Raw genomic sequence first — 55,122 nt, forward strand, 5'->3', positions numbered from 1 at the left:
GCCCGGCCGGGCGGGGGCCCCCCCCGCCCCCCGCCCCCCCCCCGCGCACATCCCGACCCCGGAAGGCCCCGCAGGTGACCCTGACCGACGCGCCCGCAGACCCCGCCGAGACCGACCCGAAGCCGCTGCCCCCGTACTCAGGCCCCGAACCCGTGTGCGCGAAGTGCGCCCGCCCGGAGGCACGCCTCGAGCCGAGCTGCGGATGCTGTGACTTCCAGTGGGACGAGGCCCTGGCCCCCGCCACGGAGCCCGCGCCGCGGCCCGCCACGACCGGGGACCTCGCCTACGCCATCCAGCAATGCCTGCCCTACCCGGTCCACCCCCAGGCCACCGAGCACGCCGCGCGCAAGCTGGCGGAAGCCCTGCGCGCGGAAGTCCGCACCGACCACCCCATGTGGGCCCAGCCGTCAGGTAGAGATCCCCGAAGGCGTCCGCCTCGTGTTGCTGGTCTCCGACGGAGTCTCGGGCCAGGTCGATCAGCACACGGCCGCGGCGCTGTGCCGCCGGCACGGGGTTCACCCGCAGGCCCTGGCCGATGCGCCCGTCACCGCCGCCGACGCTGACGGCGAGGGATACCGCGACGATGCCACCGTTTTCGCACTGCTGCGCTGTACTCGCTGAGGGACCCGGACCTTCGTCCTCTCAGCCGGCTCGAAGGAAGGACGGTGGGGTCAGGACGCTGTTGGGGTCGTCGAGCCAGAGGTGCTGGCCGTCGCGGTCGACGGTGAGGCCGGCCCGGTCGCGGCTGGGGCTGCCGAGGCGGGACCACCACTGGTGGGCGGTGGCGGCTTCGTCCCACAGCCTGCGTGGCCCGAACTGGTCGACTTCGAACTCCGTGCCGGTGGGTGTGTACTCGACGGTCGCCCACGAAGCCCGGTCGTCGGCGAGGATCCACAAGGTGGCTTCCCCGCTGGCGTCGTCGGCTTCCGCGGGCAGGTACCAGGCATCCGGCAGGGCTAGCCCCACGAAGAACAGCGCGGCCGCGTTCTCGGTGAACGCCCGCGGGCAGATACGGGTGCGGCCGGGAGTGCCGGCGTCGTTGTGCCGGTAGAAATCGGAGAGGTACCCGCGGTGGGGTCGCCCGGTCCGGGTCTGCATGAACGCCGGCCACCCCTTGAACCTGCCCGTGGCCCGGCCGCCGTCGACGTCCAGGACAGCGTAGGAGTGGGAGAAGAAGCTGCCGCCCCACGGGGCCACGATCCGCCCCTGGCGGATCTGCTCGACCCAGGCGTAAGGGCTCGGGGACGGTGTAGGTGGCGATCAGGCGGTCGTAGGGCGCACGCCCGGGCCACCCCAGCCCGGCATCCGCGACCGCCAGGTACGGCGCGTATCCCGCCGCGGCCAGATTCTTTCCGGCCTGCGCCACCAACCCACCATCGATGTCGACAGAGGTGACGTTCTCCGCACCCAGGCGGTGGGAGAGCCAGGCCGCGTTGTAACCGGTCCCGGTCCCGGCCTCCAGGACCCGCTGGCCGCAACGGACATCGAGCAAGGCAAGCATCTCCAGCATCACCGTCGGCATCGAACTCGACGACGTCGGCGACCGGTACGCACCCTCGGCCACCGCAAGCCCCTCGTTGACCTGGGTCGTGACCGGCACGTCGTCGTAGGCGACCTGCGCCCACCCGGCCGGGTCCTCCGAGCGGGAAAGCATCCTGTCGCCGACCTCGATCCGGTCCGGGATGAAGAGCTCCCGCGGCACCGCGCGCACCGCCTCCACCCACGCCTCGTCGAGAGAGCGGTGCGTGGATGGTCCTACAGCCGGGCTTGCGTGGTGAGGTGGCTCCGGATCCGGATGCAGAACGCGGTCAGCTATGGGTCCGGACGCAGGTGGTGGTCCCTGTGCGGAGACGATCTCCAGCCAGGTGGCCTTGCGGCGGGCGACGATGCCGGGGACCCAGGACTCGCGTTCACCGACGGTGTTTCAAAAGTCCCGTCAGGCCAGGCCCGCCTCGATGGCCCGGCGGACGGCGGCCGCCCGGTCGCGGATGTCCGCCTTGGCGAACAGGTTGTTGATGTGGGTCTTGACGGTGGCCTCGCTGATGAAGAGCTTCTCGGCGATGCCCCGGTTGGGCAGGCCCTGACCGATCAGCGCGAGCACCTCGCGCTCGCGGGGCGTGAGGTCCCCGGGCAGGGCGGGTGCCGGCTCGGGGGCCTTCGTCGCCGTGGTCCTCGCGGTGGCGAGCAGCCGGTCTTGCACCTCGCGGTCGAGCACGGACTGCCCGGCGGCGGCGGCCCGGATGGCCCGGGTGATGTCCTGGCGTCCGGCGTTCTTGGTCAGGTACCCGCGGGCTCCCGCGCCCAGCGCGCCCAGGATCGACTCGTCGTCGGCGAAGGTGGTGAGCACGACCACCGCCACCTGCGGGTACTGCTCGGTCAGTCGGCGGGTCGTCTCGATGCCGTCCATGACGGGCATCCTCAGATCCATCAGCACGACGTCCACCGGCCCGGCGGCGAGCGCCGTCAGCACCTCGGTCCCGTCCGCCGCGGCCGCGACGACCTCGATGTCCTCGGCCAGTCCGAGCACCGCGGCGAGCGGCTCCCGGACGGCTGCCTGGTCGTCGGCGACGACCACCCTCAACTTCTGCTGCATCTCGGTCCGTTCGCTCATCCGGGGATCACTGCCTCCACGTGCCAGCCGCCCCGGTCCGGCCCTTCGGTTACCGGACCCGCGGTGACGGCGCCGTCCAGCAGCGCGACGCGTTCGCGCATTCCGATCAGCCCCATTCCACTGCCGAGCCCCGCGTTCACCTCGCGGGTGCCAGGGCGGTTGCGGATGCTCAGTGTCGTCGATGCGGCGCCGAACGTCAGCTCCACCCCGACGGCGCCCCCGGGCGCGTGCCGAGCGGCGTTGGTCAGTGCCTCCTGGGCGATGCGCAGCAGGTTCTGGGTCACCCGGGCCGGGAGTTCGCGGACCGCACCGGTGACGGTGAGGGCGTCGCGGTGGCCCGACGATTCGACCATCGCGGTCAGGCTCTCCACGAGCGGCAGCGCGTCCTCGCGCAGCTCGTGCACGGTCCACTGCGCCTGCCTGAGGCTCTCCTTGACCAAGGCGTGGGCCTTGGCGTTGGCCTCCCGGACCTTCTCCAGGTCACCCGTGTCGATCAGTGCGTCGGCCAGTTCCAGCTGCATGTTGATCCCGGCCAGCGAGTGCGCCAGTACGTCGTGCACGTCCCGGGCGATCCGGCCGCGTTCGGTCAGCACGGCCGTCCGAGCCTCGGCCCGGGCGGCGCGTTCGGCCGACTCGGACGCCGCGATCACCGCCAGCACGGCCTGGCGCTGGCTGCGGTTGAGGATGCCGACCAGGACCGGTGTGCCGGCGGCGAGACCCAGTGTCCACGGCAACTGCTGGTGCCCCGGCGCCCCCAGGCCGAGGTACATGACCCCCGCGCAGAGCAGGCTGCAGAACGCCGCAAGGGCCAGGGCCCACCTGGTCTCCAGCCGGTATCCGATGTGACCGGCGAGGAAGAAGGCGAAGAGGTACCCCGTTCCGCTGCCGCTGACGCCGATCAGAGCGGCCGAGGCGATGACACCGGCGGTCAGCCACACGGGGGCGAACCGCTGGGTCGTGGCGTTCTCGGGCAGCCCCCGGGCCAGCAGCGCGGCCGTGCAGAGCGCGAAGAGGGCCGCGACGGCCAGACCCCGGCCGGTGAAGCCCATCGGCCGGATCGTCACCACTCCCACGACGATGACCGCCAGGGTCAGCGCCCACCGCACCCGCGGGTCCTGTCCGGGCACCGGACGTGGGGCCGCCCCCGGGGACGGTGCCTTCCCGGGGGGCGGAGTGCTCGTGGTCGTGGGCATGCTCAGAACGTACTGCACGGTCAGGCCGTGCGGTCGAGGACGCGTACCGGGCTCGCCACCGCGCGGGTCCGGCTCCGGATGAAGATCGTCGCCAGTCGCGTGACCACCTCGGTGAGGGCCATCAGGACGAACGCCGCCACCCACGCCTTGTCGCTGGTGATCTGGTGGGTGTGGCTGAACCGGGCGACATCGGCGGCGCCGCCGTGCTGGACCCACAGCTGGAAGCCCATCCGGGCCCCCATGCCCACGACCCACAGCACCGCCGATACCACGCCGGCCTTGATCAGGATGTGCTCACCGACGGTTCGGATCCGGGTGTAGACGCCGCCCGCGATGCCGAGCGCGGCGCCCACGCCCACCAGGGCCGCGATCAGCACCAGGTCGTTGCCCGCGGTGGGAATGGTGTCGAGGTACGAGTACGCCACGAAGGACACGATCCCCAGCGGGATCAGGAAGGACTTCAGGTCGAGCCGTCCCTCCCGGAGCTGCCGGAAGACGATCAGGAGGAGGGCGATGTCGGTGATCCACTCGGTCGTTGTCATGCCCCCAATGCTGCTGCGGAACGGCTCGCGGCACCTGGACCCAGGGGTGGAAACGAGGGTGGAGACGGGGCGGAGACGGAGGGTGGAGACCGAGGTGGAAACGGGGGCTGAGTGCCACCGCTCACTCGGTGGGCTGGTCGCCCCAGACGTAGGCGTGGGGCAGGAGGTCGGTGATCGCGACGCTGCGGACGCCGTCGGCCACCGGGAGGAGGACGCGGATGCCCGGGTGGTAGTCCAGCAGGACCTGGCGGTCCCGGCCGCACGGCGCGAGCACGCCGCGCCCCCTGTCACCGACGGCGACGATCACCGCCAGGTCGCGTGCTCCGGCGGCCCGGGCATGCCCGAGCGCGACCAGCTCGGCGCACGGTCCGCCGGTGAAGTGATAGAGGTTGATGTCACCGAACGCTCCAGTGCGACGAGTACCCCTTCGCTTCCACCAGAGAAGGCGCTGCCGCCCCGGGAAACAGGTTCTCCGCCCGGCTCATCGACGGAACTGACAATGAGACGGGCGGCCGCAAGCTCAACGAAATGTTCACCCTGAACCGCATCCTCGACGGAGACGCGTTCTACATGAAGATCACTCCCTGAGCAGCGACGGAGCCCCCGTGTCCCTCATCACCGAGTACAGCACCACCGCCCGACCCGACCGCAGGATCGTGGAGGTCTACGACGCCGACGCCTACCTCGGCGACGACGAGGCGTGTCAGCGGTCAAGGACCCAGGTAGTCGCCGGAAACGGATATCACCTCTACCTGCACAGCCTGCAACCCGACATCGAAGTACAGGTCACCATCAGGGTCTGGGACACCCCCCAGAAGCCCCCGGTAGACGCTGAGGGCACAGTCCCTGTCTCCCTGGAATCAGAGACAGGCCAACTGGTCGTCAACCAGTTCACGTTCGGGCCCGCAGGCATGATGGACCTGCCCCGACCCGGCGTCTACGACGGGCACGCGGCATGGAGCGGACGAGGTGCCACGGCCGCCTACTACGACACATGCCTCCAGCGCGCTGCCGATCAGCAGTGGGGCGCGGAGCAGATCGGAGCAGCGTGGAAACAGTGCCCGATGGCTGAGCAGTACACCCTCGACCTCTGGTTCGTAAGGGAATCCGAGCCCGAGGGCGAGGAATGGCCTTCGGGACGGCTCCCCGGGCATGGGGCCCGTGCCTTCCATCCACCGGAAGCACGGGCCCTTGTCCCAGGTCGCTTGCTCTGCCGCGTCGGCCTCCGGGCAGGCCGCCAATTCGGACCAGAACGGCTTGGCGTGCGTATCCGGGCGCCGGTGTGGACGGTCACGCATTTCCCCAGGTGCTCGCGGTGGGGACGTCTCGCGGGTCGCGGATCAGTCCCACCAGAGCACGACGAGCAAGTGACGCTTGGCCGCGTCGCGGTAGAAGTCACGCATGGCGTTGAAGTGCTCCAGCAGGTACGCCCGCAGACCGCCGGTGACAGGGCTGCCCGTCAGGCCGATCAAGGATGAGACGTCATGATCGTCGGCTGGCAGGGCTGCGAGAAGGACGGGCACGTCGATCTGGCCAAGCAGTCCGGAGACACGCGCCAGTTCAGAGACGCCCAGGCCTGTGGGGGCGGCGCCGAAGGGGGCTATGGCGTGTGGGGGAGTGTTGAGGAAGCCCAGGTCAAGAGCAGTGTCGCCGTCGGTGGCCCGCCGCAGAGCGTCAAGGTAGACCTCTTCGAGTCCGGCCACCTCGCCGACGCGTTGCAGCAGCGCTGGCACCCAGTCCAGGTCCAGTACGTCGTACGCCGGTGGATCCCAGTGGTGATCGCCGTCCGATGACGCCGCGGCGGACTGACGGCATGCGGCGAGGTACTCCTCGGGGATCCGGGCGAGCTGCTGGGTAATGGCCATGACGGCAGTATCCCTGCCGCACCTACCGGATTCGGGCCGCACGCTTGGAGGCGCCCACGGTTGTTACTGAGGTTTTCGTGTTGTCGTCGGGTGGTGACGGTTCGTGATCCCTGTGGTATGCCGGTGGGGTGAGGTATTCGCAGGGTGGGGGCCTGACCGCTGAGCGTCGGGCGTTTCGTGAGGAGATCCGGCTTCAGGCCGGGCAGCGGTTCGCGGCGGGTGAGAAGACCGCGGTGATCGCGAAGGATCTGCGAGTGAGCGTGCGGTTGGTGGAACGCCGGCGTCGTGCCTGGCGCGAGGGCGGCATGGGGGCCTGCGTTCGGCAGGTCCGGCGAACTCACCGACCATCACCGATGCCCAGTTCGCCGTGCTGGATATGCAACTCGACAAAGGCCCGGCGACGCACGGCTTCGAAGACGAACGCTGGACCCTGGTCCGGGTCCAGGTGGTGATCCGCCGTCGGCTGCGAGTGAGCCTGTCGGTGGCGACGGTGTGGCGGCCGCTGAAGCGGCCGCCGCTGGTCCTGGTAAAAGGCTCGCGGCGGCCTCTGGGGCCTGGATCGTCTTCGAGGACGAGGCCGGCTTCTCGATGACGCCGCCCAGTGCCCGCACCTGGGGCCGGCGCGGACATACCCCCGTCATCCGCGTGCGTGGCAGGTCCCGCCGCCGGACCTCGGTTGCCGCGCTGTGCTGCTACAAGGCCGGCGAGAAGAGCCGTCTCATCCACCGGCCCCGCACGCACCTACTGCTCAAGGGCGCCCGCAAGAGCTTCTCCTGGCAGGACTATCGCGACCTCCTGGTGCGGGCACACATCCAGCTCGACGGACCGATCGTGGTGGTCTGGGACAACCTCCATACCCACCTGGCCGCGGGGCTGAAGCGGTACGAGGCCGAACACAACTGGCTCACCACCGTCCGGCTTCCGCCGTACGCACCTGACCTCAATCCCGTCGAGGCTGTCTGGTCACTCGTACGCAGAGCAATGGCCAACACCGTCTTCACCACACCCGACGACCTCGACCGCAAGCTCCGCAGCGAGTTACGCAGGATCCAACTCCGGCCCCGTCTCATCGACGGCTGCCTCACCGCCACAAGACTGGCCATCAGCACACCCACCCCGCCTTCAAAGCCTCAGTAACCGGTTCCGCGCTCCAGGACAAGGTCTGGGTGCATGGCCCTGGGCAAGGAGCCCTGGGAGGTGTACGTCGTCAAGGCCGACGTCGGCACCCTCGGCAAGAGCGCGGAGGCGCCCCGGATGCCTGCTGCACCACCGACGAGTAGGCCATCGAGCCCGACCGAGGCGAAGGCCGCCGTCGGCTGCGCGTGCGGCAGCTGAGGGAGTAGCGGAGATGAGCCGACGACGCGACCGGGCGCCGCGTCGTCGACCACGCCTTACGCGTTCGGGTCCCAGGCGACGAGCCGCTCGAAGATGACCCGGTCCCCGTCGATCTTCACCGAGTCCATCGGGGTGCGTCCATAGAACCACAGGACCAGCTCACCGGCCGTGCCCTGGGCGGAGGCGTCGGCCGGGGCCTCACCCTCGCCAGCAGCCGGGAGGCGGACGGCACGGGCGCCGTCCGCCTCGACCGTGAAGCGCCAGGAACGGCCCTCGGTGGCGTGGTAGTCGACGACGGCCGGCTTGTGCGGCCAGACGCCCGACCACGCGCAGCAGGTGAACAGGAAGTCCTCGACGCCGTCCAGCGCTACTTCCGCCGGCAGCGGCTGTGCGGCGCCCACGGTGAGCTGGGCGTCATAGGTGTGCATCGCAATCTCCTGAAGCTGGTGCCGGGCGACGGCACCGCTGGTCCGCGGCGACTGCGAGGCACCCCACCACGTCCAGCACTCGGCGTCCGGGCCGACCTCCCGCAGGGTGTCCAGCAGCTCCTGCGTCGACGCGGCCAGCCAGGCCACCAACGCCCCTCGCTCCCGGGGCGCCTGCGCCTCGGCGCGCGCCGCCACGGCCTCGGCCGGCGGGGCGTCGGCCGGACCGGCCTCGACGACGGCGGCCCAGAACGGGCGGCCTGAGCCCAGGTGCCGCGCCAGGTCAAACAGCGTCCATTCTGGACAGGTCGGCACCTGCGCGTCCAGGCTGGGAGCGGCGGCGATCGCGGCGCGAAAGGCGCCCGCCCGTTCGTCGATGAGTCGCAGCAGGTCAGGGAAGTCCAGAGTGTTTTGCACGCCGGATGTCTATCACTGCGCCCCGTGCGACCGCACGCGGATTTTCGCAGCCGACGCGGCGGGCGCGCGGCACGGTCCGCGCACCTTCGGATGGCGCGGTGCCCTGCTCTCACGCACAGCATCGGTCGAAGTCGCCCGATCGGGGATTTCCGTTCGACCGACACCCCACAGGATCGGAACGGCAACAGCCGCTCAAGATTCGCTGTCGCAGGTCACCTGTGCAACTACGGGGCTGAGCGTGCCTTGTGGCAGAACGCCTGATTTCTCTCTGGCCAGCGAGTTCTGCCCGGCCTGAAGCCGGATCTCCTCACGAAACGCCCGACGGTCAGCGGTCAGGCCCCCACAGTCCGAATACCTCACCCCACCGGCGTACCGCAGGGATCACGAACCGTCACCACCCGACGACAGCACGAAAACCTCAGTAGGCGACTCCCTGTGTGAGCACGTAGGTGGCGGCTCGCGACGCTGGCGATGGACATGAGGGTTGATCTCGGTGGGGAGTCAGATCCTTTTTCGTGTGCGACGACAGGGTGAGCACGAAGAGCTGGTTCACGAGAGCGGTTCCGCGTCGGGACGTGTCCATCGTTTGGTGATGTGCGGCTCGGAGTACGGGGCCGGCCATGCTTGCAGCCGGATCTCCTCGGTGTCTTCGGGCTCGTCCTCGCAGTCGAGGTCGGGGAGGGCCGCAGCGGCGAGGTCGCGTCTGGAAGCCCGGATGCGGGTCCAGCCGATGGGCATGTCGAAGCGAGCTGCGGCGTCGAAGTCGTCAGTGCAGCCGAGCACTACGAGTCGTCCCGAGGGCAGGTTGAGGCTTGCCTCGACGACGTGGTCGAAGTCGTCGCTGTCATCGCTGGGCTGGTCTGTGAGGAGATGGACGGCGACTGCCACGGTGAAGTTGACGTCCGTGCCGATCGCCAGACCGCCTTCAGTGACTCCGAGCCCGTCCAACACTGTCTGCTCAGTCCACACATCGCTGAAGTCGGCGTCGGAGTCCTCGCCCAGGATGTGGATCTGGAAGTAGTCCGCGAAGAGCTCAAGGTTGGTCGCCACGGAGGCATCATCCCTGCTGCCCGGGAACGGCAGCACGGCAGGGTGGGGCTGTCCTCGACGGGGCCGCCGACCGGGTGATCCGAACATGGATGCTGGCCCGTCCGGACAGGTTCCGGCTGATTGCTGCAGGCCACGCAGAGGTTCTGTTGCTGATCGTGGACTCGGACGGCCTGCTGGTGGAACGCCGGACGTGGCAAAGCCGCTGCACCTCGCAGGTGGCCCAGTGGTCGCCAACGAACTAGAAGTGGCTGGTCACCAGTTCGTCTCTCCCGCGACATACTTGGGCCGTCTTGCGAAGAATGTCCCGCTCGGTGGCGAGCTTGCGCTCACTGGCCTCGAGTTCCGCCGCCCGGGCCTCCGCCGGACCCGCTCGTCCGGATCGGCGGGTGCTACCGCCGCCCGGTGGGTGGCGGACGGTTTCGTACGCGCGGCGGTGACGCCACGGCGTTCGTGGTCCCACAGCCCCCTCCCGCAGAGTTGCCCGGTTGATGCCCAGGTCAGCGGCGATGCTCCTGTACGTCGCCCCGGGTGTGGACTCGTACAGGGCCACAGGGTCGGCCTTGAATTCGTCCGAGTAGTCCCTTAGCGCCGTCGCCGGTCTTCTCGCTTCCTCCGGATCAAGCAGATCCAGTATCAGCGTCTTTACCACTCAGGGGCAGGCCCCGCCCTACACGCGTGCCCGGGCCGGGGGCGGGCGTCTGCGCTGATCGCATAGTCAGTTGATCCAACCCCGGGGCGACAAGGTAAAAAGGAGATCATGCACTGCTCCGGCCATGTCTTCGGTCGGAAAAAGATCCCTGGGGGGACCACATCATGCGCACCCATGCGCTCGGTAGAGCGCTCATGTCCCTGTTCGCCGCCTTGGCCCTGACCGCTCTGGTCCCGGTGGCCACTGCGTCCGCCGCGGACCCCACCGACTGCGTCCGCTACAGGACCAGCGATTCCAAGTTCCTTGCCGTCGGAGAGCGCCTCGACTCGGGCACGAGCCTCGTCCCTACGCCGGGCAAGCCCGAGCTCGTCATGCAGCCCGACGGCAACCTCGTCATCTACGCCGTCGGCAACATCAGGCCCGACCTGCCATTGTGGAACAGCGGCACGTACGGCTACTGGGGAGCGTACGCCCTCATGCAGGAGGACGGCAACTTCGTCATCTACAAGAAGGACGGCGGTCCCGGCAAAGGCGGCGCTGTCTGGGCCAGCGGCACCTACGGCACCCGGACCGACACGACCCCCCGGGCCTGGTTCGTCGACTGGGGCGAGCTTGAGGTGATCGGCCGCAGCGATGCCGTTCCGTCCTGGCGCACCGCGACGATCAACCAGAGCGCAATGATTTGCCCGGACGCACCGGACCGCATCACCGGGTTCTGGTACCGAGGCAACTGGGCCGAGTCCGCTTCCGTGTGGCTCGTGCTCCAGCATGACAACAACCTCGTCATGTACCGCAAGCGGGATGGCCAGGCGATCTGGAACAGCGGTACCTACGGCCCTGCGGGCGGCTACAACGGCTCCGTCCTCCTGCAAATGGAACGGACGGGTAATCTGAACGTTCGCGAGTTCGGCCCGAACTTCACCATCCGCTGGCACACCGGCACGGCCGGAAGCGACGGCGCCTACGCCCTGCTCCAGGACGACGGCAACTTCGTCGTCTACAAGAAGGACGGTGGCCCCGGTAAGGGCGGGGCCCTCTGGGCCTCGGGTACCTACAACAAGATCTGACGGCTGCCTGAGGGTCCTGTGCTGCGGGCGCTTTCGCAGCACAGGACACCCCCCAGAGGGTCTTCTCCCGCCCCGAAGAGTTGTGAATGGGTGTGCAGATGGCATCAAGTGGGCGTCAGAGCGCCACCTGAGCGGGGCTGCCGACTGGCGCTCCCCGGCCTTGACCTCGGAGCTGTCAGTGCACGCCCGCACCTTCAGTTTGGGTCGCGGTATGTTCGTGGACCATGTCCTGCAGGATGGTCGACCATGATCCGGCGATCTGCGCGTGGTGCCCGCGGGCCAGATCGACCGAGCCGTCCGTGAACACGAGGGTGACACCACCGAACACGTTCTCGGTCCGGTGTCCGGCCGAGCCGTGGTGGTTGGACACGACGGCAGCCCCCACCCATTCGCGCTCCGCATGGAGATCGTCGGCCTCATAGAGCACGAAGGTGCGTCGTGGTGGCGCCCGAGATCGCTGTAGGTGGCGGCGAGGTTGGCGCGGGCGCTAAGGGTCTCGGGGTGGTCCGGCCCAACTAGTACTGCAACGGTCTTTTTCGTGATGGTTTGTTGGCTTCGGGTGGTGTGTGGCCGCGTCATTTGTAGTGGTTGACGCGGGCTTGGAACTGTCGTCGCCGCCGCCAGTGTGACCAGTGCAGGACGTGGCTGATGGGTGCTGGGCGGCGGTCGACGAGGCGGGTGATCAGGCGTCGGAGTTCGGGGAGGGTGAGGGGGATGAGCTGGGAGGATCCGTTTCTGCTTTCCCGGTGTCGGGTTCGCGGGCCCGCAGGACGGTGAGGCAAGCGTGGGCCGCCATCGCCAGGGTCATGTGGCGGTGCCAGCCGTCGTAGCGGCGGACCTGGTAGTCGTCCAGGCCGCATTCCTGCTTCGCGGTCTGGAAGCACTCCTCGACCGCCCACCGGCTTCCCGCGACGCGGATCAACTCGTCCAGGGTGGTCTCGGCCGGGCAGTAGGCGATGTAGTAGGAGATCTCCTCGGGCCTGCGGACGCTTCGGCGGGCGATCACCCAGTGCCGGCGGTCCTCGCGATGCCAGGGCCTCACCTCGACCCTCGCCCAGTCGTAGACCCGCGGGCCGTGGGCACCGTTGCCGCAGGAACGGCGCTTCCACTTCTGCCGGGGCAGCCCGGGAAACAGGTCGTGAACGGGATGGTCCATGGCCCAGCGGGAGACGACGGTGTCATGGCGGGTGGTGGCCATGACGTGGAAGACATCAGCCCGTTCGAGCTCGGTGCGCCAGCCCTTGGAGAAACCGTAGGCGGCATCCGCGGTCACCCACCGGAACGGAATCCTCTCCGCGCTCGCCCGGCGGACCATGGCCTTGGCTATCACCACCTTCGTCTCGAAGGCGACCGTGTCGTCGATGCCAGCAGCCCGGCACCGTTCGCGGTCATCCGTCCATGACATGGGCAGATAGCGGCGGCGGTCGATCAGGGTGCGGCCACGTTCGCCGGCATAGGCGAGGAACACCCCGCCCGTCCGGCCGGCGGTTCCCGAGTACTGGCGCTGGACCCCGGCCGAGCGGACACCTTTCTTCAGGAACCCCGTGTCATCCACGATCAGCACCGCATCCGGATCGCCGAGGTGCTCGATGACGTAGTCCCGCACGTCGTCCAGGACCTCGTCCGCGTTCCAGTCGATCCGATTCAGCAACCGGTGGATCCGGTCCGGGCCGCCATGCCCGGCCTCCTCGGCGAGCGTCCAGCCGTTCTTTCGCTCCAGCGGGGCGATCAACCCCCGCATATAGGCAAGAGCCGCCTCCCGCGGCTCTGACCTGGAAAACGGTGCACGAACCGCTCCTGCAAGGCCTTCAGTTCACCAGCCCACGACCGGGCATCAACACGTTCCCCACCCATAACCACACCAACGACCGACCTGCCCAACAGTCACGTCAAAGACCGTTGCAGTACTAGCCCGCCTTCGCCTCTGGTCGTCGCATGGTCGGCCGTTCGCGGCCCCAGGCGGCCAGCGGCTGGAGTGCGTCGTTGAGGCGTATGCCGTCCTCGGTCAGCGAGTACTCGACGCGGGGTGGCACCTCTTCGTAGGAGACGCGGTCCACGACGCCGTCCGCTTCCAGCTCACGTAGGTGAGAGGCCAGCACCTTCTCGGTGATCCCCGCAAGCAGTCGACGCAGCTCGCCGAAGCGACGGTGGGGATGCTCGTGGAGCGCCCAGAGGATCAGTACCTTCCACTTGCCGCCGATCACCTCCATCGCGGTGTCGATCCCGCAGACGTGTCCGTCTGGTGTGCCCGGCCGGTTCAGCGTCGTCATGCCCCACCCTTCTGACGTGCTCGCTCACCCCGAGGTAACCACCCACTACCAAGTGCGTACTTGATCACTTACGGGCCTGCGACCAGCTAATCGGCATGTCACAGAACATTGTTGAGAAGACTCCGTTCACGATGCTGGGCCTCGGCGCGATGGGCACCGCGCTGGCCCGCACCTGGCTTGCCGCCGGCCACCCCCTCACTATCTGGAACCGCACCCCAGCCCGCGCCGAGGCGCTCGCCACCGACGGTGCGAGGGTCGCGGACACCGCCGCTGAGGCAGTCGCAGCGAACACCCTGATCGTCCTTTGCCTTTTGGACGACACCTCGGTCGATGAGGTGCTATCTGGCACCGACCTGGCCGACAGGGACCTGGTCAACCTGACCACCAGCACTCCTGCCCAGGCTCGCGCCCGCGCCGAGTGGGCCCGCGAGCGTGGCGCCCGTTACCTGGACGGCGGGATCATGGCTGTCCCGCCAATGATCGGTGTCCCGGAGGCCGGCGGCTACGTCTTCTACAGCGGCTCGCGGGAGTTGTTCGAGCGGCACCAGGAGACCCTGAGCGTCCCGGTCGGCACTACCTACGTCGGCGAGGACGCGAGGTTCGCAGCCCTGCACGACGTGGCCCTTCTCAGCGCGATGTACGGGATGTTCGCCGGGGCCGCGCACGCCTTCGCCCTGATTCGCAAGGAGAACATCGACCCTGCGGCGCTCGCCCGGCTGCTCGCCGACTGGCTCGTCGCGATGGCCCCGTCAGTTCACCAGACCGCCGACCAGTTGCGGAGCGGTGACTACACCAAGGGCGTCGCCTCCAACCTCGCCATGCAGGTGGCTGGCACGCCGACCTTCCTGAGCACCACCGAGCAGCAGGGTGTCAGCCCGGAACTGCTCAGCCCGTACTTCGAGCTGATGCGGCGTCGCCTGGCCGAGGGCAGCGGCGAGGAGGACCTGACGGGAGTGATCGACCTTCTGGTGAACTGACCAACCACTTAACGCCACAGAAGCGACGCTCTCCGGGCGGGTGCCGTGCGTTCTGGAGCAGTGCAGCGGCCCGGCCGCGCTACGGCGAGCCGCCCGTGCCGGAGGCGCGGCTGCGGGCATTCTGGCGGCTGTTCAGCATCCCCGAGGCGGTCAGCTGAGTGCGGGCCCCGGCTGTCGTCTTCCGGGCTCCACGCCATGCCCGCCGGTCGCTCCGGCATCCATGAGACGGCCCAGCCACTTCGCCCGGCGGCTGGGCCGTCTTCACACCTCGGTTCATGAAGGTACGGTCACGCGCCGCTACGTCGAGGGCTCGGTTTCGTTGGATCCGGGCATGGAGCAGAAGCTCCTTCGTCTCCCCGGCAGCGGTTCGCGGGATTCGCGGGACTCCTTCCGTGTCCTGTATCGGACCGGATACCCCCGGTCGGCGGCCGCTCGAGCGGTAGTCCCTCGCCGATGGCCGCGCCGACCGCCGGCCCCGGCGTAGCCAGGCCGTCCTCGAAGTGCTGCTGGGACCCGTACGGGGTGCTGTTCTCGGAGGTTCGGATGTGGGCCTGCGGGCTTCCGCTGGCCTGGCTGTGCCCCCGGCCTGGCAGGGGGCGGGCTACCCATGGTTCCTGCTGCGGCACGTCATGTGATGCGTACGGCGAGGATGGCGATGTCGTCACCGGGTGGTGTGGGCCCGTAGGTGATGATCTTGTTTTCGAGGGCGGCTACGGTCTCGGCGGCAGAGGCGTGGGGCATGCGGGCCAGGAGGTCGTGTACGCCTTGTTCGCCGAGCATGGAGGTGCCTGAGCGCCGTTCGGTGACGCCGTCGGTGAAGAGCAGGAGAAGGTCGCCGGGGTGCAACTCGTCTTCGGTGGTGTGCAGTGGGGGGTTGTCGAGGACGCCGAGGAAGGTGCCTGCTGTGCCGAGCCGCTCGACGGTCCCGTCGGCCCGGCGCAGCAGTGGGTGGGGGTGGCCGGCCAAAGTCAGGCGCAGGCGCATCGGCGTGGTGCCCACGTTCAGTTCGGCATAGGCAGCTGTGCAGAAGGGGTTGGTGGAGCGGTCGGCGAGGATCGCACTGTTGACGGCTTGGAGGACTGTGTGTGGATGGGTGTGCCACTGTCCTGCGGCGCGTGCGGTGTGCCGCACGAGGCCGGTGAGTGCCGCGGCCGCCGGTCCTTTGCCGCAGACGTCCCCGATGGCCAGCGCCCATGCCGTCGCGCTGGTGGGGTAGATGTCGTAGAAGTCGCCGCCGACGAGCGTTCCCTGGTCTCCCGGGTGGTAGCAGGCGGCGATCTCCACCCCGGGTACCTCCGGCAGGTCGGCGGGCAGCAGGCTCTGCTGCAGGTAGTGGGCGACCTCGCTGTGCACGGCGAAGCGCCGGGCCTGGACGACGGCCTGGGTCGCCCGGTGGGCCAGTTCCCGCGCGAAGGGGATGTCGCGTTCGGTGAACAGGGTGGGGGCCGCGGTGGCCTGGATCAGGACCATGGCACCGATGACGGTGTCGGACCGCGTCATGGGCACGGCCAGCCAGGACGCCGCGGGCGTGAGCTCGCGCAGAGCGGCCCGGTGCTGCGGACTGCGGGCGAGACGGTCGAGCTCGCGGGCGACGTCGGTGATCAGCTCATGCCGGCCGGTGCGGATGACCGCGCCGACCCCGCCTTCGGCATCGGGCTGCGGGGGGAACCGCTCGAGCATGGCGCGCAGTGCCTGCTGTTGCTCGGGGTCCCGGTGGCTCAGGGCGGCAAGCTCGGGACGGCCGCTCGGGCCGATGGTGTGGATGAGGCATCCGTCGGCAATCCGCGGGACGACCGCGGCCGCGATGCTGTCGAAGGTGGCGCCGAGCTCGAAGTCGAGGGATGTGGTCAGGACGGCGCTGACCTCGGCGAGGGCTTCGAGTTGAGCCTGCTTGTAGGCGGCTTCCTGCTGCAGTCGGGCGCGTTCGATGGCCTGCGCACACTGCCCGACAAGGGCGGTGAGGAAGCCGCGTTCGGAGTCGGAGAAGTCATGGCTTACGTCGAAGTGGAAACTGACCGCGCCGAATAGCCGGCCCTCCACCGTGAGAGGCAGGACCGCGGTCGAGTGGTACCGCTCGGTGAAGAAGGCGGCGGCCTGGGGAAACGCCTCGGTCCGCGCGGCCGGGTCGGTGAAGAAGAGGGCCCGGCCGGATCTGGCGGTGTACGCCATCGGGTACGGCGCGGTGACATTGAAAGGGGCCGGGGCCGGAAGCGACTGTTCCGCGTCGTGGATGTGCCGCACGGTGTACTGATCGCTGCCCGGCTCGCTGAGGACCGCAGCCCCCACCGTCGCCCCGACCGCAGGCATGATCTGCCCAGTAAGGATCCGCATGACGCCGTCGAGCGTGCCGGCCGTGGCCAGAGCACCGGTGAGCTGCGCCAGCAGCTCCGCCCTCAGCACACGCTCACTGTTGTCGCGCAGCACCCACACAAGCCGATCCGGCCCCAGGCGAGTGGCCTGATACTCGTAGTCAGCCGCCCGATAGGTGCTGGCCTCGGTCCAGCGAAATGCCCCCTGCTCCGCCCTCCCGGTGTCCAGGACGCGCATACACGCCGCAAAGGACCCGTTATGCATGATCTGGGGCCACAGCTCGCTGCACAGACCTCCCAAAGGTGCGATCCCGCCCGGCTGGCCTGCCCGGGCCGCCGCATTCATGTACTCCAGACGCATATCCACTGCCCTGCCAGCGGCATCCCGCACCGCAACGGACACCGTCACCGCATCGGGAAGGCACTCAAACACTTGGTCCAACCCCACCCTGGGCAGCGTGTCGGCCGCCCGGGCCGGCACCGCGCGCGAGGAAGCGGCACTGCGCGCTCTGTGTCCTGGTCCTGACGTGGCCATCGCTCCGTACCCCACTCGTCCGCGCCGCAGAACAGCGGATACGTGCCGATTCCGGCTCCACCGAAGCAACTGTTGTCGCATGGCAAGTGTTACACGCGGGCCACGCACTCGAAGAGAAGGGGGCAGGGCTTAACTCTGCGTTTACATGAAGCAGCCCTGCCCTTTGCCGAACCCACGCCGAGACCCCGCGGCGTCCAGACCGAGCATCGCTCATCGGCGCCGGTCATCCGACACAACTGGGCTCTCTCCCCGGCCGTGGCCCGCACGGCGGGCAGAAGGTGGTGCAGGAGCCGCTACGTCGGGCCCGAGTGATAGTCGGCGCGGCAGGCCGCCTCCCTGCGTAAGCGTGCTCTACCAGCGGATAGGTGAAAGGCCATGCCATCTGGGTGAATCCTGCTCGGGCTGTGCACGCGCCTGCGTTCAGGCGACGTAAAACTCACCGGCAGGGGCCGTTGATCATCACCGGACGGTGAGTCCGCCCGGCCCGGTCCGCAACCTTGTGGCTGGTAGACAGCCGGAGCCGGAGGGAGAGCGCTGTGGCGGGGAATGGAAATCCGACCGTCAGAAGGCGTCGGCTGGGGTCGGAGCTGCGCCGGCTCCGCCTGGCCAGTGGCCTGACCAGTAGGGAGGTGGCCGACCGCCTGTTGATCTCCCAGCCCAAGATCAGTCACCTGGAGAACGGCCGCCGGGCCATCAAGCCCCGTGATGTGCGGGATTTGTGCGGCATCTACGGAGTGACAGACCCGCAGGTCGTCGACTCGTTGATGCAGATGGCCACGGAGTCGGATCGGCAGGGCTGGTGGGTTGCCTGCGGCGACATCCCGTACGCCGTCTACATCGGCCTGGAGACGGCAGCCTCCGCGATCCACTCCTACGAGCCCCAGGTGATTCCCGGCCTGCTGCAGACACCTGCCTACGCACAAGCCGTCATCGAGGAAACGATCCCTCTGGCCACTCCGGGACAGATCGCCGTGCGCCATGAGGTCCGGCTGCGCCGCCAGTGCCGGGCCCACCATCCGGCTCGGCCTTTGCGCTTATGGGCCGTGCTGGACGAGTCCGCACTGCGCCGCATGGCCGGCAGCCCCGAGATCATGCGCGAACAGCTCGAATACCTCAACCGCCTCTCCATGCAGCCGCACATCACCGTGCAGGTCCTGCCGCACGAGGCGGGAGCCCACCCGGGCGTCTCGGGACAGTTCTCCATCCTCCGCTTCCCGGACAGCGCGGCGGGGGCGGTCTATCTGGAGCGGTTCACCAGCGACCTCTATCTGGAGAAACGGTCCGACGTACAGCACTACAGCGTCATGTATGACCACCTCCAGGCCAAGGCACTGTCCCCGGAGAACACCCGCCACTTCATCGCCCGCACCGCACAGGAGCTGCTGACCGCCATGTAGGTGCTGGCAGGGCCAAGGGCAGCCCGGGCAGGCCGCCACCCTGCCAACCCGACCGGGGCCGCGCTGGCAGGGTGGCGGCTTGCCCGGGCCGACGTGCGAAGGAGGACCCGGGCGGGCTCCAATGGCCAGCCTGTCAGGACAGCGCGCGCGGACACGAGGGCCACGCTGTCCCGGGGTGCGGGTTTGGACGTGTCCTCGTCCTCCGTGGGGGCGGGTTACCCCGTCGGCTCCTGGGGCTTGGCGTTGCCGGGGCCTGCTGGAGGCCGCTCGCCTTCCGCGCTCGTGTCCTTCTCGGCGCCGTCGTGCTGGGCTTGTTTGGCCTTGGTGTCCGGGAGGTCGGGGGCACCTGGGCCGAAGGGCGGCAGGTCAGGGGTGACGGCGGCACGCTTCTGCGGCACGCGATCCGGAAGCTCGGGCTCCGACGGGGCACTTTGCATGACGGGCTCCTTGCACGCGGGGTCGGATGGACGAACAGCAGGACGACAGTGAGAAACTGCCTGCCGCCCTTCATATGCCGCTTGCCCCGCCCGCAGTATCTGACGCAAAGGGACTGGGATGCCGCTGCCGACCGACCCAGCCCACGGCTGCGCCGCGTTTTGGGCCGTCGCTGTCTGGGGGCTTGGACGGTTCAGGGGCAGGGGGCCGGTGCGGCGGGGCTTCTGGTGCTTGGGGCGTTGGGGCGGCTCCGGCCGAGCCCGCTGGAGAAGTGCAGCAGCGCGGCCTCGGCGGCACCGTCCGTCCCGTCCTGGTCCTCACCGTCATTACGAAGTCGCACTGGAGTACTCCGGGACATTGGTGACACGCGTGCTGGGTGCTTGAAATGGGTGAGGGCCTTCTGGCTCGCTGGCCGTCACCGCTCGGCTTGCTCAGGGCCGAGACCGAGGGTAACGCCACGAACGTCGAGGTGATCACCCCGTGGCTCGCGCCCGTGCCTCGTGCCTCGTGCCTCGTGCCGCGGGGCGCGGCGGCGGCCCGGCCGGGCGCCACGTGCTGCCGCCCGGGCGAATTGCGCCGGACACCGCGTGCCGTGCGGCCCTTTCCCTTCTGCGGCCCGTCGGGCGGGCGTAGCGTCGCCAGGCGGTGGGCGAGGCTGCCCCGGAGAGAGGGGGAAGGCGGATGGAAGTGCACGAGGGACTCCTGCGCACCGGCTCTGGGGTGCGCAGCCGCACTGTGCTGTCCGCGACGGGCCTGTGCAAGGGCTTTCGGGGCAGGCCCGTGCTGGACGGCGTCGGCCTGGCGGTGCCCGGAGGCTGCATCGCAGGGATCACGGGCGAGAACGGCAGCGGGAAGACCACCTTGCTGCGGCTGTTGCTGGGGGAGTTGAAGCCCGACTCGGGCCAGGTCGTCTTCAACGGCTCGTACGGGCACTGTCCGCAGGTCCCGGTCCTCAACCCGTCGCTCACGGTCGAGCAGCACCTGGTCCTATTCCGCACGGCCTACGGCCTGGCGAGTACGGAACGGGCGCAAGGGCTTCTCGACCGGCTTCGCTTCGCCTCCTGCCTCGCCCAGGAAGCCGGCACGCTGAGCGGGGGGACCCAGCAGAAGCTGAACCTGACTCTGGCGCTGATGCACGACCCGGACGTCCTGCTCCTGGACGAGCCGTACCAGGGTTTCGACCACGCGACGTACCAGGTGTTCTGGGAACTGGCGGCAGAACTGCGGGGCCGCGGCAAGACGGTGCTGGTGGTGACGCACTTCGTTCCCGACAGCACCCCGTTCGACATGCTGCTCAGCCTTTCCGGAGGCCGGCTCGTGGCGACCGGGGGATCCAGGTGAGTACGACCGAGGCGCCCGTCGTGGTGGCCGGACGCATGGCCTGCCTCGAATACGCGCGCAACCGGCTGGCCATCGTGCTCGTCCTGGGGTTCGTCCCGCTGTGGCTCGTCCTGGAGAAGGTCACCTTTCTGTCCTACCCGGTGACGTTCACGCCCGGCCCCCCGGGCGCCGCCCCCGTCGTGGTGCCGGGCAACTCCTTCAGCCTCGTCTACGCCGCCGCGAATGCCATCACCTTGATCATCGGCTTCCTCGCGTTCACGGCCACCTTCCGCGGCCGGGGCTTCGACCGACGTCTGGTGCGGGCCGGCTTCAGCGCGCCGTCGTTGTTCGCCGGGCGCCTCGCGGCCATCGCCGTGGCCTCCGCGGCGACCGCCTGCTACACCCTGGCCGTCATCCTCGCCCTCATCGATGTGCGCAGGCCCCACCTCGTCGGCCTCGCCCTGCTGCTGGCCGCGCTGACCTACGCCAGCCTGGGAACCGCGTTGGCCGCGGTCCTGCCGGGCGAACTCGAGGGCATGTTCGTCATCATCATGATCAGCCTCCTCGACAGCGGCCTGCAGAACCCGATGCTCAACCCCCACGCGGATGAGGCCCGCTTCGAACTCCTGCCGACCTACGGGGCGGTTCACGCCGCTTCCAGCGCCGCCTTCAGCGGCGCGGACACAACCCACCACCTCATGGTGCAGATCACCTGGTACCTCCTCCTGACCCTCACGAGCCTGTCCTGCTTCCGCGCCGGAACCCGAGGAGCACCACGCCGTGGCTGAACGTTCCCCCCTTACCAGGAGCGGCCGATTCGCACTCCGGGACCACATCCTCGGCCTGGACCCCGAGCGAGACCACCTGGAGATCTACCGCATCAGCGCAGGCCTGGAGTTCCCCTTCGACTACCTGCGCGGCATGGAACTCGCGCTCCTGCGCACCTTCGCCATCCCCTCCATCGCCACCCTGCTCGACGCCACCGGCGAATTCGCCTGCGCCGGCCAACGCCGCTACGACGACACCTTCCTCCTCATGGGCGCCCTCGTACGCTTCGGCTGCGATTCCCCGGAAGGCCGCACCGCGCTGCGCACCATCAACCGGGCCCACAGCTGGTACCGCATCAGCAACGACGACATGCTCTACACCCTGGCGGCGTTCGTCCTCGAACCCGCCCGCTGGATCGACCGCTACGGATGGCGCCCGCTGACCCGCCACGAACGCCTCGCGGCCTTCCGCCTCTACCGCAACATCGGACGCCGGCTGGCGATCAAGGACCTGCCGGACAGCTACGAGGAACTGGCCGGGTTCTACGACCAGTACGAGTACGCCCACCAGCGGCCCACACCGGCGGGTCATCGGGTCGCCGAAGCGGCTCTGGGCGTCATGGCGTCCTGGTTTCCCGCCCCCGTGCGCCGGGCAGCCAGGATGACTGCCTTGGCAGCCCTTCCTCCGCCGGTCCCCACGGCACTCGGCTGCCTAGCCCCTCCAGCGGTTCTCGTTCACGCCACCGCCTTCGTCCTGCGGGTCAGAGCCTGGTGGCTGCGCCACCTGTGCTCTCCCCGTACCGTGTCTCTCTTCCACGTGCTGCCGCGCGTGCGCACCTACACCCTCGACGCCCCGGGCACCGTCATGGAGCGGTTCGGCATCGCCGCACCCGCCCGCACGGACCATCCGGGCATGGCCCACTGCCCCGGGCGCGCCGGTCGAGGTTGAGCACGGGCCTGCGGCAGTCCTGCTCCCGGATGCGGCTGCGTCCGCCGGAGTGAGGGGGTGCGGCCGCCGTGGGCTCAGGTCGCTGCGGCCATCGCGGGGGCATGCCGGCCGGCGAAGCGTCCGGCGAGTCGTTCGGCGAGGGCCGAGGAGCCGATGGCAGCCTTCTGTACCGGCCGCAGGCTCACTCTGCGGGTGAACACGTCGAAGTTCCGCCTCTCCACCTCGCGGAGCAGGGTCCGGTAGATCGAGTGCACCGCCCGAACGGCGGGTCGGCTCGACCGGGGCAGTGCCTGCTCCTGCAGCTCCGCCACCGCCAGGAGCTCACGCGCCCGCCCCACCTGCTTGGCCACCAGTGCCCGCATCTGCGGTGTCACCTGCGTCCCCGACAGGTCCCGGCGGCTCACCCCGAACGCGGACAGGTCCTCCTGCGGAAGGTAGACGCGGCCAAGTCCGTAGTCCTCGCGGACATCGCGCACGATGTTAGTGAGCTGCATCGCCTCGCTCATGGCGTCTCCGCCCCGGCCCGCCAGCACAGGGTCCAGGGGTTCCAGGACGGGGAGCATCTGCCGTCCGAACGAGAGCGAGGCACGCTCGATGAACCCCCGCAGATCGGCGTACGTGGCGTACTGCGTCACCTGCAGGTCCATCTCCTGAGAAGCGAGGTAGTCGCGCACATGGCAGACGGGGATGTCCCACCGCTCGACAGTGCGCAGCAGCGCGTGCAGGACGGGATGAGTGCTGTCGCCACTGCTCAAGGCAGCTTCCACGGCCCTGCACCAGGCCCCGAGCCGGGCGGCCCTGACCGCGGGGGAGTGCACGGTGGTGTCGACGATCTCGTCGGTGTAGCGGGCGAATCCGTACAGGGCCCAGGTGAAGGGCCGCTTCCGCGCCGGCAGGAGGGCGGAGGCCAGATAGAACTCCAGGCCCTCCGCGCCGATCAGTACCCGCCGGCAGTAGGCGAACGCCTCACGCGTCCGCTCGGCCCGGCCGCAACCGGCATCGCCCGCGGCCTCCCACACCTCCATCGGCAACCCCTGTCCCTTGGTGCCCAAAACCGTACACAAAGGGCAGACATTGGGGGTGTGGGCAGGGGCGGGTCCCGGATGAGCCGCCCGGTTGGCCCTGCGGGCGGCTCAACTCCCGGGCGGCTACGACACCGGCTCAGACGTCGCGCAGGGCCGCGACGTCCGGGCTGCGCAGCAAGTCCGCGAAGACGCAGAACTCGTCCGCAGCGCAGTCGGGTGACTTGGAAATGAGCTTGCCCAGACTTAGTTCCCTCAGGTCTACGAGGGGGACGCAGACCCCATGAGCCGTCGGCCGGCTGCTCGGGACGCAGGGGGCCAGGGGTTCGGCGGCCGCGGTCGTGACCAGCCCGGTGAGGGCGATCAGGGTGCCGGCGGCGAGAAACGCGCCGCGGATGGTCATGCGCATGGACGCTCCAGGCTCATCTTGTCGAGGAACTGCTCACCACCGAGCCAAAGCGGAGCCGGGGGACCGGGCACGTCGGACTGGGCCTTGTGGCGCAATGCCCGTCGGCGGGCGGGGGTGTCACGTGCCCTGCTTGAGGACGGCGTTCATGACGGCTTTGGCGATGGGTGCGGCGAGCCGGCCGCCGCCGATCCCGGATTCGGGGATGTTCATGTCCTTGGGGTCGACGAAGACGGCGACCGCGATGGGGGAGGTGCCGTCATTCTGCTTCGCGTAGGAGACGAACCAGGCGTAGGGGCGTTCATCGCGGACGTCGACGCCGTGCTCGGCGGTTCCCGGTTTCCCGCCGACCGTCACTCCCGGCATCCGCACCCGGTCGGCGGTGCCCTCGCGGACAGTGTGATCCATCAGGTCCTGCACCTTTCGGGCGGTATCCACGGAGACGGCCTGGCCGTGGGCCTCGGGTTCGGACCGCTCCAGTACCGACAGGCCGGGCCCGTTGATCTGCTCGACCAGGTAGGGCTTCATCGCTTTGCCGTCGTTGGCGATGGCCGCCGTGACCATGGCCATCTGCAGCGGGGTGCTGGTCAGGCTTCCCTGGCCTATGCCGGTCAGGGCTGTCTGGGGCCTGTCGAGCCGCTCGGGGTAGGAGCTGGCGGAGGCGCGGACCGGTATGAAGTGCTCCTGGTTGAAACCGAACTTCTCGGCGGTCTCGCGCATCTTGTCGACGCCGGTCCTCAGCGCCGCGTCCAGGAAGACGTTGTTGCAGGACCACTGCATGGCCGTCTTCATCGAGACCTTGTCGCACTGGGCGTCGGGTACCACGTTGCCGATCGTTCTGTTGCTCTGCGGCAGCCGGTAGCGGGCGGGGAGGCCCGAGGGGGCGTTGATGTCGGTGACCGTGCCGTGTTCGAGGGCCGCGGCCGCGGTGAGGATCTTGAAGGTGGATCCGGACGGGTATGCCTCGCGGATCGCCCGGTTGCTCAAGGGCTTGTTCCCGTCCTTGTCGAGCCGGGTGAACGCCCTGCCCTCCTCGGCCGAGTTTCCGGTGAAGACGGACGGGTCGTAGGACGGGGTGCTGGCCATGGCGAGGATCTTCCCGCTGCGGGGGTCGAGGGCGACGACCGCGCCCTTCGCGCCGAGGTCGGTGAGCCCCTGGTAGGCGGCTTTCTGCGTGTCGGGGTCGATGGTGGTGACGATGTCGCCGCCTGCGGCCTTCTTCCCGATCAGGGCGTCGAAGACGTTGCCGTGCAGGCGCGGGTCGGAGCCGGCGAGGACGCCGCGGTGGACGCCCTCCAGCATGGTGGCGCCCTGGGCCTGGGAGAGGTAGCCGGTCACCGGCGCATACATCGGCCCGTCGGTGTAGACGCGCTTGTACAGCAGGTCGGAGCCGGGGGTCGGTAGGGAGCCGGTGATGGGTCGTCCGCCGACGATGATGTCCCCGCGCGGGCGGCCGAACGCCTCGATCAGGTTCCTGCGGTTGTTCGGGTCCTTGGCCAGGCTCTCGCCGGAGGCGGCCTGGATCCAGGTCGCCCGGCCGAGCACGGCGAAGAACAGCACCCCGAAGAAGACTGCTGTGTGCCGGAGGGTCTTGTTCATGTCCACTTTCACAGAAGGGCCACCGCGTGGGTGGGGGTGGGAGGCCGGTATAGGTCAGGAAGGGTCGTGCGGAAGGGTCTCCAGAAGGTGGCGCACGACGGGTACCGCGGACGATCCGCCGGTGATGCCGCCTTCGACGACGACGGCGACGGCGACGTTGCCGCGGGTGGCGACGACCCAGCCGTTGTTCGGGGCGCTCTCGCTGACCTCGGCGGTGCCCGTCTTCGCCCCGACGTTCCCGGGCAGGCCGGCCAGGCCGCGGGCGGTGCCGTCGGTGACCGTGGCACGCATCAGGGCGCGCAGCTGGGTGACCACCTCGGCGGGCAGCGCGGTGGTGGTGGTCCTGTCCTCGGCGCCGGGGGTGATGGTGGGCTGGTGGAAGGAGCCGGAGACGGCGGTCGCGGCGACGGAGGCCATGGTCAGGGGGTTTCCCAGCACGCGGCCCTGGCCGATCATGGAGGCGGCCTTCTCGGTCTGGTCACCGGGGGCGGGTACGGACCCGTCAAAGGTGGGAAGGCCCACGTTCCACTGCTGTCCGATGCCGAAGTACTTCCCGGCGACCTCGCCGAGTTCGCCGTCACCGACCTTGCCGCGCAGGCTGATGAATCCGGTGTTGCAGGACTCGGTGAAGTTCTTGGTGAACGTCGCACCGGGAAACTCTGACGTCTCCACGTTGTGGAACTGCTTGCCGACCGTCAGGTACTTGGGGCAGTCCACGATGTCAGCCGGCTTCACGGCGCCGCCCAGGAGCAGCGCACTGGTGGTGACGATCTTCCAGGTCGAGCCGGGCGCGTAGGTGCCGGAGAGGGCTCGGTTGAATCCCGCGGCCGGTGAGTTCGCCACGGCCAGGATCTCGCCGTTGTCGATGCGCAGCGCGACGAGCGCCGCGTCCTTGCCGCCGGTCTTCGCGGCCAGGGCCTGGTCGGCGGCCATCTGCCATTGGGAGTCGAGCGTGCTGCGGATGCTCTGCCCGGGCGCGGCGCCGCCTTCCTTGCCGAACCGGGCCTCGACGCCGGTGACCTCCTCGCTTGCCCGGTCGATCCGCTCGATCGCACCTCGCGGACCGGCGCCCGCGCGCTGGGCGATCTGGTCGAGCACCGGCTTCAGGGACGGACTGGCGTCCGCGGACAGCGGTTTGCCAGTGCGGTCGGTGACCGGGGAGGTGCCCGTGTCCTCGCGCTGGAGGCGGAACTTCTCGGTACTGCTCAGGTTCGGGTGGACCAGTGACGGGTCCCAGGCCACCTTCCAGGCTCCGCCCTCCTGGCGGCGCACGGGTATCTGCGAGTCGTAGGACCAGGTCCCCAGGCCGGTGACCGGCATTTTGGCGGAGAACGCGATGGTGACAGTGCCGTCCTTCGCCGCACTCGCTGCGCCGGCCGTCAGGGCCGGCTTGGCGATGTCGAGCCCCGCGGTGAAGTTCCGCAAGGTCGTCTGCGCCTGGTCGGGGCTGGTGGTACGGGCCCCCGCGCTCTCGGCACGGCCGCCCGCCCAGTCCGCAAGGAACGCCTCCGCCTGGGCCACGGCATCCGGGTGGACGGCCGGTTGGCCCGGCCCGAACGGTCCCCACTCCGCCGCGTATGCGCCGGCCGCCGCGGCCGTGCAGACGGCGACGGTCGCCATGGCGGTGTGCAGGAGGCGCCGATGTCGGCGGCGGGCAGGAGCGAGGACAGGGGCAGGTGCAGGGTGTTCCGATTCAGGCATCAGAGGGTCCTTCCGTCTCCGGCTGGGCTGGGGTTCATGACGTGAGGCAAGGGGCTCACGTCAGGGGCGTGGTCTTGCGGGAAATGCGGGCCGCCGGCCCCGAATCAGGGGCTGGCGGGGGAGTGAACGCCCCAGGTTGCGTACAGCGAGGACGCGGGCCGCGGCCGGTCGGCACCGCGAGGGCGCTCTGCCTTGGCCCCCCATCCCCGGAGGCAGGTCCGTCCGGCGCTGGGGAAACGGGGACGGTGCGCAGGCCAGGGTGCAGGCGCTCACGCCGACCGCGAGCAGCAGGACGAGAAGGCCAAGGGCGTGGAGCGTAGGCGTGGGCATGCCCCGAGATCAGCATGGGACCAGCACTATGTCCAATATCGGAATCAAATAGGCAATGATGCGCTTCTGATATCGTTCCTGCTCGTGGACATAGTCGGACATGTACGGTGCTTCGTCGCTGTTGCAGAGGAGAGACATTTCGGCCGGGCCGCCATCCGGCTGGGCATGGCCCAGCCGCCCCTCTCTCAGCGCATCCAGCGACTGGAGAAGGAGCTCGGTCTACGGCTCTTCGAGCGCACCAGCCGCAGCGTCACCCTCACCCGGGGCGGCGCCCTCCTCCTCGACGACGCCCGCGCTCTCCTCGCCCGTACCGACACGTTCCTGGCCGGCGCCGCCCGCATTCGGGATGGCCGCAGCGGCCTCCTGCGAGCCGCGCTCCCGTCCGGCATCGCCAGCGATCTCGTCACCGCGATCCTCACCGGCCTGCGCGAGCACCAGCCCGGTCTGGAAGTGGAACTCCACGAGCTGTCCACCACCGAACAACTCGCCCGCATGGCCTCCCACGAACTCGACGCGGGACTGATCCACCACCCCTGCGACACCACCGGAGTCGACCTGGGCCCGGTCCTGCGCCGCGAACTCGGCGTCCTCCTGCCACCAGCCTCGCCCCTGGCCGCCCGCGCCGAGGTGCCGCTGTCCGCCCTCACCGGACACGACCTCATCCTCTTCCCCCGCGCCCATGCCCCCGCCCTCTACGACGAGCTGCTCACCACCTGCGCGCGCGGCGGCTACACGCCAGGCACCATCCGCCACGGCCAGGGCGACAGCTTCGTCCGCGGCCTGATCCACTCCCTCAACGCCATCGCCTTCACCCCACCCGAGCAGGGCCACCCGGCCAATGGCAGCGAGCCGGGCATCGTCTGGCGCCCCCTGACCGGCGCCCCACTCGCCTGGCGCTTCTCCACGGCCTGGCCCAAGGACCGCGACAGCGGCGCTGTCACCGCCTTCGCCGACGCCGCACTCAGTGTTCTGAGAAACAGCAGCGGGGTCTCCACCGACCAGCCCCCGCGCCCCCTGCACCTGCGCCCGGCATCGGAGTACTGGCTGTGAACCCCCTCCACCGCATCCACAACGCCTTCACCGAAGCCGGCGCGACCGGCTGGCTCCACGCCCTCGACATCGATACCGGCGCCGAGATCAACGCTGGCGCCGACCACCCCGTCGTGACCGCCAGCGTCCACAAGGTCTGCCTACTCCTCACCCTCCACCAGCATGCCGAACAAGGCCTCCTGGACCTCACCGAACAGCACGAATGCCCACCCGACGGACGCGCTTCCGGTCCGACCGGCCTGGCCGCGATGCTCGACCCCGTCCGGATCTCCCTCCGTGACGCCGCCTACCTCATGACGGCCATCAGCGACAACGCCGCCGCCCAACTCCTCCTGGAACGCATCGGCCTCGACGCCGTCAACACCACCACACAGCGCCTCGGCCTCACCCGCACCCGCGCCGTGCACACCTTCGCCCAGACCCTCGCCGACATCCGCGAAGACGCCGGCCCCAACGGAGCACAGGCCCTCACCGACCCCCACGTCATCGCCCGCCTGCGCGCCCTGGACCCCGCCCGCGCCAACCACAGCACCCCCCGCGACATGACCCGCCTCCTCGCCGCCATCTGGCGCGGCGAAGCCTGCGCACCCGAACACGGCGCCGCGATCCGCCGCCTCCTCGCCCTCCAGGTCTGGCCCCACCGCATGGCCTCCGGATTCCCCTTCGACGACGTCCACGTCGCCGGAAAGACCGGCACCCTGCCCACCCTCCGCAACGAGATCGGGGTCATCGAATACCCCGACGGCGGCCGCTACGCCATCGCCGTCTTCACCCGCGCCGCCAACCCCGCCGCCACCCTCCCCGCCGTCGACGCCGTCATCGGAACCACCGCACGCATCGCCGTCGACAGCCTCCGCGCCCCGTAACAGCCGTGCCCAAAAGCGAGAGAGGAGAGAACGCTTGGAGGCCGAGGGCGACACCTTCGCCGAGTACCGCACGGAAGAACTCACCGAACTCGAGGCGAACCTCGCCCCGGACTGAGCCGCCGACGCCCTGCCCCCGCTGCTCGACCACTCGGTGCCGGCCGATCTGACGGCGCTGGGCTGACTGGCCAGGGATGGCCGACTGGCTGTTGCCGCCGGGTGCCGGCATCGAGGCGTCGGCCTCGAGGGCCGGAGCCCCCCGCTGACGTGGCATCCCCTCGCCGGTCGCGCTAGTGCTGGATTGGAGAGGAGTCAGATCACCATCTGGCTGTGTTCCACATGCGTCAAGAGGCCTGAGGTCGGACGGTAAGAGGCAGGCCGCCTTGCTGCCCTGCTCGCAGCCTTGGACTGACCATCCGCTTCGACCCCGTCGTGGCCTGATCCACCCGACCACAGGGGTCATCTTCGTGCCAGTCCCTACAAAGGCAAGGGGGGCCAGAATTTGTGCCCGTGCAGGTGCATGGGGTGCTCTTCGAAGTCTGCGCCGAGCGGGAACGTCACTTGATCGCCGGGAGCGAGAGTCTTGGACTGCACCGAACCACTGTCCATCGTTGCGGTGATGGCCACGGCGTCGGAGCTGAGGAAGCTGTTCTCGCAGACGGTTCTGCTTGTGTTCGGCGGCACGTCCTCATCGACGTCGCTGTGCGTCGAATCCAGCTCCATGGGGTTGGCGCCAATCAGGACGCCGTTACTGTCGTAGTCGACGCAGTTGACCAGGTCGACCCAGAGGGCGGCGGCGTGCGGCGGCGCAGCGGGTGCGGCGGTCGCTGGTACGGCTACTGCAAGCGAGGCCAGAACGGAGGCGGCCACGCCGACGAAGCGAGATGCGAGCACGAGGATTTCCCTTCGCGAGCTGTGCCTGCCCGTGAGGCGCGCATGGTCCGCAGGCAGTCCTGATTGCAAGGTCAATCTAGGTCTGAGGCTTGAGCGGCATGGCAGGCGACATGTCGGGTGCCTCCGTTTGGATCAAGGCCCTGCGCAACCAACTGCGCATCGCCGCCCGCGCACGCGAACTTGTCGACCAGGGAACCACATCGAGGCCGCCTGCCGGATCGTCATCCTCGAAGACCAGCTCGAGGAAGCGAAGCGCCTCAACGCCGAGCACCACGGCAGCGCTGCATCGGCGAACCGGGTGTCCGCGGCCTGAGTGGGGGCGCGCCTGCCAGGCGCGGGTGCCGGTGCGGGGTGACGCTGGGGGTGCCAGGACTGGAGCGGCGGTGAAGGAGGCCATCCCGAGTGGTCCTGTTCCCGCCCTTCGAGCCGATGCTGGCCCTGGCCGCTGAGGCCCTTCCCGGCCCTGGTGTCCTGGCGGGCGGCATTGCATTCGAGCAGAAGTTCGACGGATTTCGGGCGCTGCTGTTCACCACGGCCGAGCCGGGCGGGAGGCCGCTGCTGCAGAGCAGGCGCGGTGCTCTACTCCAGGGCCGGTTCCCCGACCTGGTCGCGGCGGCGGACGCGCAGCTGCCCGCAGGCCTGGTCCTGGATGGCGAACTGCTGGTGTGGGACCCCGTCGAGGGCTGGCTCTCGTCCGAGGCGTTGCTGCGCCGGGTCGCCGCCCGCGGCCGCGGCGTGCCCGCTCTGGTAGCCCGCCGGCCCGCCTACTACGTCGCCTTCGACATCCTGCAGCTGGTCGGACAGGAACTGCTCCCACGCCCGTATCGGGACCGGCGCGCTCTTCTGGAGGAACTGTTCACCGCGCACGGCCTGACGGCGCCGTGGACACTCTGCCCGATGACCACGAACCCCGAAACGGCACGGGAATGGCTGGAGTCCTGGACCGACGTCTCCGGAGTCGAGGGGATCGTCTGCAAAGGCACGAACCAGAAGTACCTCCCCGGATACCGCGGGTGGACCAAGGCCGAAAGACGGGACACCACCGAAGTGGTCATCGGCGCCATCACCGGCACCCTCACCCGCCCACAACTCCTCATCCTCGGCCGTCACGACACGGAGGGCCGACTGCGCACGGTCGGCCGGACCGTCCCGCTGCGCCCGGAACAGGCCCGCCAGGTCGCCGAGCACCTGGCGGCCGCCGCCCCCGGACACCCCTGGACGGGGGCCCGCTTCGCCGCAGCGTGGGGATCCCGCGACGCCCTGGAACCGGTACTGGTCCGCCCGGACCTGGTGGCGGAGGTCAGCGCCGACCGGGCCGTAGACCGCGATGGCATCTTCCGGCACCCCCTGCGCTTCCAACGGCTGCGCCTGGACGTGACGGTGGAGGACGTGCCCCGGTTCGGGACGGGTCCGTCCGCTGCCGCCGGTTGAACGGTTGCCGTAGGGCTTGCGCGCCCAGGCCGTGTTTTGGAAGTTACCTTGTGTGCTGAGTGGGCCGTCGGGGAAAGTCGCGGGCGGCCATCCAGATCGTGAGGGTGCGGGCTTGCGGTTGCCGCTGCGGCAGCTTCTACCGTCCTTAACAGGGCCGGAGAAACCGGCCCGGTGACGCGACCGTGAGGGAGACAGCGATGGACTGGCCTATCGCGGAAGTCGCTCGGATGTCGGGCGTGACCGCCCGGACCCTGCGGCACTACGACGAGGTCGGCCTGCTTCCACCCGCCCGGATCGGGGCCAACGGCCACCGCTACTACGAGGAGCATCAGTTGCTGCGGCTGCAGCAGATTCTCGTGCTGCGGGCGCTGGGCGTAGGGCTTCCCGAGGTCGGCCGGATCCTGGCTGAGCAGGTCGACGAGGTGGACGCGCTGCGCGGCCACCACCTGCGACTGCTTGCTGAGCGGGACCGGCTCGACGCGCTGGCAGGCACCGTCTCCCGCACGATCGCCGACCTGGAACAGTCCAGAAAGGATGGCAACCCCATGACCATCAACCGACCGGAGAACCTGTTCGAGGGCATCCAGCCCTCCCAGTACCAGGAGAGCTTGCGCGACTTCCCCGAGCACGCCGAGGAAGTTGCCCGAAGGGTCGCCGTAATGACCCCGCAGGACATCGAGGCCGGGCAGCGCGAGCGAACGACGCAGATGATCCTGCTGGCCGACCTGATGGCCGCGGGCCACCCGGCCGACGCCGCGCCCGTGCAGGCCCAGATCGACGCCCAGTACCGGGCCATGACCGAACTGCGGCCCGTGTCGGCCGAGGAGTACCGCGCCGTCGGGCGCTCCTGCGTGGACAACAGCGCCTGGCGTTCCGCGTACGAGGCGATCGCACCGGGCCTGGCCGCGTACCAGCGCGACGCCATCGAGGCGTACGCCACAACTCGGCTCAGCTGACTGGCGCCGGGCTGTCACAGGGGACCAGCCCGGAAAGCAGTTGGTCCGTCGCACCAACAGGCTCACCTCGCCCGGCCTATCAGTCGCCGAGCGAGGTGCTGCCCGTCATCGTGACCATCGAGCCCAGGCCGAATGAGTGCCTCCAAACAGCAGAACGATCGCTGCTGGCACTCGCGAACAAGTTCACCCGGGGCTGGCACTTACGCCAGGTCACAGCCATTCGCCAATGCGGACATGACGTCGGCTCGGCTTAGTTTAGAAGTCATCTCATTTGGTGCTGGGTAGGTTCCTGCCAGAGACGATCTGCGGTCTGCACCTGCTCAGTCGATTCGCTCACTTGAGCCATATTGCAGTAGCCGTATCCCCGAAGATCAGCGAGGCGCTGCCGCTGCTGTATCTACACGGCCTGTCGTCCGGTGACTTCGTGCCCGCCTTGGAGCAGTTCCTCGGCTCCTCCGCCGGCCTGTCGCCCGCGACGATCACGCGGCTGACCGCGCAGTGGCAGGTCGACCACAAGTCGTTCATGGACCGCGATCTGTCCGCCTCGGACTACGTCTACGTCTGGGCCGACGGCGTTCACCTGCGCATACGCCTGGAAGAGGCGAAGGCCGCTGTCATGGTCGGCGTGCGGGCCGACGGTACCAAGGAACTGATCGCGATGACCGACGGCTACCGCGAATCCTCCGAGGCGTGGGCGGGACTACTGCGGGACTGTGCCCGCCGGGGCATGCGGGCCGTCGGCGACGGGGCGCTCGGCTTCTGGAACGCGTTGAACGAGGTGTTCCCCGAGACCCGCCACCAGCGGTGCTGGGTGCACAAGACCGCGAACGTCCTCGACGCGCTGCCGAAGTCGGCCCAGCCCGCGGCTAAGCGCGCGATCCAGGAGATCTACAATGCCGAGGACAAGGAGCGCGCGGCCAAGGCCGTCGTCGCGTTCACCAAGCAGTACGGGGCGAAATACCCCAAGGTCGTCAAGCGGATCACCGACGACGAGGAAGAACTGCTGGCGTTCTTCGACTTTCCCGCCGAGCACTGGATCCACCTGCGGACCACGAACCCGATCGAGTCGACCTTCGCCACTGCGCCTGCGGACCAAGGTCACCAAGGGCGCTGGCAGCCGGGCTGCCGCCCTGGCCGTGATCTTCAAGCTCATCGAGTCAGCCCAGGAACGTTGGCGGCCGGTGAACGCACCCCACCTCGTCGCTCTGGTCCGGTCCGGCGCCCGCTTCGAGCGGGGCGTCCTGGTCGAGCGATCCGAGGCTCGCGCGGCATGAACACCACCGCCTGCCGCCGGTCGGAAAATCAGTGGCAGGCCCGGCCTTCCCGTGGTGAAGATCACGGCATGCCCAACCTCCTGGAGACCGACCGGCTCGCCCTGCGCGAGTTCGCGGCGACCGACATCGACCACCTGCTCGCCCTGGACAACGACCCCGAGGTCATGCGCTTCATCAACGGTGGCCGCCCCACGAGTCGGGAGGCGATCGAGACCAGGACCCTCCCGCGGCTCCTGCACGACTACCCATGCTGGAAGACCCGCGGTTACTGGGCCGCGCAGGAGAAGCCCACCGGCACCTTCCTGGGCTGGTTCGAGTTCCGGCCATTGGAGGAGCACAGCACCGCCGTGGTCGAACTCGGTTACCGGTTGAACCAGGCGGCATGGGGGCGCGGCTATGCCACCGAGGGGTCCCGGGCCCTGGTCCACAAGGGGTTTGTGGAACTCGGGGTCGAGCGGGTCACCGCAAACACCATGGCCGTCAACACCCGCTCCCGTCGCGTCATGGAGAAGTCGGGCCTGTCCTTCGTCCGGAACTTCACCGGGGACTGGCCGGAGGCGATCGAGGGCTCCGAGCACGGTGAAGTCGAGTACGAACTCACCCGAACCGAGTGGGAGCAGCCGCGATAGATCAATGGCCCAATCCACAACTCTTGAGAATTACTCCGGCCGAGCAGGTGTTGCATGCCGTCCGGGGTCCTCTCCCCGGCCCATTCGGCGACGGTCCAGCAGTTCTTGCGTGGCAGGTCCGACAGCAGTCCGAGCACCAACTTCCGTACCCGTAACTGGGGTTCGACCCGTGTGAACTGTCCCGCTATCCGGCTCATCAGGCCCTCGAACGCCTCCTGCCAGCAGCCAGGGTCTACGCTGGGACCTGCGGCCACCGCGTGATCGTTTGTCTTCACACACCGATGATCAACGGGTTGCTGCACCCGTCTCCACAGCGCGTCGGGGTCGCGCAGCGTCCGCCCGCCGTTCCTGTGTCAGGAGGACATGTGCAACGCGGTGAAGTCTGGTGGGTGGAGTTCGACGAGCGGCGGCCGGTCGTGCTGCTGTCGGGAGACGACGCGTCCGGGATCCGGGTGATGCAGGTCGTCGCTCGGGCGGATGTCGACATCACCGGTCTAGGCGTCGAAGTGGCAGTAGGCGCCGTGGAAGGACTGCCCTTTGCAGGCGTGCTGCGGTTCGCGTTGCCGCGTCCGGGCTTTACCCCCTGCACGTGGCTGACCACCGTGTCCCGGGACGACCTGATCGAGCGAGCGGGCGTTCTGTCCTCCGCGAAACTCAGCGAGATTGAGAACGCCCTCCGTCTCGGTGAGCAGGCGAAGGGGTGGACCCCGGCGACGACCGCGAAGCTCAGCGAGATGAGGAACGCCCTCCGTCTCGGTGGACTCGGGTAGGCGGAGAAGGAACGGACGCCCGCGACGGCGTGGTCGGTCTCGCCCAGATGATCGACGCTGCCAGCTGCCTCCTCGGCGCCCCTCACGATCGAGATCACGAACTACGGCTGGAGTATCAGGTGTGCATGGAGGCCCAAGCGCTCTGACCGGTGTAGGCGTCAAGCCCGGCCCCTGTGGTGGTTTGGCGGAATGTACGCGTCAAGTTGGAGGAGCTTTTCCACGGTCCCCGTCGGCGTCTGAGCCCCCGGGGGCGGGGCGGCACGTGATGCCAGGCCAAGCGGTCGACCCCGGCAGCGGTCACCCAAGGCGGTCATGGAGCGTCGGTGCTGATCCCTCGCGTTGGCCAGGGCACGGCTACCGGGGCGACGCCCCACAGAGCTGCGTGATCGTGGGACTCGTGACGCCGTGAGAGGCCCGGCAGAGTTCGGCCATGTCCAGCTTCCCTGGCAGTCGGCCGAGCTGCGACCGCCGAAGAACCGAGGGCATCGGCGGCCGTACCTTCTTAGCATGCGGCTTGGCCTGCGGAACGCCAACCGCCGAACGTGGGCGCTTCGGCTTCGCCGCCGACGTCCTTTTCTGCTCGACTCGCACCCGGGTCGGAGGACGGTCTTTCTGCTGCACCGGCCGTGACACCTGCTGGGGTCGAGCCGCCGGCTTCTCCTCGGCGTGGGCCGCCGCTGGGGCCGCGACGGATGCGGGCGCAGGCTCCGAAGGCAGTGCCGACAGCGGCAACGCGCGCTCCCGCCCAGGTTGGCCCGTGACTGAAGCCGTGGCCGACGTCGGAGCGGCGAGGCCCGAGGGGGCACGGGGCGGCTTGTCGTCGGCGGGAGCGACGGAGACGCACCCCGTCGAGACCAACAGGACGGCAATCAGCAAGGGCAGGGTCCGGCGGCGCATCCGACCACTGTGGCGCACCCGGGCCACCGGGCTCCCACGGCACGCCCTGCGCCGCACGTCTCGAAGCGATCACCGCGGCACTCCTGCCGGATCTGCCGGTTCGCCTGCGGCCGACCGCTGCGCATCACCAGAATCGGCGCCATGCTCGACTGGATCCCCGCCTGGGGGAGTGCCGCACTGATCTCGATGGCGACGACCATCTTCACCGGCCGCTACATCTCGCCACTGCTGGGGGTCCGCAACCGGCGCTTCCAGACGAAGATGCAGGCGCAAGAGAAGATCACGACCAACGCCCTGTCCATCCTGACCGCCGTGATCAAGCTCCGGTAGGTGCATGTTCCCGACGGCGTCACCGACACCCTCCGAGCCGCCCTCACCGAGGAGCGCGACAGGTGGCACCGGCAAGTCGACGAGGCTGCTCAACACCTCACCGACCACGCGCAGGAGTTCGTCTACACCGACCGCGGCTCCATCGGAGAGCTGGGCATGCGCTACTGCGGGACGGCCCGCATGATCTGGATCTCCGACCGAACCGAGGAGACCAAGCTGCGCCAACTCCTGGAGATCACCGAGCACGTCCACACCCTGTTCTTCGGCAGCCGCTGGTACGTGCGTTCACGCGTACGGGCGATGGGAGCGCTGCAACGCCTGATGAGCGTGATCGAAGAAGAAGGCCAGCCGCCGGTACCGCCGAGCCGCACAGCACCCGCCGTCGAGGTGTGACAGGCGGGAGCACCGCGCATCGCACGCTGTGCACCGGCCCCCGGCCCCCAACCGAGGAGCAGCCCAGTACGCGCGACAGCACCTGGTGGTGCGACACAATCTCAGGCCGGTGCAGGCCGGTCAGGCGAGGGTCGCCGGTTTTCCATCCGGCTCGCAGCGGCCCCGGCTTCCGGTCTCGCGCGGCCCAGTTGTCAGGAGTCTGACACTGTGTCTCGCGCCCATTCCTCGCGCGGTCGCAGCCGCGCCAGGAGCCGTTGGGCTTCGTCCCGGACGCCTGCGTCCTCGTCTATTGCCAGCTCGCGGTACTGCTTGATCAGCTGGTCCGCGCCTTCGGTCGTCATCCATTCGGGGTTGCCGTCCAGTGCGGCTTGGATCTCATCCGCAACCCAAGTCTCTGACGCAAAACTTCTGGCCAGCAGCACACAGCGGAGTGCAGTGGTGTCTTTGCGTTCGAGCAGGGCCACCGCCGTCTCCTGGATGACCCCGGTGTCATGGACGTCCAGGAGGAGCCGGTGAAGGACGTCCGTGGCCTCGTCGATCCTGTCCGCCATCGCGAGCTGCCGCCCGGCAGGGGCACGAACGGACCAAGCTGGCGAGTCAGCATTCTGAACCGCCGTGCCCAGCTCTTGATCATCGAGGGATTCCATGCCCCCCAGCCTGCCAGGGAGCGTGTCGAAGTCCAGGCGATTGTCGCGGCCTCGCTGCTGCTTGCCCTGGTCCGGGCGAGTCGGTAAGCCTCGGGCATGAGGTGAGGCCAGCTCAGACCGTTAGCGCCACTCTCTTGGATCGACGAGGCTGAAGGCTAGGACAGGTTCGCTATGAGAGCCGCACTGGGAACCGAGTGTTCCGTTGAAATCGCTGAACTGCCGCCGCCCAGACGTCTTCGTCCGGGTGCTGGCTGCGTACGTCTGCGAGGCTCTGGGCTTCTTCTTCCGCCGCTTCTCCGAGTGCCGACATCTCCCCCTCAGCGGCACGATCGGCGGCAGGCATCCCCAGGAGCAGTGCCGCCGCCTGCCGCAGCCTCGCCAGCACCCGAGCCCGCGCTGAGGGGGAAAGGGGCTCACCACAGGTGATCGCTGCCGTGTCGCCGACGGCGGCAAGGGAGTACCGGATGGGGGAGCGGGGCGCGCGCGACGCGTCGGCAGACGCAGGCGGGCGACGCCGGACGGCAGTTCGGCCCGCGCCGCTCCGTGCCATCGGATCCACAGGGCGGGACGCCCGCGCAACGCCTCGTCGCGGAGCTTGTACACGGCGGTGCTGATGTCCTCACGGTCGATCTCCGCCGCAATGGGGGGCGCTGCTCGCGCAGCAGCTGGAGGTCAAGGTAGGCGGACCGTGACGGCTGCCAGATGACCCGGCAACCCATGCCGATCGGGCCGGGCGGGTCGATGTAGCGGATGGGTGCCTCCCACCCAGCGGCACTTCCATCCCGCAGTTTCTGCCCAGTCGGCCACCGCGCAGGTGATGGCCAGGGTTGCCTCCGTGGCGGTCATGCCGGCGAAGGCGAAGACGGTCTCGGACAGGTACGTGTGCAAGGAGGCGGCGAGCCCCTCGGACTCGGATGCCGTGCGTTCGTGGTCCATTTGTTGATTCTTCCGCTGGCTACTGACAGCGTGCGGTTGGCCGGTGTCAGGCGGCTGTGGGGAGTTCCGTGCGGGTGCGGTGGATGAGGTCGCTGACCTCGGGGCGGGATTTCCACGGGGCGAGTGCGCGGGTGACCTCGTGGAGGTAGCTGTGGGCGCGGCTGGAGTGAACGTTGCTGAGGATGTCGAGCGAGGTGTTCGCGGCGGTGAGCCCCGGTTCGAGGTCGCGGGCCTGGATGTGGCTGGTGGCCAGGACGGCCATGCGGATACCCGTGGCGCGGGTGAAGCGGTCCGCGGGCATGGGGGCGGCCAGTTCGTTCCACGTGAAGGCGCGCTTGGGGTCGTTGAGGTCGCGGTGGACTTCGGTGGCGTCGGTGGCCAGACGGGCGTGGGTCATGTAGGCGAGGTGGGCGGGGTCGTGGGTGCCGGGGCGGATCGAGTCGAGGAGTTCCTGGGTCCGGCCGAGCGCGGCGGTGGCCGCTTTGGTGTTCCCGATGTGGCCGTGTGCGCGGGCTTCGGCCAGTTTGGCGAAGGCCAGGACCCGGGGCGCGGCGTGGCCGCGCCCGCGTTCGTAGGCGCCGTCGGCCATGTCGGCGGCCTGTTCGGGGTGACCGCGGAGGAAGGCCTGGAGGGCCATGGTTGCCATCACGTAGCAGCCGCTCTCCACGTTGCCGGCGGCGCGGGCCAGGCGTAGGGCCTGGACGAAGTGGCGCTGGGCGGTGTCGTGGTGGCCGGTGTCGACAGCGGACCACCCCACCACCCGGGACAGTTCAGCGGCCGCTGCGAACAGCTCGCGCCCGACGGCCTCGCTGTAGGTGCCGGTCAGCAGGGGGGCGTTCAGGCGCAGGCATTCGGTGACGGAACGGGCCTTCCAGTTCCCGCCGCCGCAGCGCGAGTCCCGCAGGCGGGCCTCGTCCGCTGCCTTCCACAGCTCATCGAGGTCGCTGCGGCCGACCCGGCGCCCGCCTTCGTGGGCGATGGGGGCGTCGGTGGGCTTGGCCAGCCAACGGGTGACGGGGGTGGCGAAGGCGCCGATCGCGAAGGTGTGGCCGATGAGCTTGCGGCGGGTGCGGTCCACGGTTCTCCAGTAGGTCGCGGCGACGCGGACGGCGTCGACAGGGTCGCGGGCGAAATCCAACCCCATGTCAGGGTTTCCGCCTGACCTGCTGTACATGCCGATCTCGTCCACGCTCACGGGCCTACCGAGGCGTTCGCCCAGCGCAGCGGCCAAGAATTCTGGAACGCGGCCGCGCGGGATCATTCCGAGATCTCATCTGGCGACGCTGGTGTGCTCGTAGCGCAGCGGTACGCCCACGCTGGCTCCGATCTGGTTGACCTGCGCGGCCAGGGACTTGTGGCTCGCGCCCACCCGCTTGATGAGCCGCCCGAGGTCCTCGTTGGGGTCGCCTGGGCGGTCCTTGGTACGCGTCACCGAGCCTACCTGCTCCAGCCGGTGTCTTCGCGGCGTCGTTGCCGCGGAGGCGGGGTCCGAGCCTAGGACTCGGACGCGCGGCAAGGAACGGGCTGCGCGTTGTTCACCCCCCGAGTTTGCCTCCCGCACCCGCGGTGGCGGCGGTCTTCTGGTGAGCAGACGGCGGCCCGCCGCACCAGGCACTTCACAGCGTGGTGACCGGGGCGCTGTCTGTCCCGTCCACGACTCGAAGCGGGTGACAGATGTACGAAGTCCTCGTTACCGGCGGTGCCGGCTTCATCGGTTCGCACTTCGTGCGCCGGATCCTGCGCCGCGATGACGTGTCCCGGGTGACCGTGCTGGACGCGCTCACCTACGCAGGCCACACCGGGAACCTCGGTGAGGCTTTCCTCGACCCCCGGCTCGCCTTCGTCCACGGCGACATCCTCAACGGCCCCCTTGTGGACGACCTGATGGCCCGGCACACCGCGGTCGTCCACTTCGCCGCCGAGTCCCACGTCGACCGCTCCCTGACCGCCGCCAGCAGCTTCCTGACGACGAACGTGCTGGGCACGCAGACGCTCGCCGACGCGGCCGGCCGCCACGGGATCGAGAAGTTTGTGCACGTCTCGACGGACGAGGTGTACGGATCGCTCGTCGAAGGCTCCGCGGCCGAGGAAGATTCCGTTCGCCCCTGTGTCCCCTAAGCGGCGTCGAAGGCCGCGAGCGACCTGGTGGCGCTCAGCCACTTCCAGACCTACGGCCTGCCCGTCTGCGTGACACGCAGCTCGAACAACTACGGGCCCCACCAGTTCCCCGAGAAGGTCATCCCTTCTTCGTCACCCGTCTTCTCCAAGGCGAGAAGGTGACCCTGCACGAGCAGGGCCAGCACGTGCGGAACTGGCTGCACGTCCAGGACAACTGCGCCGCCATCGAGCTGGTCCTGGACGAGGGGAAGCCGGGCGAGATCTACAACCTGGGTGGCGGCACGGACCTCACCGGCCGCGAGCTGACCGCCAAGCTCCTGGCCCTGTGCGGCGCGGGCAAGGTGCAGGCGGTGGTCGCCGGGATCGAGGCCGACCTGGAGCCGCTGACCGCCATGGCCGCCCGACTGGAGGCCGCCGGCGTGCGCCTGTGGCTCCCGGACGCCTGGTCGGGCCGGGCCTGCACCGACAAGGCCCTCTTCCACGACGTGCTCACCGAACACGGCATCGCGACCCCGCGCACCTGGCGGCCCGAGGACATCGACCAGGTACCCGAGGGTGCCGAGCTGGTCGTCAAGCCCCGCCGCGGCCACGGAGCCCAGAACGTCCACTTCGTTCGCCGCCGGGAGCACGCGCGGGTGCTGTGCGACCTTGTGCCGGAGCCGATCGCGCAGCGGCGGATCTATGGGAGCGAGTTCACCGCGGACTGCCTGGTGGACGACACCGGTCGCCCGTCGGTGATCCTGCGTCGCCGCGACCTGGTCAAGGCAGGCCTTGCCGCGGTGTCCACCACCTTCGAGAACCCGGCCGTCCACGACCTCGTGGTGCGGACCCTGGCCGCCGTCCGAGCCCGGGGCCTGTGCTGCGTCCAAGGATTCGTCCAGGGCGACGGCGCACGATCACCGAGCTGAACGTGCGCGTCGCGGGCGGCTTCCCGCTGACCGAGGCGGCCGGAGCGGACCTCGTCGGCCAGATGGTCAACGGCCTGTTCGGCCTGCCGATCGACCGCACCCGCCTCGCCTACCGGAACGGGGTGTTCCTGACCAACTACATCGAGACCCTGGCCATCGGCGACGCCAGCGGCCTGGACGGCACGGCCACAGCCAAGGGAGAAACGTCATGACCGCACCGACGAGGCCCGACGCCCGCCGCAACGCCAGCCCCTACCTGTACGGGCCGGAAGGCGAAGCCGTCGCCCGGATCCTGGGGGACGGGCAGTACGGACACACCAGCGTCACCGAGGAGTTCGAACGGCGGATCGCCGACTTCCTCGGCATCCCCGACGCCGTAGCCCTCTCCTCAGGCACCGCTGCCCTCCACACCGCCCTGCTCTCCGCCGGGACCGGCCCCGGCGACGAGGTGATCGTGCCCTCCATGACGTTCTGCGCGACGATCCAGGCCATCCTGACCGTCGGCGCCACCCCGCGGTTCATCGACATCGACCCCGCCACCTTGTGCGTGACCGACCAGCTCGCCATGGACACCGTCACCGACACCACGGCCGCGGTCATCCCGGTCCTCTTCGGGGGCAGGCCCGTCGACCTCTCGGCCGTCCAGGAGGAAGTCGATGAGCGAGGCATCGTCGTCATCGAGGACGCGGCCCACGCCTTCGGCTCCCACCACGGTACTCGCCGGGTCGGCGCGAACGGGGCACTGACCTGCTTCTCCTTCGGTCCGATCAAGAACCTGACCTGCGGCCAGGGCGGCATGCTCATCCCCCGCACACCCGAGGAAGCCGACACCATCCGCCGTCTGCGGCTGCTCGGAGTGGTCCAGTCCCAGGGCGAGCGCGCCAACATCACCAGCTACCGCGTGGACGGCTTCGGACTGCGCTACCAGCTCTCCGCCCTCAACGCCGCCATCGGCCTCGTCCAGCTCGACCACTTCACCTACCCGCCCAACCACCTTCAGCCCGCCTTCGCCGCCTGGCGCCGCTGGCTGCCGGCCACCGAGCGGGCAGGTGAGGAGATCCTCAGCCTGCCCTTCCACCAGCCCCTCACCGAGACGGACATCCACCTCGTGGTGACCGCGCTCGGCCAAGCCCTCAAGTCCGCCGGAGGATCGTGATGCGCAAGCTGTTGACCGTCTGCCTGGGCAACTACTGCCGAAGCCCGCTCGCCCAGGTCGCGCTCACCCACCGGGGCGGTGCCGCGGTGACGGTCCGCTCCGCGGGCCTGATCGGCAAATGGCAGGACCAGCCCGCCAACCCTCCATGGTCACCGCAGCCCGGAGCCTGGGCCTCGACCTCACCCACCACCGCGGCAGGCAGATCACCCGGGAAGACCTCGACTGGGCCGATGACGGCCTGGCCATGGACGCCGCCGTCCTCGACACCCTCCACACCGTCTTCGGCGAAGCCCACCACGCAAAACTCCGCCTCTACCTCCCTGGACACGACATCCCGACCCCATGGGCCAGGACCAAGACGCGTTCAACGCCTGCGCCGTGACAATCGCGGCAGGCATCGCGCTCCACACGGCAGAACTCCGCTGCCCCTAACGGCGACCGGTCAACCGGCTGCGGCGGACGAGACCACGTCCACGAGCCTGTCCGCCGCATCCGGCCGACCCAGCACCCGGGCTCGATCCGCCATTGCCTGACGCCGCGCGTGACGCACGGGCGCCGGTTTGCAATAAGGGCAGAAAGGTTCAGCAGCCGTCGTACTTCCAGGCCCCGCCTTCGCGCGCCCACGCCTGGCTGCTCTGGCTGAGCTTCGGCACGGCGTACGTGTACGAGACGTGAGCCCTGTTGCCAGCGATGTCGTCGATCGTGAGCGTGGTGATGCCCTGGGGGCCGTAGGTCTTGGCGGCTGTTGCGACGACGCCGTTGAAGGGTTCTGGGTCGCCGATCTTCGCGGTGCAGCGCTGAGAGAGGGCGGCGTAGACGGCGGGCCCGTCGGGCTTGAAATACGAGGAGGAGTAAGCCCGGACGGCCTTCTCCAGTTCGGCGCGGGCCGGGTCTGCCTTCGGTGCGGTGGAGGATGCGGGCGCTGGCCCGTTGGCGGGAGGCTGCTCGGCAGCGGGCTTGGGGTCGCTGGAGCACCCGGTGAGGGCGAGAAGCCCGGTGGCCGCGGCGAGGGCGAGGGCTGTGCGGGATGCGTGCATCGCGCCATGCTTGCCAGTCTTGCCCGGCCCTCCACTGGACGCGCGGGCCCGTGATTGGACCGTGACGCACGATCCCCCGCACGTGGTAGGGCTCGATGCAAGCCGCTGTTCACCTTCATCAAGGACAAGAAGGCCGGAGATACGAGCGGCGACGGTGTGAAGCACGGCTTCCACATCGCCAAGCCGTAGCCGCGACTCCTTTCTCGCCCGGGGCGCCTGCCCCTCTGAGGAGGCAACAAGCCAACGGCGAGCGGTCAACCGGCTGCGGCGGACAAGACCACGTCCACGAGCCTGTCCGCCGCATCCGGCCGACCCAGCACCCGGGCCCGATCCGCCATCGCCTGCCGCCGCGCGGGGTCTGCGAGGAGCGGACCCACCGCGTCCCGCAGACGATCCGCGCTCACCTCACCCGTGAGAGCGACAGCGGCGCCCGCCTCCTGAAGATGACGGGCATTGTGCGCCTGCTCGTCCCCGGCCGACGTCGCCAGCGGGATGAACACCGCGGGCTTCCCCAACGCGGTCAGCTCGGCGAGCGTGCCGGCACCGCTACGCGACACCACGATGTCAGCGAGCGCCAGGACGTCGGGAAGTTCCGGGCCCACGAACCCCGTCAGGCAGTACCGGCCCCGCAGCGCCGGCGCCAGCGCGGCCGCGGACCCGGCCAGGCCGTCAACGTTGTCCGGACCGCACTGGTGAATCACGTTCGCGCGCTCCAGCAGCCACCCCAGCGCGTCCCGCACCACACCGTTGATCTGCTGAGCGCCCTGCGCTCCGCCAGTGACGTAGACCGTCGGCAGGCGCCGGTCGAAGCCGGTCAGGTTCAGGGCCGAGACGGCCTTCTCCGCGTGCCCGGACAGGACCTCCGGCCGGACCGGGTTGCCGGTCGCCACGGCCCGCTCACGGACCTCGGCGGGCAGCAGCGCCAACGACGACTCCGAGGACACCGCGATCCGCGTGGCCGAACTCGCCAGCTTCCGGTTGGCCAGACCCAGCCGGACCGTCTGCTCGTGCAGCACCAGCGGACGGCGGCACAGCCGTGCGGCCAGACCGGTCGGGACCGCGACGTAGCCACCCGTCGCCAGGACCACATCCGGCGCGAACTCCGACACCAGCGCCCTCGCCTGGGCCACACCGAGCGGGACGCGCGCCATGTCCTTCACGTTCGCCGCCGACAGCGTCTTGAGCGGGTTGGCCGAGCGACGGATCTTCCCCGTGGCGACGGTCTTGAACGCGATGCCCTCCGCCGGAGCGACGCGCGCCTCCAGACCGTCCGGGGTCCCGATCCACAGGACATCCAGCGTGCCGCCTGCCGCCGCGAAGCGGCCCTGCAGGGTGCGGATCGCCGTCAGAGCGGGATAGGTGTGATCGCCGGTCCCTCAGCCCGTCACAAGCAGCCGGAACGAACGCGGGAGCACGGGAGACGAGTTCACCCCAGCACCCTACTTGCTGCACGCTCACCCCGAACCCCACCCGCCACCGGCACCACCTTCACGCAGCACGCGGCGACACGGCATGGTGCACCCGACGGACATCAACGACAGCACATCGTCGATCGTGAACGGGTCGGCCGCTCAGGCGGTCCGGGTGGGCAGGGCGATGACGCCGGCCGCTGAGGCCCGGTCGAGGGCGGTAGTGAGCGAGAGATCGTCATAGCTCGGCACGAGGCTCTGCGCCATCGCGAGCACCTTCCCTGGTGGCCCGCTCGCCGGAATGTACGACCCGCAAGGCGCCGGCAAGGTCCTCTTCGTGATGTTCGCCGCGATGGCGGAGGTCGAACGTGAGTTCATCCACCAGCGGACCCTGATCGGCCTGGACACCGCCGCGGCCAACGGCAAGCACGGCGGCCGCTCGCCGGCCGTCGACGGCGACATGCTCGCCGTCGCCCTGCGCCGCCGCGACGCGAAGGAGTCCATCACCGCCAGCGCCTCGCGCCTCGGCGTCGGGCGCTCCACCCTGTACCGAACCCTTGCCGCGTACGACGAGGCCGCCGCGACCGTCACCGACTCCCGTTAGACGGTGACGGGGTGCACCCTCGCCACTGCCTGATCCCCCCCGACCGTCCGTAGGCGGCCGAAGCCTGAACTGATGGGTCCCGCACCGCTTCCGGTGCGGGACCCATCAGCGTTCTGCCACGCCGTACTCGGCTCTGCTGGCGCCGACCTCGCCCGGCGGGACGGAGGAGCCCGCAGTGAGGCGCACGACACATGTCAACGCGCGGCATCTCAGCTGACGGTGACCACCATGTACGGCTCCCCGATTCCCGGCGGTCGTACCCACGAGCGGGTGGTGAACCTGTGGAGCCGTCCGCAGGTGATCGCGTGGCGCGGCAGGTGGACGCCGAACTCACCGGCCATGGCCTCCAGCAGCAACCGTTCCGCCTGATCGCCCTCCCCTCGGGAGCCGAAGAACCGCTCCGGGTCCAGTGCCCGTGGGACTTCCCCCGTTCGGCGTATCACTCCGCCCGCATAGGTGAAGGCGTACTGCTCGACGCCGTCCTGCGCGACGGAAAGATGGAAGAACGGTTCCCCGTGCCGGGTCCTCAGACCGCTCCACACGACCACCGCGCGGGTGCCCTCGCTGGCGGCCTCGGCTGGGGAGACGAACCGCCGCGGGTCGAAATGCGCTGGGTCGCTGTCGAACGCGAAGCTCCAACGGGTGCCGGCGTGGCCGACCGCCATCAGGGCCTTGTCGTCGTAGGACGAGAACTCCTTCTGTCCACTGAGCAATCGGCGACGGGCTTCGTAGAAGGTCATGGGATCACCCAGCGCTGCCTCGTTCCCGTCCGCGAGACGTCTGGGCAGGTCCTCCGGATGCACGCCTTCGACCAGGACGAACCGGTACGACGCGAGGTTGTCGCCGGTGTCCGGACGCACGAGCCACGCCAGGTTGCCCGGGTCTAGGCCGGCCGTCGGGCTCGGTGCCTCACCCGCCTGCCCGCCCCTGGGGGTGGACAGCAGCTCGCGGCCCCGTTCCGGAGTCAGCAGGGGGCCGAGAAGGGGGTCGGCCACCCACCCCATCGGCGCCAGGTGGTCGGGTCCCAGCGGCTCCCACACCGGCAGGGCGTCCATCAGGGTTCGCCATGCCCCGTCGGTGTCGCCCCACCGCGCCAGCTCCCGTGCCCGTGCGACCGCCTGCCCGAACGGTCCGGCCGCCGTGTACCGGTAGGTGCCGTTGCGTACGTGCTCCAGCATCTCGTAGGCCAGCGACACCACGTCGTCACCGGCTCCCTGGAGGTTGAACTTCAGCGTCGAGTCGTCCCTGTACGAGTGCGCCGCGTGCTCGGCGACCAGGGACGGCAGCAGCTCGGCCGCATACTGCGGATCGGTCACCAAGTCCTTGAAATACACCATGTAGGTCTGTCCGAGGAGGCGGCGAATCTGGTCACCCAGTCCGGCGGCGTACGGTCTGCCGTACTCCTTCGCCTCGTCCAGCGCCTGCCCGGCCCGTTCCCATTGGCCGCGCAATGCCTCCAGCCGGGCCTGCCCCATCAGGGCGTCCAGCTCTCGCGTGGTGTCGTTGGTGAATTCCGGCGCCCCTTCGGCCGGGCGTGCCTGCAGCTGGTGGAACTCTCGGTATCTGTCCCGCATGAACTCGAGGAAGTTCGCGTGCCGCTCGGGGGGCTCGGCCAGCCAGCTCGACCACGTGTACAGGGCCCATTCGCCTTCCTCGTCCACGTCCTCGGGATCCAGAAGGACGTGGGTGGCGTCGGACTCGACGTCGAGCTGGAGCCCGCGCCGCCAGACGTCCACACCCCGCCGCTCGGCGGGTCCGGCGTCGTCGTCCAGGTATTCCTCAAGCATGTCCGCGAGTCCGGACTCGTTGTCGTGCCAGCGCGTGTTCATGGTCCCCGCCAGCAGCCCGATGAACTGACCGGCGTGCTGCCACCCGTCGCTGACCTTGAGGAATTCCCGGTACGACGGGGGCATCCGTCGGCCGAGGCGTTCCTCCATGGCCACGATTTGCTCCTCGGACGCAGACGGGAACCCCAACCACCGGCCACGCCGGGCGGCTTCGTCCTCCTCGCTCAGCGTCTCGTCACCGGGCCGGGAATCCGACCACTCCCCGCTCCATCTGAGCAGGAACGGCCGCCAGTCGAACGCTGTCGTATTCGTCATGCGCCGATGCTGCCACCCGCCGCTGACAGCGCCCTGCGGTGTGACGTTCTCGCGTCCGACGACACCAACGTCTGTCAGCGGGACACACCAGGATCGGCCTGAGCCTCGGCCCCGCCGGGGACTGGGCCGCCGGCGGGGCGAGCTCACCGTGGGCCGCAGCAGCCGGCCCGCATCCAGCACATCCGCGAAGCGCCGGGATGCCGATGCCGCGTTCGGCGGCCCGTTGCACCAGGTCGCGGGGGTGGGAGGCGCCGTAGCGGGCCGAGTAGCCGCTCGCCACGTAGAGGTGAACGCCGTCACGCATGGCCCACCTCCAGCGAAGGAGCGATTTCAGCCGATATGGACGGATCTCCTCTACCTACGGTATCGAACTGAAATCGAACATCGCGAATCCGTCACTCCGAAGTAGGAATGCGATCACCGGTTGTGACTGAGCGTGCTAGTTGGCGGATGAACACTCTGCTTGGCGGAGCATTCTGATTGGCGGGTCCGGCGTCCTCCCCGGCGGGACCGGAGGTGGCCCGTCCCAGGCCCCGGCGGATCGCGGTCTCCACAGGTGAGTACGCGCCGTCGGCCCGCTCCAGTTCATACGGCGCGGCCGGCATCAGCGGCGGCTGGGCCATGAAGCGCGGTCGCACCCCGTGGTGCGGCTGTGCCGCGTGAACCAGGAACGGATGGCACAGGAAGACGTCGCCCGGGGAACCGGTGGCGAGGGCGACCGGCCGGTGGGCGGATGCCGCTACGAGGTCTGGCGCGATGGCAAGGCCGCTCGCGCCCTCCTCCCCGAATGGCTCCAGCACCTTCGGCACGTCGAGGTGGGAGCCGACCCGGATCCGAGTGGGGGCGTCCTCTTCCCCCACCTCGCTGAACAGAAACAGCATCAGCAGGGCCCGGCCGCGTGAGTGGAGATTGGTGAAGGGCCAGGTTTCGCCCTCTACCGCATAACTGCCCTCGATGTGCCAGCCCGCGTCGCCGGGCTCCTCCTCGTGCGGGAAGCGGAGCGGGAAGGTGCCGAGCGAGTAGCGCGGCTCCCAGCGCCCGGCGCCGACCAGCAGGTCGTACGCCCGGTGCAGGGCCGGGGAGTTGGGCGCGGCGGCGAACGGTCCCTGTGCCATCCCGCCGACCCAGTGCACGGGCTGCGTCCACGTCTCCGGGTCGTCCGGGTCGCAGCCCGTCTCCCGCCACAGCAGCCGCGCGCAGCTCGCGGCCACGCGGGGCGCGACGACGCCCTCCAGCTTGACGAAGCCGTCGCGGAGGAAGCGGGATACCAAGGTCGTGTCGTCCATGCCTCCATCGTGCGGCGCCGCCCGTCCCGATCACCCGACACTTGCCGCACCGCCTTTCTCGGGTGCGGTGTGCAGGACCGCGCCTGATTGAATCAGTGGTCGGGATCTTGGAGGCAAGCGTGCTGGAGCGGCTCAATCAGGCCATGGAGCACATCGAGCGGCAGCTCGACGGCTCCGTCGATGTAGGAGAGCTGGCGCGGGTCGCGGCCACCTCGGAGTACCACCTGCGGCGGATGTTCTCGGCGCTCGCAGGGATGCCGCTGTCGGAGTACATCAGGCGCCGACGGCTGACTGTCGCGGGCGCGGAGGTGCTGGGCGGTGAGCGGACGCTGCTGGAGATCGCGGTCCGGTACGGATACGGCTCGGGAGAGGCATTCGCGCGGGCGTTCCGCGCCGTGCACGGCGTCGGTCCTGGCGAGGCTCGGCGCACCGGCGCGGCGCTCAGCTCCCACCCTCGGATGACCTTCCGTCTCATCGTCGACGGGAGCAGCAGCATGCGCTACCGCGTCGTGCACAAGCCGGGGTTCAGCGTCGTCGGGGCGAAGGCCCGGGTGCCGCTCGTGCACTCGGGGCCGAACCAGGCGATCATCGATTTCGTCCGCGGAATCGGCGATCAGCCAAGGGAGCTGCTGGAGAAGCTGTCCGACCAAGAGCCGCACGGCATCCTCGCGGTCTGCGACGACCTCGATCCCGGCCGGGCGGAGGGCACCGACCTCGACTACTACCACGGGGTCGTCACTTCGGCGTCCCCGCCGGAGGGCATGGCCACGCTGCCCGTGCCGGCCGGGACATGGGCGGTCTTCACCACCTCGGGGCCGGCGCCGGAGGCGATTCAGGCGCTGTGGCGGGATGTGTTCACCGAGTGGTTCCCGTCCAACCCGTACCGGAGCCGCCCCGGGCCGGAAATCCTTCGTATGCGGATGTCGGCGGACGGCAGCGAGGCGGATGCCGAGCTGTGGCTGCCAGTGGAACGGGAGGCCGATTGATTCTCGATCCCTCCCTGGCCGCGTTCCCCGGCGCCAGCGTGCTGGTTTCAGCGAGTAGGACGACGGCCGTCCAGCTCGCCAACCAGAACGCTCGGCTCCGCCAAGTAGCGCTCATCCGCCAACTGGGGCGCTCCTTACCTTGTTGGCGGGTTGATTCCGGTCCTTCGTACGATCGGGAGACCCGGGGGCCTGGGTGTGGCTTTGGAGCGCTCATGCCGTGGTTGTGGCTTTGACTGATTGGCCGCCCAGTGCCCCGCGACGACACGGCCACTCATTGGGATGAGCGAACAGAGATCGCTTCGTAAGGACACGTCGGCGTGGTCGTCTGCAGGGACCAGTCAACCGATCGACGAGGGAGGCTCGGGCGCCCGAGCTCTGGGCGGGGACGGATGCCGGCAAGGCCGCGCATCACTGCACGGTGATGGACACAGACGGGACGAAGGTGCTCTCGCGCCGGGTGCCGAACACTGAGCCTGAGCTCCTGGAGCTGATAGGCGACGTCCTCGCACTGGCCGAGGACAGCCCGGTGACCTGGGCTGTCGACCTGAACGCCGGCGGGGGCGCACTTCTGATCGCTCTGCTGACTGGCCATGGCCAGCGGCTGCTTTACATTCCCGGCCGAACCGTCCACCACGCTTCCCGTGGCTACCGCGGTGACGGCAAGACGGATGCGAAGGACGCCTACGTCATCGCCGACCAGGCACGGATGCGCCGGGACCTGCAGCCCTTGCAGGAGTGGGACGAGATCGCGGTGGACCGGAAGATCCTCACCGGCCGGCGCTACGATCGCCGCAGACCGAACCCGCGCCATCAACCGAATGCGGGCCCAGCTACTGGAGTACTTCCCCGCCCTGGAACGGACCTTCGACTACGCCGCCTCCAAAGCCGCACACGTCCTCCTGACCGGCTACCAGACCCCGGCCGGCCTACGCCGGGTCGGCCCGAGCAGACTCGCCACCTGGCTGAAGAACCGCAAAGTCCGTGGCGCCCAGGCCATGGCCGAAGCAGCCGTCGCCGCGGCGCAAGCCCAGCACACCGCCGTGGCCGGGGTGCCAGGTCGTCCGACCCTGCTGGTGACACCTACCGTGCTTCGGCTCAGGCGGGCCGCCGAACATGCTCTGGGGGCGGCCCGCCCCCTGTTCCGGACCACGATTGCGAGGCCGATGATGACCACGCCCTGGCCGCCCCGGCGCCCCGCCCGCCGTCAGCTCCCCCCGCGCGTCGCCGCGCCCCGCGAGCCGGTCGACCCGGCCCGCATCGGCCGCTGCGTCGGACGGCGCCGGGCGAAGGGCATGGACACCAGCGCCGTCGCGGTGGCCCTCCAGGACGCGTGGTTCGACGCGCGGCAGGCATCCCGGTACGAGGACCCGGCCGACGATGTCCGCGGCCCGGCGGAACTCGCGGGGTGGGCGCGCATCGCCCAGCTGCTCGCCGCCACCGGGCCGGGCACCATCTACGACCCGGACGTCGACGACATCGTCCGGGCCGAGCTCGCCGCCGACGCGCTGGAGGCCGAGCTGCGCGAAGCCGTCCGAATCGCGGCCCGCGCCAACCACCTCCAGGTCCTGCGCGACCTCGGCCCCTGGGCCAGGTCGGCCCGGCCGAAGGCGGCGAAGCCGTACGGGACGAGCTCACCCGGCGCGCGGGCGGGTGCGTCCAGGCGGACGTCGATACCTGGCTGGCCTACGCCCTGGCCGCGCACTGGTTGGCGGTGCGGTGCGGGCCCGGGCGACGTTGTGATCACCGTAGGTGCCCGTACCGCGGCCGGCCGCTTCCTCCTTCCGGGCCTGGCGGCAGGCCACATTCCGGTTTCCGTGCGCACAACGGGGCATGCGCGACGTAGAAGCCCGCCGGGTGGAAGGAGGAACACATGAGTACCGCCGTCCTGGATCATCCCCTGTCCCGTATGAGTCGGCCTGCCGCGTCAGCACGGGATGCCCCCCGTGCCTTCCTGGCCAGCGCCGCCCACCTGCGGCCCCCCGCCAAGGCGGGGAGCCTGGACGACGTGCTCCTGGTGGTGGCCGAGCTCGTCGCCAACGCGGTCCGGTACACCGACGGCCCGTCTGCCCTGCACCTGGAACTGCTGGACGACTCCGTCGACGTCTGCGTCACCGACCAAAGTCCCAGGCTTCCCCAGCTCCGGACCCCTGGGATGGACGGGACCGGAGGGTGGGGATGGTTCGTGATCAAGCGACTCGCCACCCGCATCCACATCAAGCCGATGCCGGAAGGCGGAAAGACCATCTGCGCGGCCCTCCCTTGGTAGCTCCCCCGCTGGCGCATCGCCACTGCACGAAGTGGCGGCTCACTGCGACGAAGGCCGGGGAGATCTGACCCGGTGACACGACGGCATAGCGCGCGCCCCTCCAAGGAACCCGCACCTGAGAGCTCTGCAAGAAGGGTCACGAAATCATGACGCACACCGCTCTGGCCGCCGTCGCGAACGAAGCAAAGGCATGGTTCGACAGCTACGTCGAGACGTTCGTCGGACTGGCAGCAAAGGGGAGCACCGATACCGCGCCGCTCCTCGATTACTTCTCGGTGCCGATCAGCATGACCACGGGGACGGCCCACAACGTTTTCACCTCCGCCGAGGCGCTCTCTCAGGGACTCGCACACGAGCTGCGCGCACTGCGTGACGCCGATTACGGGGGCAGCAAGGCCCTCGACCCGGTCGTGCGCGTACTCAACGAGCGGGCCGCGCAAATCGAGGTGACCTGGGCGCGCCAGGACAGCCAGGGGCGGGAGTTCCAGCGTGTCCGTGTGCTCTACCTGGCCGCCCGGACCGAGGCGGGATGGCGGACGGTTGCCTCCGTGATCCTGGCCAGCTGACGAAGCACATTGCCCGCGCGGTCGCCCGCAGTGCGCTCGCCAGTCAGCGAGGCGACAGGACCCGGCCACAAGATCGCCAACGTGGCAGTACCTGCTGATCAGGGTTGTATCCTCCTCTTCGCCTGCCGCAGGTCCTCAACGTTCTCCGAGTCGCGCATGGGGGTGCACGAAATCAGGCGGAGCCCGATCTGACACCGGAATTCCCAGGTGAGGCGGAACCAGTACGCGTGACCCCGGCGGCCCAAGATCGTTGGCAGCGCATGAACAACACCAAGCGCGTACTTACCGCCCTCGCCCTCGCAGCGGCCGCACTGTCCTTCGCCTCTGGCGCGCACGCCGCTTCGAAGCCGTCCGACGGCCTGCTCGATCTCAATGGAGGCCCCGGCGTGGCTGACCGGAACACTCTCGGCTCCACCGTGGATGATCTTCTCGGAACCAACCACGCGCCGGGCACCACGGCCCCTGGCTCGCTTGGCAACGACGTGGACAGGCTGCTCGGAGTCATCAGCAGGCCGTGACGTGATCTATCTGGTGCTGAGCGACATGTGAGTTGCAGTGAAGGCGCCCCGGCTGGCTTCGGCAGACGCCGGCCGCGGCGCGGGAGTGACGTCGCCGCAGTCGTGGCCGGGCTACGGGAGCTCGGCATCGATCGGACCTGTTGCCCCCGCCGTCCGGCCTGAGCCAGATCGTACGACGCCCCCGGGCCGCTGTGGTGGCGGCTGGTGTCGGGATCGGCGAGGTCTCGCGCTGGCACCGGGTGTGTTCCGACGAGCTGTGGCTGTGGCACAGGGGCGGACCGCCGACGATCCGGCTCGGCGGGAGCGGGCATGCCCCCGAAGAAGGGGCCGCTTCGCTCCTTGGGCCTGGTGTCGAGTATGGAGAACAGCCGCAGTTTCTGGTGCCGGCCGACGTCTGGCAGAGCGCGGTGCCGGCCGGCGTCGAGCCGGTCCTGGTGTCGTGCGTCGTCGCTCCGGGCTTCGACTTCGACGATTTCGAGATGCTGTGAACCGGCGTGCTGCCCGTCGCGACCCGGGCCACCAGGGTTCGAAGCCGGCCTGGGGCGCCTGCACCCGTCGGCCAGACGTGAGGGACGGGCTCGCACGCCCAGTCGCCCATTCCGTCCCGCACCGCGGGACGATTACCGCTGGACTACGGTGAGGAGCTCGGTATCGCTCCGTCGCTGCCCCTTCGCCAGCAGGCGTTCGGTGAGCGTCAGATCGAGGGTGCAAAGTTCACTGGCTGCGGCCAGGCTGGGCGTGAGGGGCCGTGCCGAAGTTAGACCACTGCGGCAGCATCGCCTGCTGCACGGCCCGGCAGCCGATTCAGCTCCGGGCCGGCAGCAGGTCCGACGCTTCCCGGATCAGCGGCTCAGCCCTCCGCCATGACCTCGTCGGCCTGCATACCCTTCTGGCCCTGCACCGCGACGAAGGTCACTGGCTGGCCTTCCTTGAGACTCTTGAAACCGTTCCCCTGGATCGCCCTGAAGTGCACGAAGAGGTCGGGACCGCTTTCGGGGGTGATGAAGCCGAACCCCTTCTCGTCGTTGAACCACTTCACGGTGCCGGACTGCCGCTCCGCCATATTCACTCCCTTGAATCACGTGCTCTGGTCAGACGTGCAGGACGCCCGACGAGCTGATCATCCCCGATGGCGGGACGAAAGTTGCGGAGTTAAAAGCGTCTGGCTGGTGGACGTCGGGCCGCTCAAGCGTGCCTACCCGGGCCTTCCCATGAAGGTGGGCACGCGGTTGTTGATCACGCGACGAGCATGAGTTTCACGGTGTGGTGTCGGTGTCCGTAGGCGTTGGGGCTGCGGTGGCCGTTGGCGGCATGCTGGCGGCGGGTGTCGGCATCGCCGTAGTCGTGGGCGCCGTGGAGAGTCTCGCGTTTGAGCGATGCGTGGAAGCTTTCGCAGGCCGCGTTGTCGGCGCTGGTGCCGACAACGCCCATCAACCGGGTGACCCCGAGCTGGTCGCGGCGGCGAACGCGCAGTTTCCCCCAGGCCTGGTCCTGGAAGTCCGGGCCGCCCAAGTCGCCGAACACCCTGACCCGCCTGCAGCCCCCGTGCCACAGCTGGCCCGCGCCATCGCCACGGACAACCCACGCCGGCCCGCTCTGACCCGCGCCGCCCGCCACCCTCGTATCAGGAGGCGTTCGCGGAGCTCGCGCGAACGCACCGCGGCCGGCCCGCCGCCGAGGTCGCCTGCTCCCACAGGTCCGCCCGGGAGAACCCGAGAAGCGCCCGATCCGCGGCACGTTCCAGCCACGGCCAGGGGAGCCGTACGTGTTGCGTGTCCCGTCACCTGATCTGTTGCTCCGGCGATGAGCAGGGCGCCTTTGAGGAGGGCGGGCAGGGACCGGCGGCGGGGGGCCCGCCGCCGGTAGTGACCATCAGCAGTGGGGGCGCTGCGCTCCGGGGAGCGTGGGTCACCACCTTCGGGTGG

The 55,122-nt window shown here is 69.4% G+C and carries 55 protein-coding genes and 10 pseudogenes; 35 read left to right on the forward strand and 30 right to left on the reverse strand.

Features of this window, described 5'->3' with window-relative positions; all coding sequences use genetic code 11:
• Positions 1–438 precede the first annotated feature (438 nt).
• Positions 439–621 carry a hypothetical protein gene (locus ABZY31_RS24030; RefSeq protein WP_356413660.1) on the forward strand — a complete coding sequence of 61 codons (183 nt, stop codon included), beginning with the start codon at positions 439–441 and terminating at the stop codon, positions 619–621.
• 21 nt (positions 622–642) lie between these two features.
• Here ABZY31_RS24030 and ABZY31_RS24035 read toward each other — a convergent pair whose 3' ends face one another.
• The 6 genes and pseudogenes from ABZY31_RS24035 to ABZY31_RS24060 form a co-directional block, all read right to left on the reverse strand.
• Positions 643–1,197, reverse strand: a complete 555-nt coding sequence (locus tag ABZY31_RS24035; protein WP_356413663.1) for a hypothetical protein — start codon at positions 1,195–1,197, stop codon at positions 643–645.
• A 100-nt stretch (positions 1,198–1,297) separates the two neighbouring features.
• Positions 1,298–1,654, reverse strand: a pseudogene (locus ABZY31_RS24040) (methyltransferase domain-containing protein); the annotation flags it as partial.
• Between the two features lie 282 nt (positions 1,655–1,936).
• Positions 1,937–2,611, reverse strand: coding sequence for a response regulator transcription factor (locus tag ABZY31_RS24045; RefSeq protein WP_356413555.1), 675 nt, complete (start codon positions 2,609–2,611; stop codon positions 1,937–1,939).
• The gene (locus tag ABZY31_RS24050) at positions 2,608–3,717 is read right to left on the reverse strand and encodes a histidine kinase (RefSeq protein WP_356413650.1); all 1,110 of its coding nucleotides are present in this window, start codon (positions 3,715–3,717) and stop codon (positions 2,608–2,610) included. Before ABZY31_RS24050 ends, ABZY31_RS24045 begins: the two co-directional genes overlap by 4 nt.
• Positions 3,718–3,824: 107 nt before the next feature.
• A complete protein-coding gene (locus ABZY31_RS24055; protein ID WP_356413557.1) occupies positions 3,825–4,346 on the reverse strand; it encodes a hypothetical protein in 522 nt (173 codons plus the stop codon).
• Between the two features lie 121 nt (positions 4,347–4,467).
• Positions 4,468–4,740 (reverse strand): annotated as a pseudogene (locus tag ABZY31_RS24060) (cytidine deaminase); the annotation flags it as partial.
• Between the two features lie 26 nt (positions 4,741–4,766).
• Here ABZY31_RS24060 and ABZY31_RS24065 point away from each other — a divergent pair.
• Positions 4,767–4,934 (forward strand): annotated as a pseudogene (locus tag ABZY31_RS24065) (hypothetical protein); the annotation flags it as partial.
• A 752-nt stretch (positions 4,935–5,686) separates the two neighbouring features.
• Here ABZY31_RS24065 and ABZY31_RS24070 read toward each other — a convergent pair.
• Positions 5,687–6,211 (reverse strand): DUF1877 domain-containing protein, encoded by a 525-nt coding sequence (locus ABZY31_RS24070; RefSeq protein ID WP_356413559.1) that lies wholly within the window; start codon positions 6,209–6,211, stop codon positions 5,687–5,689.
• Positions 6,212–6,444: 233 nt separating this feature from the next.
• Between ABZY31_RS24070 and ABZY31_RS24075 the strand changes: the two genes are divergently transcribed.
• The 4 genes and pseudogenes from ABZY31_RS24075 to ABZY31_RS24090 all read left to right on the forward strand — a co-directional run.
• Entirely contained in the window at positions 6,445–6,663 is a 219-nt protein-coding gene (locus ABZY31_RS24075) for a hypothetical protein (RefSeq protein ID WP_356413652.1), read from the forward strand.
• Positions 6,588–6,803 (forward strand): winged helix-turn-helix domain-containing protein, encoded by a 216-nt coding sequence (locus ABZY31_RS24080; protein WP_356413561.1) that lies wholly within the window; start codon positions 6,588–6,590, stop codon positions 6,801–6,803. Before ABZY31_RS24075 ends, ABZY31_RS24080 begins: the two co-directional genes overlap by 76 nt.
• Positions 6,800–7,348 carry a transposase gene (locus ABZY31_RS24085; protein ID WP_356413562.1) on the forward strand — a complete coding sequence of 183 codons (549 nt, stop codon included), beginning with the start codon at positions 6,800–6,802 and terminating at the stop codon, positions 7,346–7,348. The genes ABZY31_RS24080 and ABZY31_RS24085 overlap by 4 nt, the downstream gene beginning before the upstream one ends.
• An 8-nt stretch (positions 7,349–7,356) precedes the next feature.
• Positions 7,357–7,546 (forward strand): annotated as a pseudogene (locus ABZY31_RS24090) (glyoxalase/bleomycin resistance/dioxygenase family protein); the annotation flags it as partial.
• A 56-nt stretch (positions 7,547–7,602) separates the two neighbouring features.
• Here ABZY31_RS24090 and ABZY31_RS24095 read toward each other — a convergent pair.
• Positions 7,603–8,388 carry a maleylpyruvate isomerase family mycothiol-dependent enzyme gene (locus tag ABZY31_RS24095; protein ID WP_356413564.1) on the reverse strand — a complete coding sequence of 262 codons (786 nt, stop codon included), beginning with the start codon at positions 8,386–8,388 and terminating at the stop codon, positions 7,603–7,605.
• Between the two features lie 549 nt (positions 8,389–8,937).
• The gene (locus ABZY31_RS24100) at positions 8,938–9,438 is read right to left on the reverse strand and encodes a hypothetical protein (RefSeq protein ID WP_356413566.1); all 501 of its coding nucleotides are present in this window, start codon (positions 9,436–9,438) and stop codon (positions 8,938–8,940) included.
• A gap of 843 nt (positions 9,439–10,281) precedes the next feature.
• On the opposite strand from ABZY31_RS24100, the gene ABZY31_RS24105 reads away from it, so the two are divergent.
• A complete protein-coding gene (locus tag ABZY31_RS24105; RefSeq protein WP_356413568.1) occupies positions 10,282–11,154 on the forward strand; it encodes a hypothetical protein in 873 nt (290 codons plus the stop codon).
• 175 nt (positions 11,155–11,329) lie between these two features.
• Here the strand turns inward: ABZY31_RS24105 and ABZY31_RS24110 are convergent, their stop codons facing one another.
• From ABZY31_RS24110 to ABZY31_RS24120, 3 genes and pseudogenes are all read right to left on the reverse strand, one after another.
• Positions 11,330–11,581: a hypothetical protein gene (locus ABZY31_RS24110; protein ID WP_356413569.1), complete on the reverse strand. Its 252-nt coding sequence runs from the start codon at positions 11,579–11,581 to the stop codon at positions 11,330–11,332.
• Positions 11,582–11,836: 255 nt separating this feature from the next.
• Positions 11,837–13,008 (reverse strand): annotated as a pseudogene (locus ABZY31_RS24115) (IS701 family transposase).
• A gap of 53 nt (positions 13,009–13,061) precedes the next feature.
• Positions 13,062–13,424 (reverse strand): helix-turn-helix domain-containing protein, encoded by a 363-nt coding sequence (locus tag ABZY31_RS24120; RefSeq protein WP_356413570.1) that lies wholly within the window; start codon positions 13,422–13,424, stop codon positions 13,062–13,064.
• A gap of 95 nt (positions 13,425–13,519) precedes the next feature.
• On the opposite strand from ABZY31_RS24120, the gene ABZY31_RS24125 reads away from it, so the two are divergent.
• On the forward strand, positions 13,520–14,401 hold the full coding sequence (locus ABZY31_RS24125) for an NAD(P)-binding domain-containing protein (protein WP_356413572.1): 882 nt from the start codon (positions 13,520–13,522) through the stop codon (positions 14,399–14,401).
• 627 nt (positions 14,402–15,028) lie between these two features.
• On the opposite strand, the gene ABZY31_RS24130 is transcribed toward ABZY31_RS24125, so the two are convergent.
• Positions 15,029–17,158, reverse strand: coding sequence for a SpoIIE family protein phosphatase (locus tag ABZY31_RS24130; protein WP_356413574.1), 2,130 nt, complete (start codon positions 17,156–17,158; stop codon positions 15,029–15,031).
• Between the two features lie 623 nt (positions 17,159–17,781).
• On the opposite strand from ABZY31_RS24130, the gene ABZY31_RS24135 reads away from it, so the two are divergent.
• Positions 17,782–18,642, forward strand: coding sequence for a helix-turn-helix transcriptional regulator (locus tag ABZY31_RS24135; RefSeq protein ID WP_356413576.1), 861 nt, complete (start codon positions 17,782–17,784; stop codon positions 18,640–18,642).
• A 215-nt stretch (positions 18,643–18,857) separates the two neighbouring features.
• Here ABZY31_RS24135 and ABZY31_RS24140 read toward each other — a convergent pair whose 3' ends face one another.
• Positions 18,858–19,079, reverse strand: a complete 222-nt coding sequence (locus ABZY31_RS24140) for a hypothetical protein (protein WP_356413578.1) — start codon at positions 19,077–19,079, stop codon at positions 18,858–18,860.
• Between the two features lie 679 nt (positions 19,080–19,758).
• Here ABZY31_RS24140 and ABZY31_RS24145 point away from each other — a divergent pair.
• Genes ABZY31_RS24145 through ABZY31_RS24155 form a run of 3 tightly spaced genes read left to right on the forward strand, consistent with a single transcriptional unit; the run spans position 19,759 to position 22,113 of the window.
• The gene (locus tag ABZY31_RS24145; RefSeq protein WP_356413580.1) at positions 19,759–20,418 is read left to right on the forward strand and encodes an ABC transporter ATP-binding protein; all 660 of its coding nucleotides are present in this window, start codon (positions 19,759–19,761) and stop codon (positions 20,416–20,418) included.
• The gene (locus tag ABZY31_RS24150) at positions 20,415–21,185 is read left to right on the forward strand and encodes an ABC transporter permease (protein ID WP_356413582.1); all 771 of its coding nucleotides are present in this window, start codon (positions 20,415–20,417) and stop codon (positions 21,183–21,185) included. The genes ABZY31_RS24145 and ABZY31_RS24150 overlap by 4 nt, the downstream gene beginning before the upstream one ends.
• Complete coding sequence (locus tag ABZY31_RS24155; RefSeq protein WP_356413583.1) at positions 21,178–22,113, forward strand: oxygenase MpaB family protein; 936 nt, start codon at positions 21,178–21,180, stop codon at positions 22,111–22,113. The genes ABZY31_RS24150 and ABZY31_RS24155 overlap by 8 nt, the downstream gene beginning before the upstream one ends.
• 74 nt (positions 22,114–22,187) lie before the next feature.
• On the opposite strand, the gene ABZY31_RS24160 is transcribed toward ABZY31_RS24155, so the two are convergent.
• From ABZY31_RS24160 to ABZY31_RS24175, 4 genes are all read right to left on the reverse strand, one after another.
• Positions 22,188–23,138, reverse strand: coding sequence for a phytoene/squalene synthase family protein (locus tag ABZY31_RS24160; RefSeq protein ID WP_356413585.1), 951 nt, complete (start codon positions 23,136–23,138; stop codon positions 22,188–22,190).
• Positions 23,139–23,274: 136 nt separating this feature from the next.
• Entirely contained in the window at positions 23,275–23,544 is a 270-nt protein-coding gene (locus tag ABZY31_RS24165) for a hypothetical protein (RefSeq protein ID WP_356413587.1), read from the reverse strand.
• A 117-nt stretch (positions 23,545–23,661) separates the two neighbouring features.
• A complete protein-coding gene (locus ABZY31_RS24170; protein WP_356413589.1) occupies positions 23,662–25,140 on the reverse strand; it encodes a penicillin-binding transpeptidase domain-containing protein in 1,479 nt (492 codons plus the stop codon).
• A 54-nt stretch (positions 25,141–25,194) separates the two neighbouring features.
• Entirely contained in the window at positions 25,195–26,760 is a 1,566-nt protein-coding gene (locus tag ABZY31_RS24175) for a penicillin-binding transpeptidase domain-containing protein (RefSeq protein WP_356413591.1), read from the reverse strand.
• Positions 26,761–27,255: 495 nt separating this feature from the next.
• On the opposite strand from ABZY31_RS24175, the gene ABZY31_RS24180 reads away from it, so the two are divergent.
• The gene (locus ABZY31_RS24180) at positions 27,256–28,221 is read left to right on the forward strand and encodes a LysR family transcriptional regulator (RefSeq protein ID WP_356413593.1); all 966 of its coding nucleotides are present in this window, start codon (positions 27,256–27,258) and stop codon (positions 28,219–28,221) included.
• Positions 28,218–29,087 carry a serine hydrolase gene (locus ABZY31_RS24185; protein ID WP_356413595.1) on the forward strand — a complete coding sequence of 290 codons (870 nt, stop codon included), beginning with the start codon at positions 28,218–28,220 and terminating at the stop codon, positions 29,085–29,087. Before ABZY31_RS24180 ends, ABZY31_RS24185 begins: the two co-directional genes overlap by 4 nt.
• A gap of 474 nt (positions 29,088–29,561) precedes the next feature.
• Here the strand turns inward: ABZY31_RS24185 and ABZY31_RS24190 are convergent, their stop codons facing one another.
• A complete protein-coding gene (locus ABZY31_RS24190; RefSeq protein ID WP_356413596.1) occupies positions 29,562–29,978 on the reverse strand; it encodes a hypothetical protein in 417 nt (138 codons plus the stop codon).
• A gap of 143 nt (positions 29,979–30,121) precedes the next feature.
• Between ABZY31_RS24190 and ABZY31_RS24195 the strand changes: the two are divergent.
• The 5 genes and pseudogenes from ABZY31_RS24195 to ABZY31_RS24215 form a co-directional block, all read left to right on the forward strand.
• Positions 30,122–30,291: pseudogene (locus ABZY31_RS24195) on the forward strand (MerR family transcriptional regulator); the annotation flags it as partial.
• 89 nt (positions 30,292–30,380) lie between these two features.
• Positions 30,381–31,409 carry an ATP-dependent DNA ligase gene (locus tag ABZY31_RS24200; protein ID WP_356413598.1) on the forward strand — a complete coding sequence of 343 codons (1,029 nt, stop codon included), beginning with the start codon at positions 30,381–30,383 and terminating at the stop codon, positions 31,407–31,409.
• Positions 31,410–31,606: 197 nt separating this feature from the next.
• Positions 31,607–32,365, forward strand: a complete 759-nt coding sequence (locus tag ABZY31_RS24205; RefSeq protein ID WP_356413599.1) for a MerR family transcriptional regulator — start codon at positions 31,607–31,609, stop codon at positions 32,363–32,365.
• Positions 32,366–32,726: 361 nt separating this feature from the next.
• Positions 32,727–33,639 (forward strand): annotated as a pseudogene (locus ABZY31_RS24210) (IS256 family transposase); the annotation flags it as partial.
• Between the two features lie 68 nt (positions 33,640–33,707).
• On the forward strand, positions 33,708–34,268 hold the full coding sequence (locus tag ABZY31_RS24215) for a GNAT family N-acetyltransferase (protein ID WP_356413601.1): 561 nt from the start codon (positions 33,708–33,710) through the stop codon (positions 34,266–34,268).
• A gap of 32 nt (positions 34,269–34,300) precedes the next feature.
• Here the strand turns inward: ABZY31_RS24215 and ABZY31_RS24220 are convergent.
• Positions 34,301–34,522: pseudogene (locus tag ABZY31_RS24220) on the reverse strand (IS701 family transposase); the annotation flags it as partial.
• Positions 34,523–34,633: 111 nt separating this feature from the next.
• On the opposite strand from ABZY31_RS24220, the gene ABZY31_RS24225 reads away from it, so the two are divergent.
• The 3 genes from ABZY31_RS24225 to ABZY31_RS24235 all read left to right on the forward strand — a co-directional run bounded on the left by ABZY31_RS24225 (position 34,634) and on the right by ABZY31_RS24235 (position 36,658).
• Entirely contained in the window at positions 34,634–35,038 is a 405-nt protein-coding gene (locus ABZY31_RS24225) for a type II toxin-antitoxin system PemK/MazF family toxin (RefSeq protein ID WP_356413603.1), read from the forward strand.
• 1,038 nt (positions 35,039–36,076) lie between these two features.
• Positions 36,077–36,265 carry a hypothetical protein gene (locus ABZY31_RS24230; protein ID WP_356413605.1) on the forward strand — a complete coding sequence of 63 codons (189 nt, stop codon included), beginning with the start codon at positions 36,077–36,079 and terminating at the stop codon, positions 36,263–36,265.
• Positions 36,266–36,658, forward strand: coding sequence for a hypothetical protein (locus tag ABZY31_RS24235; RefSeq protein ID WP_356413606.1), 393 nt, complete (start codon positions 36,266–36,268; stop codon positions 36,656–36,658).
• A gap of 191 nt (positions 36,659–36,849) precedes the next feature.
• On the opposite strand, the gene ABZY31_RS24240 is transcribed toward ABZY31_RS24235, so the two are convergent.
• The 4 genes from ABZY31_RS24240 to ABZY31_RS24255 all read right to left on the reverse strand — a co-directional run bounded on the left by ABZY31_RS24240 (position 36,850) and on the right by ABZY31_RS24255 (position 39,673).
• The gene (locus ABZY31_RS24240; protein WP_356413608.1) at positions 36,850–37,305 is read right to left on the reverse strand and encodes a hypothetical protein; all 456 of its coding nucleotides are present in this window, start codon (positions 37,303–37,305) and stop codon (positions 36,850–36,852) included.
• A 672-nt stretch (positions 37,306–37,977) separates the two neighbouring features.
• Positions 37,978–38,241, reverse strand: a complete 264-nt coding sequence (locus tag ABZY31_RS24245; RefSeq protein WP_356413610.1) for a hypothetical protein — start codon at positions 38,239–38,241, stop codon at positions 37,978–37,980.
• A 46-nt stretch (positions 38,242–38,287) separates the two neighbouring features.
• Positions 38,288–39,385 carry a sporulation protein gene (locus ABZY31_RS24250; RefSeq protein WP_356413612.1) on the reverse strand — a complete coding sequence of 366 codons (1,098 nt, stop codon included), beginning with the start codon at positions 39,383–39,385 and terminating at the stop codon, positions 38,288–38,290.
• A gap of 126 nt (positions 39,386–39,511) precedes the next feature.
• Positions 39,512–39,673 (reverse strand): hypothetical protein, encoded by a 162-nt coding sequence (locus ABZY31_RS24255; protein ID WP_356413614.1) that lies wholly within the window; start codon positions 39,671–39,673, stop codon positions 39,512–39,514.
• A gap of 242 nt (positions 39,674–39,915) precedes the next feature.
• On the opposite strand from ABZY31_RS24255, the pseudogene ABZY31_RS24260 reads away from it, so the two are divergent.
• From ABZY31_RS24260 to ABZY31_RS24280, 5 genes and pseudogenes are all read left to right on the forward strand, one after another.
• Positions 39,916–40,697: pseudogene (locus tag ABZY31_RS24260) on the forward strand (NAD-dependent epimerase/dehydratase family protein); the annotation flags it as partial.
• A gap of 54 nt (positions 40,698–40,751) precedes the next feature.
• Positions 40,752–41,267 (forward strand): ATP-grasp domain-containing protein, encoded by a 516-nt coding sequence (locus ABZY31_RS24265; protein ID WP_356413654.1) that lies wholly within the window; start codon positions 40,752–40,754, stop codon positions 41,265–41,267.
• Between the two features lie 2 nt (positions 41,268–41,269).
• Positions 41,270–41,479 carry a hypothetical protein gene (locus tag ABZY31_RS24270; protein WP_356413616.1) on the forward strand — a complete coding sequence of 70 codons (210 nt, stop codon included), beginning with the start codon at positions 41,270–41,272 and terminating at the stop codon, positions 41,477–41,479.
• Positions 41,476–42,423 (forward strand): aminotransferase class I/II-fold pyridoxal phosphate-dependent enzyme, encoded by a 948-nt coding sequence (locus tag ABZY31_RS24275; protein WP_356413617.1) that lies wholly within the window; start codon positions 41,476–41,478, stop codon positions 42,421–42,423. The genes ABZY31_RS24270 and ABZY31_RS24275 overlap by 4 nt, the downstream gene beginning before the upstream one ends.
• 145 nt (positions 42,424–42,568) lie before the next feature.
• Entirely contained in the window at positions 42,569–42,805 is a 237-nt protein-coding gene (locus ABZY31_RS24280) for a hypothetical protein (RefSeq protein ID WP_356413619.1), read from the forward strand.
• Positions 42,806–43,004: 199 nt separating this feature from the next.
• Here the strand turns inward: ABZY31_RS24280 and ABZY31_RS24285 are convergent, their stop codons facing one another.
• Positions 43,005–43,460 (reverse strand): hypothetical protein, encoded by a 456-nt coding sequence (locus ABZY31_RS24285; protein WP_356413620.1) that lies wholly within the window; start codon positions 43,458–43,460, stop codon positions 43,005–43,007.
• Positions 43,461–43,514: 54 nt separating this feature from the next.
• Between ABZY31_RS24285 and ABZY31_RS24290 the strand changes: the two genes are divergently transcribed.
• The gene (locus tag ABZY31_RS24290; protein ID WP_356413622.1) at positions 43,515–43,649 is read left to right on the forward strand and encodes a hypothetical protein; all 135 of its coding nucleotides are present in this window, start codon (positions 43,515–43,517) and stop codon (positions 43,647–43,649) included.
• 65 nt (positions 43,650–43,714) lie between these two features.
• Here the strand turns inward: ABZY31_RS24290 and ABZY31_RS24295 are convergent, their stop codons facing one another.
• Entirely contained in the window at positions 43,715–44,809 is a 1,095-nt protein-coding gene (locus ABZY31_RS24295; RefSeq protein ID WP_356413657.1) for a UDP-N-acetylglucosamine--N-acetylmuramyl-(pentapeptide) pyrophosphoryl-undecaprenol N-acetylglucosamine transferase, read from the reverse strand.
• A gap of 361 nt (positions 44,810–45,170) precedes the next feature.
• Here ABZY31_RS24295 and ABZY31_RS24300 point away from each other — a divergent pair, with 361 nt between their 5' ends.
• Complete coding sequence (locus ABZY31_RS24300) at positions 45,171–45,473, forward strand: recombinase family protein (RefSeq protein WP_356413624.1); 303 nt, start codon at positions 45,171–45,173, stop codon at positions 45,471–45,473.
• Positions 45,474–45,682: 209 nt separating this feature from the next.
• Here the strand turns inward: ABZY31_RS24300 and ABZY31_RS24305 are convergent, their stop codons facing one another.
• Positions 45,683–47,575, reverse strand: a complete 1,893-nt coding sequence (locus ABZY31_RS24305; protein WP_356413627.1) for an SMI1/KNR4 family protein — start codon at positions 47,573–47,575, stop codon at positions 45,683–45,685.
• Between the two features lie 395 nt (positions 47,576–47,970).
• Complete coding sequence (locus ABZY31_RS24310; protein WP_356413629.1) at positions 47,971–48,861, reverse strand: phytanoyl-CoA dioxygenase family protein; 891 nt, start codon at positions 48,859–48,861, stop codon at positions 47,971–47,973.
• A gap of 119 nt (positions 48,862–48,980) precedes the next feature.
• On the opposite strand from ABZY31_RS24310, the gene ABZY31_RS24315 reads away from it, so the two are divergent.
• The 6 genes and pseudogenes from ABZY31_RS24315 (at position 48,981) to ABZY31_RS24340 (ending at position 53,685) form a co-directional block, all read left to right on the forward strand.
• On the forward strand, positions 48,981–49,847 hold the full coding sequence (locus ABZY31_RS24315; protein ID WP_356413631.1) for an AraC family transcriptional regulator: 867 nt from the start codon (positions 48,981–48,983) through the stop codon (positions 49,845–49,847).
• A 421-nt stretch (positions 49,848–50,268) separates the two neighbouring features.
• A pseudogene (locus ABZY31_RS24320) lies at positions 50,269–50,896 on the forward strand (IS110 family transposase); the annotation flags it as partial.
• Positions 50,897–51,717: 821 nt separating this feature from the next.
• Positions 51,718–52,113, forward strand: coding sequence for an ATP-binding protein (locus ABZY31_RS24325; protein ID WP_356413634.1), 396 nt, complete (start codon positions 51,718–51,720; stop codon positions 52,111–52,113).
• Positions 52,114–52,259: 146 nt separating this feature from the next.
• Positions 52,260–52,679, forward strand: a complete 420-nt coding sequence (locus ABZY31_RS24330) for a hypothetical protein (RefSeq protein ID WP_356413636.1) — start codon at positions 52,260–52,262, stop codon at positions 52,677–52,679.
• A 260-nt stretch (positions 52,680–52,939) separates the two neighbouring features.
• Entirely contained in the window at positions 52,940–53,197 is a 258-nt protein-coding gene (locus tag ABZY31_RS24335; protein ID WP_356413639.1) for a hypothetical protein, read from the forward strand.
• A gap of 194 nt (positions 53,198–53,391) precedes the next feature.
• Positions 53,392–53,685 carry a cupin domain-containing protein gene (locus ABZY31_RS24340; protein WP_356413642.1) on the forward strand — a complete coding sequence of 98 codons (294 nt, stop codon included), beginning with the start codon at positions 53,392–53,394 and terminating at the stop codon, positions 53,683–53,685.
• Positions 53,686–54,047: 362 nt separating this feature from the next.
• Here the strand turns inward: ABZY31_RS24340 and ABZY31_RS24345 are convergent, their stop codons facing one another.
• Together ABZY31_RS24345 and ABZY31_RS24350 are read right to left on the reverse strand one after the other, a co-directional pair.
• Complete coding sequence (locus tag ABZY31_RS24345; protein ID WP_356413645.1) at positions 54,048–54,260, reverse strand: cold-shock protein; 213 nt, start codon at positions 54,258–54,260, stop codon at positions 54,048–54,050.
• 173 nt (positions 54,261–54,433) lie between these two features.
• Complete coding sequence (locus tag ABZY31_RS24350) at positions 54,434–54,721, reverse strand: hypothetical protein (protein WP_356413666.1); 288 nt, start codon at positions 54,719–54,721, stop codon at positions 54,434–54,436.
• Between the last annotated feature and the right edge of the window lie 401 nt (positions 54,722–55,122).

The organism is Streptomyces sp. NPDC006529 (assembly GCF_040611795.1).
Classification (GTDB): Bacteria; Actinomycetota; Actinomycetes; order Streptomycetales; family Streptomycetaceae; genus Streptomyces.

What these genes read in the sequence shown, in the direction of transcription:
- ABZY31_RS24325 (WP_356413634.1), top strand. Translation starts at nt 51,718, where the DNA reads ATGAGTACCGCCGTCCTGGATCATCCCCTGTCCCGTATGAGTCGGCCT.
- ABZY31_RS24070 (WP_356413559.1), bottom strand. Translation starts at nt 6,211, where the DNA reads ATGGCCATTACCCAGCAGCTCGCCCGGATCCCCGAGGAGTACCTCGCC.
- ABZY31_RS24240 (WP_356413608.1), bottom strand. Translation starts at nt 37,305, where the DNA reads ATGGAATCCCTCGATGATCAAGAGCTGGGCACGGCGGTTCAGAATGCT.
- ABZY31_RS24105 (WP_356413568.1), top strand. Translation starts at nt 10,282, where the DNA reads ATGTCCCTGTTCGCCGCCTTGGCCCTGACCGCTCTGGTCCCGGTGGCC.
- ABZY31_RS24310 (WP_356413629.1), bottom strand. Translation starts at nt 48,861, where the DNA reads ATGGACGACACGACCTTGGTATCCCGCTTCCTCCGCGACGGCTTCGTC.
- ABZY31_RS24125 (WP_356413572.1), top strand. Translation starts at nt 13,520, where the DNA reads ATGTCACAGAACATTGTTGAGAAGACTCCGTTCACGATGCTGGGCCTC.
- ABZY31_RS24280 (WP_356413619.1), top strand. Translation starts at nt 42,569, where the DNA reads ATGGTCACCGCAGCCCGGAGCCTGGGCCTCGACCTCACCCACCACCGC.
- ABZY31_RS24345 (WP_356413645.1), bottom strand. Translation starts at nt 54,260, where the DNA reads ATGGCGGAGCGGCAGTCCGGCACCGTGAAGTGGTTCAACGACGAGAAG.
- ABZY31_RS24305 (WP_356413627.1), bottom strand. Translation starts at nt 47,575, where the DNA reads ATGACGAATACGACAGCGTTCGACTGGCGGCCGTTCCTGCTCAGATGG.
- ABZY31_RS24175 (WP_356413591.1), bottom strand. Translation starts at nt 26,760, where the DNA reads ATGGCGACCGTCGCCGTCTGCACGGCCGCGGCGGCCGGCGCATACGCG.
- ABZY31_RS24275 (WP_356413617.1), top strand. Translation starts at nt 41,476, where the DNA reads ATGACCGCACCGACGAGGCCCGACGCCCGCCGCAACGCCAGCCCCTAC.
- ABZY31_RS24045 (WP_356413555.1), bottom strand. Translation starts at nt 2,611, where the DNA reads ATGAGCGAACGGACCGAGATGCAGCAGAAGTTGAGGGTGGTCGTCGCC.
- ABZY31_RS24300 (WP_356413624.1), top strand. Translation starts at nt 45,171, where the DNA reads ATGTACGACCCGCAAGGCGCCGGCAAGGTCCTCTTCGTGATGTTCGCC.
- ABZY31_RS24330 (WP_356413636.1), top strand. Translation starts at nt 52,260, where the DNA reads ATGACGCACACCGCTCTGGCCGCCGTCGCGAACGAAGCAAAGGCATGG.
- ABZY31_RS24335 (WP_356413639.1), top strand. Translation starts at nt 52,940, where the DNA reads ATGAACAACACCAAGCGCGTACTTACCGCCCTCGCCCTCGCAGCGGCC.
- ABZY31_RS24140 (WP_356413578.1), bottom strand. Translation starts at nt 19,079, where the DNA reads ATGCAAAGTGCCCCGTCGGAGCCCGAGCTTCCGGATCGCGTGCCGCAG.
- ABZY31_RS24160 (WP_356413585.1), bottom strand. Translation starts at nt 23,138, where the DNA reads ATGGAGGTGTGGGAGGCCGCGGGCGATGCCGGTTGCGGCCGGGCCGAG.
- ABZY31_RS24265 (WP_356413654.1), top strand. Translation starts at nt 40,752, where the DNA reads ATGGCCGCCCGACTGGAGGCCGCCGGCGTGCGCCTGTGGCTCCCGGAC.
- ABZY31_RS24165 (WP_356413587.1), bottom strand. Translation starts at nt 23,544, where the DNA reads ATGCGCATGACCATCCGCGGCGCGTTTCTCGCCGCCGGCACCCTGATC.
- ABZY31_RS24055 (WP_356413557.1), bottom strand. Translation starts at nt 4,346, where the DNA reads ATGACAACGACCGAGTGGATCACCGACATCGCCCTCCTCCTGATCGTC.
- ABZY31_RS24145 (WP_356413580.1), top strand. Translation starts at nt 19,759, where the DNA reads ATGGAAGTGCACGAGGGACTCCTGCGCACCGGCTCTGGGGTGCGCAGC.
- ABZY31_RS24250 (WP_356413612.1), bottom strand. Translation starts at nt 39,385, where the DNA reads ATGGGGTTGGATTTCGCCCGCGACCCTGTCGACGCCGTCCGCGTCGCC.
- ABZY31_RS24215 (WP_356413601.1), top strand. Translation starts at nt 33,708, where the DNA reads ATGCCCAACCTCCTGGAGACCGACCGGCTCGCCCTGCGCGAGTTCGCG.
- ABZY31_RS24170 (WP_356413589.1), bottom strand. Translation starts at nt 25,140, where the DNA reads ATGAACAAGACCCTCCGGCACACAGCAGTCTTCTTCGGGGTGCTGTTC.
- ABZY31_RS24245 (WP_356413610.1), bottom strand. Translation starts at nt 38,241, where the DNA reads ATGGACCACGAACGCACGGCATCCGAGTCCGAGGGGCTCGCCGCCTCC.
- ABZY31_RS24085 (WP_356413562.1), top strand. Translation starts at nt 6,800, where the DNA reads ATGACGCCGCCCAGTGCCCGCACCTGGGGCCGGCGCGGACATACCCCC.
- ABZY31_RS24230 (WP_356413605.1), top strand. Translation starts at nt 36,077, where the DNA reads ATGCTCGACTGGATCCCCGCCTGGGGGAGTGCCGCACTGATCTCGATG.
- ABZY31_RS24120 (WP_356413570.1), bottom strand. Translation starts at nt 13,424, where the DNA reads ATGACGACGCTGAACCGGCCGGGCACACCAGACGGACACGTCTGCGGG.
- ABZY31_RS24205 (WP_356413599.1), top strand. Translation starts at nt 31,607, where the DNA reads ATGGACTGGCCTATCGCGGAAGTCGCTCGGATGTCGGGCGTGACCGCC.
- ABZY31_RS24285 (WP_356413620.1), bottom strand. Translation starts at nt 43,460, where the DNA reads ATGCACGCATCCCGCACAGCCCTCGCCCTCGCCGCGGCCACCGGGCTT.
- ABZY31_RS24080 (WP_356413561.1), top strand. Translation starts at nt 6,588, where the DNA reads ATGCAACTCGACAAAGGCCCGGCGACGCACGGCTTCGAAGACGAACGC.